The 56,262-nt window shown below is 58.5% G+C and carries 56 protein-coding genes (1 of these 56 only partly in view); 45 read left to right on the top strand and 11 right to left on the bottom strand.

Annotated features, from left to right (window positions below; translation table 11 throughout):
* The 17 genes from fliF to flhB form a co-directional block, all read left to right on the top strand.
* A protein-coding gene (gene fliF / locus B2590_RS05270; protein ID WP_036204825.1) for a flagellar basal-body MS-ring/collar protein FliF crosses the window boundary here: on the top strand, positions 1 to 1,002 show its 3' portion. It extends 696 nt beyond the left edge of the window; only the last 1,002 of its 1,698 coding nucleotides appear in the window; its start codon lies off the left edge, out of view; the stop codon is at positions 1,000 to 1,002.
* Positions 995 to 2,035, top strand: a complete 1,041-nt coding sequence (gene fliG, locus B2590_RS05265) for a flagellar motor switch protein FliG (protein WP_041333672.1) — start codon at positions 995 to 997, stop codon at positions 2,033 to 2,035. Before fliF ends, fliG begins: the two co-directional genes overlap by 8 nt.
* Complete coding sequence (locus B2590_RS05260; RefSeq protein WP_036204831.1) at positions 2,035 to 2,886, top strand: flagellar assembly protein FliH; 852 nt, start codon at positions 2,035 to 2,037, stop codon at positions 2,884 to 2,886. The genes fliG and B2590_RS05260 overlap by 1 nt, the downstream gene beginning before the upstream one ends.
* Positions 2,858 to 4,249, top strand: a complete 1,392-nt coding sequence (gene fliI, locus B2590_RS05255) for a flagellar protein export ATPase FliI (protein ID WP_227517887.1) — start codon at positions 2,858 to 2,860, stop codon at positions 4,247 to 4,249. Before B2590_RS05260 ends, fliI begins: the two co-directional genes overlap by 29 nt.
* Positions 4,249 to 4,689 (top strand): flagellar export protein FliJ, encoded by a 441-nt coding sequence (gene fliJ / locus B2590_RS05250; RefSeq protein WP_036204835.1) that lies wholly within the window; start codon positions 4,249 to 4,251, stop codon positions 4,687 to 4,689. Before fliI ends, fliJ begins: the two co-directional genes overlap by 1 nt.
* Positions 4,690 to 4,813: 124 nt before the next feature.
* Positions 4,814 to 5,119, top strand: coding sequence for an STAS domain-containing protein (locus B2590_RS05245; protein WP_036204837.1), 306 nt, complete (start codon positions 4,814 to 4,816; stop codon positions 5,117 to 5,119).
* A gap of 32 nt (positions 5,120 to 5,151) precedes the next feature.
* A complete protein-coding gene (locus tag B2590_RS05240) occupies positions 5,152 to 6,918 on the top strand; it encodes an ATP-binding SpoIIE family protein phosphatase (protein ID WP_286811370.1) in 1,767 nt (588 codons plus the stop codon).
* Positions 6,915 to 7,259, top strand: coding sequence for an Hpt domain-containing protein (locus tag B2590_RS05235; protein WP_036204841.1), 345 nt, complete (start codon positions 6,915 to 6,917; stop codon positions 7,257 to 7,259). Before B2590_RS05240 ends, B2590_RS05235 begins: the two co-directional genes overlap by 4 nt.
* A gap of 129 nt (positions 7,260 to 7,388) precedes the next feature.
* Entirely contained in the window at positions 7,389 to 8,606 is a 1,218-nt protein-coding gene (locus B2590_RS05230; RefSeq protein WP_127401628.1) for a flagellar hook-length control protein FliK, read from the top strand.
* Positions 8,607 to 8,773: 167 nt separating this feature from the next.
* Positions 8,774 to 9,283: a flagellar basal body-associated FliL family protein gene (locus B2590_RS05225; protein WP_041333674.1), complete on the top strand. Its 510-nt coding sequence runs from the start codon at positions 8,774 to 8,776 to the stop codon at positions 9,281 to 9,283.
* A gap of 103 nt (positions 9,284 to 9,386) precedes the next feature.
* On the top strand, positions 9,387 to 10,385 hold the full coding sequence (gene fliM / locus B2590_RS05220) for a flagellar motor switch protein FliM (RefSeq protein ID WP_007155171.1): 999 nt from the start codon (positions 9,387 to 9,389) through the stop codon (positions 10,383 to 10,385).
* Positions 10,378 to 10,893, top strand: a complete 516-nt coding sequence (gene fliN / locus B2590_RS05215) for a flagellar motor switch protein FliN (protein WP_036204846.1) — start codon at positions 10,378 to 10,380, stop codon at positions 10,891 to 10,893. Before fliM ends, fliN begins: the two co-directional genes overlap by 8 nt.
* A 64-nt stretch (positions 10,894 to 10,957) precedes the next feature.
* Complete coding sequence (gene fliO, locus B2590_RS05210; RefSeq protein WP_051946792.1) at positions 10,958 to 11,374, top strand: flagellar biosynthetic protein FliO; 417 nt, start codon at positions 10,958 to 10,960, stop codon at positions 11,372 to 11,374.
* A 1-nt stretch (position 11,375) separates the two neighbouring features.
* Positions 11,376 to 12,140, top strand: a complete 765-nt coding sequence (gene fliP, locus B2590_RS05205) for a flagellar type III secretion system pore protein FliP (RefSeq protein ID WP_051946660.1) — start codon at positions 11,376 to 11,378, stop codon at positions 12,138 to 12,140.
* Between the two features lie 13 nt (positions 12,141 to 12,153).
* Complete coding sequence (gene fliQ / locus B2590_RS05200) at positions 12,154 to 12,423, top strand: flagellar biosynthesis protein FliQ (RefSeq protein ID WP_007155167.1); 270 nt, start codon at positions 12,154 to 12,156, stop codon at positions 12,421 to 12,423.
* 6 nt (positions 12,424 to 12,429) lie between these two features.
* Positions 12,430 to 13,212, top strand: coding sequence for a flagellar biosynthetic protein FliR (gene fliR / locus B2590_RS05195; RefSeq protein WP_036204848.1), 783 nt, complete (start codon positions 12,430 to 12,432; stop codon positions 13,210 to 13,212).
* Between the two features lie 15 nt (positions 13,213 to 13,227).
* Positions 13,228 to 14,364 carry a flagellar biosynthesis protein FlhB gene (flhB, locus tag B2590_RS05190; protein WP_036204851.1) on the top strand — a complete coding sequence of 379 codons (1,137 nt, stop codon included), beginning with the start codon at positions 13,228 to 13,230 and terminating at the stop codon, positions 14,362 to 14,364.
* Between the two features lie 380 nt (positions 14,365 to 14,744).
* On the opposite strand, the gene B2590_RS05185 is transcribed toward flhB, so the two are convergent.
* The 3 genes from B2590_RS05185 to upp are packed head-to-tail and all read right to left on the bottom strand — an operon-like array spanning position 14,745 to position 17,498.
* Positions 14,745 to 15,620, bottom strand: a complete 876-nt coding sequence (locus tag B2590_RS05185; protein ID WP_278366990.1) for a class I SAM-dependent methyltransferase — start codon at positions 15,618 to 15,620, stop codon at positions 14,745 to 14,747.
* The gene (locus B2590_RS05180) at positions 15,601 to 16,857 is read right to left on the bottom strand and encodes a uracil-xanthine permease family protein (protein ID WP_007153962.1); all 1,257 of its coding nucleotides are present in this window, start codon (positions 16,855 to 16,857) and stop codon (positions 15,601 to 15,603) included. Before B2590_RS05180 ends, B2590_RS05185 begins: the two co-directional genes overlap by 20 nt.
* Before the next feature lie 2 nt (positions 16,858 to 16,859).
* Positions 16,860 to 17,498 (bottom strand): uracil phosphoribosyltransferase, encoded by a 639-nt coding sequence (upp, locus tag B2590_RS05175; RefSeq protein WP_036204856.1) that lies wholly within the window; start codon positions 17,496 to 17,498, stop codon positions 16,860 to 16,862.
* 225 nt (positions 17,499 to 17,723) lie between these two features.
* Here upp and flhA point away from each other — a divergent pair, with 225 nt between their 5' ends.
* From flhA to B2590_RS05105, 14 genes are all read left to right on the top strand, one after another.
* Positions 17,724 to 19,898 carry a flagellar biosynthesis protein FlhA gene (gene flhA, locus B2590_RS05170; RefSeq protein WP_036204858.1) on the top strand — a complete coding sequence of 725 codons (2,175 nt, stop codon included), beginning with the start codon at positions 17,724 to 17,726 and terminating at the stop codon, positions 19,896 to 19,898.
* A 60-nt stretch (positions 19,899 to 19,958) separates the two neighbouring features.
* Positions 19,959 to 21,260: a flagellar biosynthesis protein FlhF gene (flhF, locus tag B2590_RS05165; RefSeq protein WP_041333680.1), complete on the top strand. Its 1,302-nt coding sequence runs from the start codon at positions 19,959 to 19,961 to the stop codon at positions 21,258 to 21,260.
* 46 nt (positions 21,261 to 21,306) lie between these two features.
* A complete protein-coding gene (locus tag B2590_RS05160) occupies positions 21,307 to 22,119 on the top strand; it encodes a MinD/ParA family protein (protein ID WP_036204860.1) in 813 nt (270 codons plus the stop codon).
* A 30-nt stretch (positions 22,120 to 22,149) separates the two neighbouring features.
* Positions 22,150 to 22,881, top strand: coding sequence for an RNA polymerase sigma factor FliA (locus tag B2590_RS05155; protein WP_036204862.1), 732 nt, complete (start codon positions 22,150 to 22,152; stop codon positions 22,879 to 22,881).
* Positions 22,882 to 23,057: 176 nt separating this feature from the next.
* The gene (gene cheY / locus B2590_RS05150) at positions 23,058 to 23,441 is read left to right on the top strand and encodes a chemotaxis response regulator CheY (protein ID WP_036204864.1); all 384 of its coding nucleotides are present in this window, start codon (positions 23,058 to 23,060) and stop codon (positions 23,439 to 23,441) included.
* Positions 23,442 to 23,462: 21 nt separating this feature from the next.
* Positions 23,463 to 24,251: a protein phosphatase CheZ gene (locus B2590_RS05145; RefSeq protein WP_036204866.1), complete on the top strand. Its 789-nt coding sequence runs from the start codon at positions 23,463 to 23,465 to the stop codon at positions 24,249 to 24,251.
* 17 nt (positions 24,252 to 24,268) lie between these two features.
* Positions 24,269 to 26,431 carry a chemotaxis protein CheA gene (locus tag B2590_RS05140; RefSeq protein WP_085680038.1) on the top strand — a complete coding sequence of 721 codons (2,163 nt, stop codon included), beginning with the start codon at positions 24,269 to 24,271 and terminating at the stop codon, positions 26,429 to 26,431.
* A 32-nt stretch (positions 26,432 to 26,463) separates the two neighbouring features.
* Positions 26,464 to 27,609 (top strand): protein-glutamate methylesterase/protein-glutamine glutaminase, encoded by a 1,146-nt coding sequence (locus tag B2590_RS05135; protein WP_041333682.1) that lies wholly within the window; start codon positions 26,464 to 26,466, stop codon positions 27,607 to 27,609.
* Positions 27,609 to 28,346, top strand: coding sequence for a flagellar motor protein (locus B2590_RS05130; protein ID WP_007153952.1), 738 nt, complete (start codon positions 27,609 to 27,611; stop codon positions 28,344 to 28,346). The genes B2590_RS05135 and B2590_RS05130 overlap by 1 nt, the downstream gene beginning before the upstream one ends.
* 28 nt (positions 28,347 to 28,374) lie before the next feature.
* Positions 28,375 to 29,157: a flagellar motor protein MotD gene (motD, locus tag B2590_RS05125; RefSeq protein ID WP_036204881.1), complete on the top strand. Its 783-nt coding sequence runs from the start codon at positions 28,375 to 28,377 to the stop codon at positions 29,155 to 29,157.
* 246 nt (positions 29,158 to 29,403) lie between these two features.
* A complete protein-coding gene (locus tag B2590_RS05120) occupies positions 29,404 to 30,201 on the top strand; it encodes a ParA family protein (RefSeq protein WP_041336586.1) in 798 nt (265 codons plus the stop codon).
* Positions 30,194 to 30,982 (top strand): chemotaxis protein CheW, encoded by a 789-nt coding sequence (locus B2590_RS05115; RefSeq protein ID WP_286847878.1) that lies wholly within the window; start codon positions 30,194 to 30,196, stop codon positions 30,980 to 30,982. The genes B2590_RS05120 and B2590_RS05115 overlap by 8 nt, the downstream gene beginning before the upstream one ends.
* A gap of 132 nt (positions 30,983 to 31,114) precedes the next feature.
* Entirely contained in the window at positions 31,115 to 31,603 is a 489-nt protein-coding gene (locus tag B2590_RS05110) for a chemotaxis protein CheW (protein ID WP_007153948.1), read from the top strand.
* A gap of 68 nt (positions 31,604 to 31,671) precedes the next feature.
* Entirely contained in the window at positions 31,672 to 32,064 is a 393-nt protein-coding gene (locus B2590_RS05105; protein ID WP_007153947.1) for a DUF2802 domain-containing protein, read from the top strand.
* 17 nt (positions 32,065 to 32,081) lie between these two features.
* On the opposite strand, the gene B2590_RS05100 is transcribed toward B2590_RS05105, so the two are convergent.
* Positions 32,082 to 32,384, bottom strand: a complete 303-nt coding sequence (locus tag B2590_RS05100; RefSeq protein ID WP_075194746.1) for an EscU/YscU/HrcU family type III secretion system export apparatus switch protein — start codon at positions 32,382 to 32,384, stop codon at positions 32,082 to 32,084.
* Positions 32,381 to 33,754 (bottom strand): flagellar hook-length control protein FliK, encoded by a 1,374-nt coding sequence (locus B2590_RS05095; protein WP_228209790.1) that lies wholly within the window; start codon positions 33,752 to 33,754, stop codon positions 32,381 to 32,383. Before B2590_RS05095 ends, B2590_RS05100 begins: the two co-directional genes overlap by 4 nt.
* Positions 33,755 to 33,863: 109 nt before the next feature.
* Here B2590_RS05095 and ccmA point away from each other — a divergent pair, with 109 nt between their 5' ends.
* The 9 genes from ccmA to ccmI are packed head-to-tail and all read left to right on the top strand — an operon-like array spanning position 33,864 to position 41,088.
* Positions 33,864 to 34,502, top strand: coding sequence for a cytochrome c biogenesis heme-transporting ATPase CcmA (gene ccmA, locus B2590_RS05090; protein WP_036204889.1), 639 nt, complete (start codon positions 33,864 to 33,866; stop codon positions 34,500 to 34,502).
* A complete protein-coding gene (gene ccmB / locus B2590_RS05085) occupies positions 34,486 to 35,217 on the top strand; it encodes a heme exporter protein CcmB (protein WP_374700661.1) in 732 nt (243 codons plus the stop codon). The genes ccmA and ccmB overlap by 17 nt, the downstream gene beginning before the upstream one ends.
* A gap of 21 nt (positions 35,218 to 35,238) precedes the next feature.
* Positions 35,239 to 35,982: a heme ABC transporter permease gene (locus B2590_RS05080; RefSeq protein WP_085680044.1), complete on the top strand. Its 744-nt coding sequence runs from the start codon at positions 35,239 to 35,241 to the stop codon at positions 35,980 to 35,982.
* A gap of 4 nt (positions 35,983 to 35,986) precedes the next feature.
* Complete coding sequence (gene ccmD / locus B2590_RS05075) at positions 35,987 to 36,214, top strand: heme exporter protein CcmD (protein WP_036204894.1); 228 nt, start codon at positions 35,987 to 35,989, stop codon at positions 36,212 to 36,214.
* A gap of 14 nt (positions 36,215 to 36,228) precedes the next feature.
* A complete protein-coding gene (gene ccmE, locus B2590_RS05070; RefSeq protein ID WP_075194749.1) occupies positions 36,229 to 36,705 on the top strand; it encodes a cytochrome c maturation protein CcmE in 477 nt (158 codons plus the stop codon).
* 38 nt (positions 36,706 to 36,743) lie between these two features.
* Positions 36,744 to 38,756 (top strand): heme lyase CcmF/NrfE family subunit, encoded by a 2,013-nt coding sequence (locus tag B2590_RS05065; RefSeq protein ID WP_286809988.1) that lies wholly within the window; start codon positions 36,744 to 36,746, stop codon positions 38,754 to 38,756.
* Positions 38,753 to 39,289: a DsbE family thiol:disulfide interchange protein gene (locus B2590_RS05060; RefSeq protein WP_075194751.1), complete on the top strand. Its 537-nt coding sequence runs from the start codon at positions 38,753 to 38,755 to the stop codon at positions 39,287 to 39,289. The genes B2590_RS05065 and B2590_RS05060 overlap by 4 nt, the downstream gene beginning before the upstream one ends.
* Complete coding sequence (locus B2590_RS05055) at positions 39,289 to 39,768, top strand: cytochrome c-type biogenesis protein (protein ID WP_075194752.1); 480 nt, start codon at positions 39,289 to 39,291, stop codon at positions 39,766 to 39,768. The genes B2590_RS05060 and B2590_RS05055 overlap by 1 nt, the downstream gene beginning before the upstream one ends.
* A gap of 42 nt (positions 39,769 to 39,810) precedes the next feature.
* Entirely contained in the window at positions 39,811 to 41,088 is a 1,278-nt protein-coding gene (gene ccmI, locus B2590_RS05050) for a c-type cytochrome biogenesis protein CcmI (protein WP_085680046.1), read from the top strand.
* Positions 41,089 to 41,092: 4 nt separating this feature from the next.
* On the opposite strand, the gene B2590_RS05045 is transcribed toward ccmI, so the two are convergent.
* From B2590_RS05045 to B2590_RS05020, 6 genes are read right to left on the bottom strand one after another with little or no spacing between them, the layout of a single operon-like run.
* Positions 41,093 to 42,844 (bottom strand): BatD family protein, encoded by a 1,752-nt coding sequence (locus tag B2590_RS05045; RefSeq protein WP_085680048.1) that lies wholly within the window; start codon positions 42,842 to 42,844, stop codon positions 41,093 to 41,095.
* Positions 42,838 to 44,649 (bottom strand): vWA domain-containing protein, encoded by a 1,812-nt coding sequence (locus B2590_RS05040; RefSeq protein WP_136633966.1) that lies wholly within the window; start codon positions 44,647 to 44,649, stop codon positions 42,838 to 42,840. The genes B2590_RS05045 and B2590_RS05040 overlap by 7 nt, the downstream gene beginning before the upstream one ends.
* Entirely contained in the window at positions 44,642 to 45,664 is a 1,023-nt protein-coding gene (locus tag B2590_RS05035) for a vWA domain-containing protein (RefSeq protein WP_085680052.1), read from the bottom strand. Before B2590_RS05035 ends, B2590_RS05040 begins: the two co-directional genes overlap by 8 nt.
* A complete protein-coding gene (locus B2590_RS05030; RefSeq protein ID WP_075194755.1) occupies positions 45,658 to 46,128 on the bottom strand; it encodes a DUF4381 domain-containing protein in 471 nt (156 codons plus the stop codon). The genes B2590_RS05035 and B2590_RS05030 overlap by 7 nt, the downstream gene beginning before the upstream one ends.
* 19 nt (positions 46,129 to 46,147) lie before the next feature.
* Positions 46,148 to 47,092, bottom strand: a complete 945-nt coding sequence (locus B2590_RS05025; RefSeq protein ID WP_041333713.1) for a DUF58 domain-containing protein — start codon at positions 47,090 to 47,092, stop codon at positions 46,148 to 46,150.
* A 10-nt stretch (positions 47,093 to 47,102) separates the two neighbouring features.
* The gene (locus B2590_RS05020; RefSeq protein ID WP_036204929.1) at positions 47,103 to 48,065 is read right to left on the bottom strand and encodes an AAA family ATPase; all 963 of its coding nucleotides are present in this window, start codon (positions 48,063 to 48,065) and stop codon (positions 47,103 to 47,105) included.
* A 144-nt stretch (positions 48,066 to 48,209) separates the two neighbouring features.
* Here B2590_RS05020 and B2590_RS05015 point away from each other — a divergent pair, with 144 nt between their 5' ends.
* The 5 genes from B2590_RS05015 to B2590_RS04995 all read left to right on the top strand — a co-directional run bounded on the left by B2590_RS05015 (position 48,210) and on the right by B2590_RS04995 (position 56,225).
* The gene (locus B2590_RS05015) at positions 48,210 to 53,096 is read left to right on the top strand and encodes an NAD-glutamate dehydrogenase (protein ID WP_036204931.1); all 4,887 of its coding nucleotides are present in this window, start codon (positions 48,210 to 48,212) and stop codon (positions 53,094 to 53,096) included.
* Between the two features lie 65 nt (positions 53,097 to 53,161).
* Positions 53,162 to 53,839 (top strand): carbonate dehydratase, encoded by a 678-nt coding sequence (can, locus tag B2590_RS05010; protein WP_036204933.1) that lies wholly within the window; start codon positions 53,162 to 53,164, stop codon positions 53,837 to 53,839.
* Positions 53,840 to 53,963: 124 nt separating this feature from the next.
* Positions 53,964 to 54,137, top strand: a complete 174-nt coding sequence (locus B2590_RS05005; protein ID WP_164732115.1) for a hypothetical protein — start codon at positions 53,964 to 53,966, stop codon at positions 54,135 to 54,137.
* A 107-nt stretch (positions 54,138 to 54,244) separates the two neighbouring features.
* The gene (locus tag B2590_RS05000; RefSeq protein WP_036204936.1) at positions 54,245 to 55,291 is read left to right on the top strand and encodes a class I SAM-dependent methyltransferase; all 1,047 of its coding nucleotides are present in this window, start codon (positions 54,245 to 54,247) and stop codon (positions 55,289 to 55,291) included.
* A gap of 82 nt (positions 55,292 to 55,373) precedes the next feature.
* The gene (locus tag B2590_RS04995) at positions 55,374 to 56,225 is read left to right on the top strand and encodes a UDP-2,3-diacylglucosamine diphosphatase (RefSeq protein WP_041333720.1); all 852 of its coding nucleotides are present in this window, start codon (positions 55,374 to 55,376) and stop codon (positions 56,223 to 56,225) included.
* Positions 56,226 to 56,262 lie beyond the last annotated feature (37 nt).

Below are 56,262 nucleotides of genomic sequence, written 5' to 3'. Positions count from 1 at the left end.
GGAAACCTGCTCACCGGTCGTGAAGACGGCGGTGACAGCCAGCAGATTGAAGACCAGTACGATTACACCTCCCGCGTTGAGGATCGCCTGGCTCGTCGGGTTGCCTCCATGGTCAGGCCGGTGGTGGGCGACGGTCGTTTCCGTGCGGAAGTGACGGCTGATCTCGATTTCTCCTCGGTGGAACAGGCTGAGGAGCTGTTCAATCCCGAACAGCAAGCTGTGCGCAGCGAGCGCCAGATGTCCGAGCGGCGTGCCGGTGGCGGCGCCAGTGGAATCCCCGGCGCCCTGTCCAACCAGCCGCCCGCTCAGCCGACAGTTCCGGAACAGGCAACCGCCGATGACGAGGGCAACGTCCAGGCGCCGCCGGTGAACGTGCGTGAAGAGTCGACCCGAAACTACGAAATGGACCGCACTGTCAGCTATATCCGCCAGGAACTTGGCCGCATAAAACGTTTGTCGGTAGCCTTGGCGGTTGATGATATGAAAGTGGTGGATCCCCAGACCGGCGAAGTCAGCTATGAACCCTGGCCGGAACAGGAACTGCAGCGCCTGACCATGCTGGTACGCGATGCCGTGGGGTATTCGGCCGCCCGGGGTGACAGTGTTACGGTGATGAACACTGCGTTCGCCGCCGAAGAGCAGATCGAGTTTGAAGCACCGGCGTTCTGGGAGCAGCCGTGGTTCTGGGACCTGATGAAGCAGGTGCTCGCAGGCCTGGTCATTCTGGTTCTGGTTCTGGGCCTGTTGCGACCCACCCTGAAAAGTCTGTCCGGCGGTGGCCGCAGCGAACGCAGGGGTGACTCCGACGACGGCTATGACGGCCTTGATGGCATCGAAGGCGGCGACGCTCTGCGCGAAGCCATGCATTCACAGGACGATCTGCTTTTGCCCGGCGCGACAGACAGCTATGATAGGCAATTGAATGCACTGAAAGGCCTGATTGCTGAAGACCCCGCAAGGGTCTCCCAGGTGATGCGCCAGTGGGTGAATGTCGATGACTGATGAGAACAACCGCCAGCCTGATGCGGCGCAAAAGCCCCAGCGCAAGATTCCGCGGGTGGAGCAGGCGGCAATCCTGCTGATGTCACTGGGCGAAAACGACGCTGCCGAAGTGCTCAAGCACATGGGGCCGAAAGAGGTCCAGCGGGTTGGCGTGGCCATGGCCCAGATGAAAGACGTCAGCAAGGACGACGTTACCTATGTCCTGAACCAGTTTGTCGAGGCTGTTGGCGGCCAGACCGGGCTGGGGGTTGGCAATGATGATTACATTCGCACCATGCTCACCCAGGCCCTGGGGGACGACAAGGCCTCCAGCCTGATCGACCGTATCCTTATTGGTGGCAACACCACCGGCCTGGATACCCTGAAGTGGATGGAACCCCGTGCGGTGGGCGATATTATCCGTTACGAGCACCCCCAGATTCAGGCCATCGTTATTTCCTACCTCGATCCGGACCAGGCCGCGGAGATCCTCGGCACTCTGGACGACAAGGTGCGCCTGGATGTAATGATGCGGGTGGCTTCGCTGGAAAGTATCCAGCCGCAGGCACTGCAGGAACTCAACGATATCCTCGAGAAGCAGTTCTCCGGTGGCTCAGCGGCCCAGACCAGCCGCATCGGCGGGGTCAAACGGGCGGCTGACATCATGAACTTCATGGACCGCAGCGTTGAAGGCGGCCTGATGGATTCCATCAAGGACATGGACCCGGACCTGGCGTCCACAATCGAGGACTTGATGTTTGTCTTCGATAACCTCAAGGACATTGACGACCGTGGTATTCAGGCGTTGCTGCGGGAAGTGTCTTCCGAGGTGCTGGTCGTCGCGCTCAAGGGCGCCGATGACGCCGTTCAGGAGAAAATCTTCAAGAACATGTCCAAGCGGGCCGCAGAACTTCTGCAGGATGACCTGGAGGCCAAGGGGCCGGTACGGGTCAGTGAAGTGGAGTCTGCCCAGAAGGACATTATTACCATTGCCCGTCGTATGGCTGAAGCTGGTGAGATCACCCTTGGTGGTGCTGGCGAAGAAATGATGTGATGAAAGATCCCCGTCGCAACCTCGATCGCATTCCCAAGGAAAACCTCACGGCCTACGAGCGTTGGGAGCTTCCGCTGTTGGATGCGCGCGGCAATGAAATCGCGCAGGAAGAAGACCGCGACGTAAAGCCGTTGACCGCCGCTGATATTGAGGAGATCCGCCAGGCGGCCCGTGAAGACGGTCATGCGGAAGGCCGTGACGCAGGGTATCAGGCGGGGCTGAGTGAAGGTCGTGAGCAGGGGCACCGGGAAGGCTTTGAAGCAGGGCTTGCCGAGGGCCGCGAGCAGGGCGCGGAGGAAGGCCTGGCGGACACCCGCAAGGAGGTGGATGCCAAGCTGGACCGGCTGGAGCATTTGCTTGGCGAATTACTGGAACCAATCAAACGCCATGAAGACGAGGTGGAAACGGCGTTGGTCAATCTGACGACCGTTCTTGCGCGCTCCGTGGTGTTCCGGGAGCTGTCGTTGGATTCTTCCCACATTACCGACGTGGTCCGCAAGGCGATGACGGCGCTACCATCTACAACGGAAAACGTGCGCATCCATATTCATCCGGATGACTATCAATGGGTCAGTGAGGTTGCCGACAGGTTCGAGGCGGCGACCTCCATTGTCGAAGATGCTTCTGTTCTCCGGGGCGGTTGCAAGCTGGAAACCCGCCACAGCCTGGTGGACTTCACGGTGGAAAAACGCTTCCAGAAGGCCGTTCAGGGCATGCTGGACCGCCAACTGGACACCGAATCCGCCGGTGAGGGGGAAGAGCTTGATGCCATGATGGGCGATCTGACCGACTTCCGGCACGATGTGCTTGACTCCGACGAGGATGAAGGCCATGACAGCACACCTGGCTGAACGCCTGACACGACTGCAGGATTACTTTACCGAAGACCCCCAGCCGGAACTGTCCGGGCGGCTGACGCGCATGGTAGGCCTTACCCTGGAATGTGTGGGTTGCCCCATGGTGGTCGGCGACCGCTGCGTGATTACCGGGCAGGGCGCCGGCACCGTGGAAGCGGAAGTGGTGGGTTTTGAGGATGACCGTGTCTATCTGATGCCGCTTACGGCCATAGAGGGGTTGCGCCCTGGAGCCAGGGTGGTGCCGTTGTCGGTGGCCAGCCGGGTGCCGGTCGGCCCGGAGTTGCTGGGGCGGGTGGTCAACGGCAACGGCGAGCCACTGGACGGCAAGGGCCCGCTGCAGGCGGAAGCCCGCGTGTCTCTCAGTGGCGATATCATCAACCCGCTGGACCGTGCGCCGGTGCGTCAGTCCATGGATGTGGGTATCCGGGCTATCAATTCACTGATGACTGTCGGCCAAGGGCAGCGCCTGGGCCTCTTTGCCGGCAGCGGCGTTGGCAAGAGTGTTCTCTTGGGTATGATGACCCGCTTCACCAACGCGGATATCACGGTGGTTGGCCTGATCGGCGAACGGGGTCGTGAGGTTAAAGAGTTCATTGAGGATATCCTTGGGGACGAAGGGCTTGCCCGCTCTGTTGTGGTTGCCTCCCCCGCCGATGACTCACCACTGATGCGCCTGCGTGCTGCCATGCTGACCACCCGGATTGCGGAATACTACCGGGATCAGGGCAAGCGGGTATTGCTGTTGATGGATTCATTGACCCGCTATGCACAGGCCCAGCGGGAAATTGCTCTGGCCGTGGGCGAGCCTCCAGCCACCAAGGGCTATCCGCCTTCGGTTTTCGCCAAATTGCCGCAACTGGTTGAGCGTACCGGCAATGGCAGGCCTGGTGGTGGCTCTATTACCGCATTCTATACCGTACTGACGGAAGGCGATGACCAGCAGGATCCTATCGCGGACGCCGCGCGGGCGATCCTGGATGGCCACATTGTGCTGTCCCGGCGATTGGCGGAAGAAGGCCATTACCCCGCCATCGATGTGGAGGCGTCCATCAGCCGGGTAATGCCGCAGGTTACCGAGACCGAACATTTTGCCCGCGCCCAGCGCTTCAAACAGGTCTACTCCCGCTATCAGCAGGCCAGGGACCTGATCAGTGTCGGGGCCTATGTAAAAGGATCAGATCCTGAAACCGATTTTGCCATCACCCATATCGGCAACATGGGACAGTTCCTCCAGCAGGGGTTGAACGAAAGCGCACCGTTGGAGGACAGCATCCAGCAGTTGCTTGCGGTGGTGCCGGAAAGACGCTCTCCCGATCGCCCCAAGACCCCACCACAGGCCGATGGAGGTGGTAGGTGATGCTCAGGTCCCAGCGCCTTTCGGTCGTGCTCACTCTGGAAGAACGTAAAGAAAAGGCCGCCCTGGAAAAAATGGCGGAAGCACAGCAGCATCATGAAGCCCAGCGCCAGCAGATAGAAAACCTTGAGCGGTATCAGCGGGAATACCGGGAACAGATCCGCAGTAGCCAGAAAGGTGTGGTGTCTGTTGCTCGCCTCCAGGGCTGGCAGGCGTTTATAGCCCAGTTGGATCAGGTGATTGTGCAACAGCAGAAACTGCTGACACAGGCGGCAGAACGGCTCCAGGCATGCCGGGAAGAATGGCAGAGGGCCTGGGAGCGGCGCCGGGGAATGGAAAAGTACATTGAAACCTGTCGCCGGCACGAGCAGCGGGAGCAGGATGTCAGGGAACAGAAGCAAATGGACGAAGCCGCCGGGCGGATACTGGCGAGGCGGCGCTGAGCGGGTTGCCAAATGGCAAACGGCGGATGCAAATTCGGTGTTGTAAGCTATCCTTTATGTCAGGGTGCCCTGGGCACACCTGTCATTTCCCGTTACCCGGCACGCATACCATGGAGGCTCCGGAATGCCGATTCATACGCATCGCAGTGACGATGGCCAGACCCTGACCATAAAAATTGAAGGGCGTTTCGATTTCAGCACCCATCAGGCGTTTCGTGATGCGTACGAACATGGCGACGAAAAGGTGAGCTGCTTTGTCGTCGATCTTTCGGACACCACCTACCTCGACAGTTCCGCCCTTGGCATGTTGCTGTTGCTGCGTGATTACGCGGGGGGTGACCGTGCCCGGATTCGCATCGAAAACTGCAACAGCGATGTGCGTCGTATTCTGTCAATCTCCAACTTTGAACAATTGTTCGCGATTCGCTGAATCACCCGGGGAAGACGTCACGGAGGCCCGATGTGGATGATCCACTCCCAGAAAACCGGCCACTCCGGATTCTCATTGCCGATGACAGCCACAGTGATCGTCTGATACTCAAAACCCTGTTGCGCCGCCTTGGTCACGAGGTTGAAGACGCCGAAAACGGACTGGAAGCCGTCAATATTTTCCGCAAGTCCGCGCCAGACATCGTCCTGCTGGATGCATTGATGCCGGTTATGGATGGAATGGAGGCCGCCCGCCAGATCAAGGTGCTGGCGGGAGAGCAGTTGGTTCCCCTGATTTTCCTGACATCACTGTCGGACGCCGGCGCCCTGGCTCGTTGCCTGGAGGCTGGCGGCGACGATTTTCTGACCAAACCCTACAATCGCATCATCATTGAAGCCAAGATTAACGCCTTCAATCGCATGCGGTTGATGCACCGCACCCTGAGCCATCACCGGGATCTGATTCGCGAACGCAACAGCACGCTATTGGAAGAGCAGAAGGTTGCGAAGCGGGTGTTTGACAACGTTGCCCATACAGGTTGTCTGGACGCGCCCAATATCCGCTTTCATGCGTCGCCGATGTCAATTTTCAATGGCGACGTGCTGTTCGCCTGTCCACGCCCGGCTGGCGGCATGCAAATACTGATTGGGGATTTCACTGGTCATGGCCTGCCGGCCGCCATCGGCGCCATGCCCGTGGCGGAAATTTTCTACGGCATGACCAGCAAGGGATTCAGTGGCAGCGATGTACTCCGGGAGATCAACCAGAAACTGGGCCGGATACTGCCCACCGGAATGTTCTGTTGTGCAGCCATGATCCAGGCGGATTTTCACCTGAACCAGCTGCAGATCTGGAATGGAGGGCTCCCTGACGGAGTGTTACTGAGAAAGGATGGAGCGCGTGAAACCATTGTTTCACGGCACCTGCCCTTGGGGGTGCTCGGCAGTGCACGGTTTGATGCGGGTATGGATGTGTTCCATACCGAGCCGGGTGATACCTTGCTGATGATGACAGACGGTGTGATGGAGGCTGAGAACCATCAGGGTGAGATGTATGGAGAGCAGCGCCTTGCCCGCTCTCTCGACGAAATGAGCCGACAGGGGGCACCGTTTGAAACCATTATGGCCGGCATTCGTACCTTTACCGGAAATCAGCCTGAACAGGACGACCTGACGTTGATCAGCCTGCGAATGGCGGAAGACGCGGAACTGGTTGGTATTTCCGATCGACTGCCCCAGTCCGCACTGGAGGGGCCGTCGGAGTGGCGCTGTGTGTACGAGGTTCAGGATCGAACCCTGGGGCAGTTCAGCCCCCTGCCTTTGCTGCTGCATATCTGCATGGAGGTGCCGGGGCTGCGCCGGAAGAGTGGCGAGATATATACGCTGTTGTCTGAGCTGTACAGCAACGCACTGGAACACGGTGTGCTTGGCTTGTGCTCGGACTGGAAGGCGACACCCGACGGATTCGGGCACTACTACGCTGAACGTGAGCGGAGGCTGGCCGATGTGGCGGGCCACTTTATACGCTTTACGTTGACCCATACCATGACAGACAGGGGCGGGCAGCTGGTTATTGTCTGCGAAGACAGTGGCAGTGGCTTTGATTTCAGCAGTGTGCGTCCGGAGGCCGAAGATGAGCGCCGCTATTCAGGCAGAGGTTTGCTGTTGTTACAAAAAATTGGGCGTTCCCTGAATTACCGGGAACATGGCACCAAGGCTGAAATTGTATATGATTGGTATTTTTCTGAGGTTACTGGCCGTGAGGGCAGTATCACCCAACAACCAGGGGGTTGGTCATGACGGACAAACCACACCTTGATGAAGAAGCGTTGGCCGAGTTGCAGGAAGTCATGGAGAATGAGTTCGACATTCTGATCAATACTTACCTCCATGATTCCTCTGACCGTATTGCGCATCTGCGGTCGGCACTGGAAAAATCGGATGCTGACGCGTTCGCAAAATCCGCTCACAGCTTCAAAGGCAGTTGCATCAATATTGGTGCCCCTCGACTGGGCGAACTTTGTTTCGAGGCGGAGAAGGCGGGCCGCGACAATCAATTGTCACAGGCCGGAGCAATGCTCGACGACATCGAGAATGAATTCCGACAGGTTGAGGGCACACTCAAGCGTTTTATTGCGTGACGTGAACGAATGGCATCGCTTTTGCTTTGATACCCTACAGGTGCGCTGAAAAGCAGGATTAGCGCGCTGAAAGGGCGTCTGCAGCGTTCAGATTCCACCGTCATCCAGTAAAAGCGGCAAGAGGTTGCCATGTCCCAAATGGTTCTTCCCCAGGCTTCCCCACAGGGTCCACAGGCCGATAACGGTTCGAAAAGCGTCTCAGGCAATCGGGAAAAAAACGGCGATAGTCCGTTTGATTCCGTGTCTCGTGAGGAGCAGCAACGAATCGATCGAAAACAGGCTGAAAAGCGTGATCAGGCTCGGGCCGAGGATACTGGCCGTGCCGACCAGGCCGGCCGGGACAAAAGCGAAAGCAAACCCGCCGATGACCCTGAGGAGCCGCGAACCAATGCCCAGGCTGACAACTCGGAGGTTCAGGGCAAGGAAGGGGCTCCGGAAAAACCGACTGCAGAAAAAGAGGAGGCCGCTCCAGCTGGGGATGCTGAGTCTCCATCGTTAGTGGATCAGGAAGCGCCGAAGGAGGTTGTTCCCCTGACATTCGCTGAGCTTCAGGCTCTGCTGATGCCGGCGGGGGGGAACACCACGGCAGTGTCAGGCGGCAACCCGGGTGCCGGTAATGGCGTACTGCCGGGTGTGCAAGCATTTGCCGGAATGATTGCAGGCCTGCCTGGCAATACCGCAGGCAAACAGGCTCTGTCGACAGCGCAGGGAGCTGGCTCAGGCGCTGCGCCGGGCCTGGCATTGACCGACGCTTTGTTGTCGGGTGTAGCAGCAGACGCATCGCGTCCTCAGGAAACCCCATCGCTGCAAGGCGCGGTGCGCTTCCAGGCCGCTGCAGAATTGGCTAACCAGCAGCTGGCCAATCCGAATACGGCAAAGCTGCCTGCAGAGGTTGCCAACTTGCGAGGGTATACCACCTCTATTGATGTACCGGTCAGTCACGCGGAGTGGGGGGACAAGCTCGTCGGAAAGCTGACCTGGCTGACAGCACGAAATATGTCTGTCGCCGAAATACATCTCACACCGCCTGATATGGGGCCCATGGAAGTCAGGGTTCAGGTTCAGCAGGAGCAGGCACACATTACCGTTCATTCTGCCAACCCGGCCGTGCGGGACCAGCTTGAACTGCACAGCCACCGTCTCAGGGACATGCTGAGTGAGCAGGGGCTGTCACTGGACCAGTTTGACGTCAGTGATTCATCGCAGCAGCAAGCCGGCGAGGACAATGCCGGGGAGGGCAGCAAGGATGAGAGGGCAGTACTTGCCGATGGCGGACTGGACGAACAGGATCTACCATCTGAATCCCTTGATCTGACCTGGAAAGGCGAAGTTGATATCTTCGCCTGACCTCGGCACCCCTTCACCTGATGATTCTGCATCACTCTCCCTTTGCCCATCCTCCCCAGCAACGCTAAACTGCTGTTCTGATAGGGAGGATGGGGTTATCTGGCCCGTCCTTTGCTTAAACCTCTTTATAACCGTTCCGGTTGACGGATTTCTGGCAGACCTACGTTATGGCTGAAAACAATGCGCCCCCTGAGGCGCCGGCAAAGAAAGGCAAGCTCAAACTGATACTGATGCTGACCGTGGTGATTGTTCTGGCGGTCGGGTTGTCAGTCGTTGGTACCATGTGGTTTCTGGGCGGTGGCATCCCGGGCATGGCTGATGCAGAACAGGAAGACAGCTCGGAGCAGGTTGAAGTGTTTGTGCCCAGCACCTACACGGTGCTGGAGAAGGCTCTGGTCACGACAGTGCAGGCCGAAGGGCGGCAACGCTATGCCCAGGTATATCTGGCTTTCGAGGCTCAGGACCCGGCAGCACTGGCTGCGGCCAACCAGCATATGCCGTTGCTTCGCAGCAAACTGATCGGCGTACTCGGTGGCAGGGACTTTAATGAGTTACAGACGCCGGAAGGCCGGAAGGCGCTGGCCGATGATATGCTGGCGACCGTTAACAGCGCGCTAGAACAGGAAGGGGAGTCGCCCTTGCTGGCCGTGCTGTTCAGGAACTTTGTCGTTCAGTAGAGAATGCGTTAGAAATGCATTAGCAATGTACTAGAGACAATCTAGGGCAAGCTAAAGAATGCAACAGCGCCCGGTAGGGCGGACATCACAGGCAGAGAAACGTATGCAGGACTTACTGTCACAGGACGAAATTGACGCGCTCCTCCATGGTGTGGATGACGGCGACATTGATACCTATGATGAAACCGACGAAGCCGGTATCAAGTCCTACGACCTTGCCAGCCAGGACCGCATTGTCCGTGGCAGGATGCCTACGCTGGAAATGATCAACGAGCGTTTCGCCCGCTATACCCGGATCAGCCTGTTCAATCTGTTGCGCCGCAACGCCGATGTGTCCACCGGTGGTGTTCAGATCATGAAGTTCGGCGAGTACATCCACACCCTGTACGTGCCCACCAGCCTCAACCTCTGCAAGGTTCGCCCGCTTCGGGGGACTTCGCTGTTTGTGCTGGATGCCAAGCTGGTTTTCAAGCTGGTGGACAACTTCTTCGGCGGGGAAGGCCGACACGCCAAAATCGAGGGCCGCGAATTTACCCCGACGGAAACCCGTATCGTACAGATGGTGCTTGACCAGGTGTTTCATGACATGCGGGAAGCCTGGCATGCGGTGTTGAAGGTGGATTTCGAGTACCTCAGTTCCGAAGTCAACCCGGCCATGGCCAACATCGTCAGCCCCAGTGAGGTGGTGGTTGTGAGCACCTTCCACATTGAGCTTGATGGTGGTGGTGGCGAGCTGCACATGGCGCTGCCGTACTCCATGATTGAACCCATAAGGGATGTGCTGGACGCTGGCGTCCAGAGCGACATTGACGACGTGGATGAACGCTGGGTCAGTGCGCTTCAGGAAGACATCAAGGACGTGAATGTTCCCATTAACACCACGGTTTGCCGCCGACGCATTTCTCTTCGCGACATTGCCAAACTGAAGGAAGGTGACATCATCCCCGTGGAAATCCCCGAGTTACTGACCCTGACTGCCAATGGCATTCCGGTCTACAAAGCCACGATGGGAACCCGTGATGGCAAGCTGGCGCTAAGGATTCATGACCGGGCGACGGTGCCCAAAGTGAAAAAACAACTGAAGGTGGGACGCAATGGCTGACGACGATAAGAAAGACGAGCAGGAACTCAGCGAAGACGAGAAGCTTGCCGCCGAGTGGGAATCCGCCATGGAAGAGTCGGGGGATGCCGACGAAGATGGCCGCGAGGACGAATGGGCTGCGGCCATGGCAGAGGCTGGAGAAACCGACGACGATGACGGCAGCGACGACGCCAAAGATAATGTCCGTGCGGCACCTATGGAAGAGTTTCCGGAGGGATCGAACTTCAGCCAGGGCACTGGTCCCGCACCGGACCTGGATGTCATCCTCGATATTCCCGTGACCATTTCCATGGAAGTGGGTAACACCCAGATTCCGATTCGCAACCTGTTGCAGTTGAATCAGGGCTCGGTCATTGAACTGGACCGGCTGGCGGGTGAGCCGCTGGACGTGCTGGTCAATGGCACCCTGATTGCCCACGGCGAAGTGGTCATGGTGAACGAGAAGTTCGGCATCCGCCTGACGGACGTCATCAGCCCCGGCGAACGCATTAAGCGGTTGCAGAAATAGGATGGTGCGGGTGCATCGTTTTGCTGTCCGTTATGGCGTTCCCGGCATGTTACTGGCGGCCTTTATGCCTGCCTTGACGCGCGCTCAGGAGCAGGAAGGGCCGGCCCGGGAAGTTGCCAGCGCACCGGATACCGTGGCCACCATGCTGACGCTGGGCGTGGGCCTGCTGGCGGTGATTGCCATTATCTTTGGTTGTGCCTGGATTGTGCGTCGCATGAGCGGGATGACGGGCGGCAACACCCGGGCTATCAAGGTGGTCTCGGTGATGCCCATGGGCACGCGTGAGCGGATTGCCCTGGTCGAAGTCGGTGGCAAACAGATTCTGATTGGTGTTACGCCTTCAGCCATTCGCACGTTGCATGTGTTTGATGAACCGGTCGTCAGTGCCGGTGATCCTGTGTCCAGTGATTTCGCCCGTAAACTCCAAGGCATGATCGGGAAATCCTGGGGCTCCGGTTCTTCATCGAAGGAAGGTTCCTGACATGGCGGTACCTGTGTCCGGGCGCATCCTGGCGTTACTGACCCTTTTCATTCTTACGGCCTGGGCGCCCACTGCGCTGGCGGATATACCCGGTATTCCGGCCTTTACGGTAACGCCGGGCGAGGAAGAGGGCGTTCAGGAATACTCCGTATCCCTGCAAATCCTGGCGCTGATGACGGCGCTGACGTTCCTGCCTGCCATGCTGATGATGATGACGTCGTTCACCCGCATCATCGTGGTGTTCGCAATCCTGCGTCAGGCTCTTGGGCTGCAGTCCACGCCTTCCAACCAGATCCTTCTCGGCCTGACACTGTTCCTGACCATCTTCATCATGAAGCCGGTCCTGGAAGAGGTGAACGAAGTGGCTCTGCAGCCGTACATGCAGGAAGAACTCAGCTCGTTGGAGGCGGTTGAGCAGGCCAGTCAGCCCTTCCGGAAGTTCATGCTGGCACAAACCCGGGAAAGTGACTTGGGCCTGTTCATGCGTATCGCCGACGAAGAATACGACACCGCTGAAGACGTTTCCTTTTGGGTGCTGCTGCCGGCCTTCGTGACCAGCGAACTGAAAACCGCGTTCCAGATCGGATTCATCCTGTTTATTCCGTTTCTGATTATCGACATGGTGGTCGCCAGCGTACTGATGGCGATGGGTATGATGATGTTGTCTCCGATCATCATTTCACTACCGTTCAAAATCATGCTGTTTGTGCTGGTGGACGGCTGGGCCCTGATCATGGGCACGCTGGCCGCCAGTTACGGGATATAGGGGAGAGCCGACCATGACACCCGAAACCGTTATCGACATTCTGCGTGAAGCTCTGTGGATGATCGTGCTGTTGGCAAGCCTGATTATTGGGCCAGGCCTGGTGATTGGTCTTGTGGTCAGTACCTTCCAGGCCGCCACCCAGATCAACGAACAGACCCTCAGCTTCCTGCCCCGGCTGCTGGTGACACTGATCACCATTATCGTTGCTGGTCCGTGGATGCTGACCCAGCTCCTTGATCATGCAAACCGGCTGATCACCAGCATTCCTTACCTGATCGGCTGACCCGGCATGCCCACGGAGATATCAGCCGACCTGATCAACCAGTGGGTAGGTCAACACCTGTGGCCGCTGTTCCGGCTGGCCAGCTTCATGATGGTCATTCCCTTTATCGGCACCCAGCTTGTCCCGGCACGGGTTCGTTTAGGGCTCGCTCTTATTATCACTATCCTGGTAGTGCCCATGATCCCGCCCGTGCCCCAGGTGGATGCATTCAGTGCTGACGGGGTTGTGATCACCTTGCAGCAGATCCTCATCGGTGTGGGTATGGGGTTTGCCCTGACGGCCCTGTTCCAGCTGTTTGTTGTGGCCGGCCAGATGATCGCCATGCAAATGGGGCTTGGTTTTGCCTCCATGGTTGATCCGGCCAACGGCGTGAGTGTGCCGGTGCTGGCGCAGATCTACACCATCACCATTACTTTGCTGTATCTGGCGATGAACGGGCACCTGGTGGCGTTCGAAGTTTTCATAGAGAGCTTCCGTACCATCCCCATTGGCCTGGAAGGTTTGGGGCAGACTGGTGTGTGGCAGCTTGCCCATCGCATCAGCTGGATATTTGTGTCCGCTATATTGCTGGCCCTTCCTGCTGTCACTGCCGTGTTTATCGTGAATATTTCCTTTGGGGTTATGACACGTGCTGCTCCCCAGATGAACATTTTTGCCCTGGGTTTTCCGATTGGCCTGATTTTTGGATTATTTGCCATATGGGTGCTGCACGCCAATTTTCTGCCACATTTCGAGCAGTACACCCGGGAGACGTTTGAGTTCATGCGCAACCTGCAAGGGCAGCCTTAGTAGCGACGGAAAACCATGGCCGAAGAAAACGACAACAGCCAGGAAAAAACCGAAGAGGCCACCCCCCGAAGGCTTGAGAAAGCCAGGGAGGACGGCCAGACTGCGCGTTCCAAGGAACTGGCGACCATGGCTGTTCTGTTGGCTGGTGCCGGCGGCCTGCTGATGTTTGGCGCGTCAATGGGCGCTTCCCTGGAAAGTATCATGCGCGACAGCTTCGTGTTGGAGCGCTCCGCCATCTTCGACACCCGGCATATGAGCGTCCAGCTGATTGCCTCCACCAAGGAGGCCGCCCTGTCCCTGGCGCCCTTGCTGATCCTCTTGCTCGTCGCTGCAGTCGCGGGCTCGATTGGTATTGGTGGTCTGCTGGTCAGCGGAAAAGCCATCGCCCCCAAGCTCAATAGAATGGACCCTCTCAAAGGTCTCAAGCGCATGTTCTCCATGCGTTCGCTGATTGAACTGGTCAAAGCCATCTTGAAAGTCGGCCTGGTGATGGCGGTAGCGATCCTGATATTGAACCTGCGTACGGATGACCTGCTTAGCATCGCTGAAGAGCCTGCGAGATCGGCCATGGAGCATGTTGTGTGGACCATGGCCTGGAGTTTTTTCATCCTTGCCTGTGCCACCATCGTCATTGCCGCGATCGACGTGCCGTTCCAGATCTTTGATCACCAGAAAAAGCTGCGCATGACCAAGCAGGAGGTGAAAGACGAATACAAGGATACGGAAGGCAAGCCGGAAGTGAAGGGCAAGATCCGTCAGTTGCAGCGTGAGATGGCTCAGCGTCGGATGATGCAGGATGTCCCGGGCGCGGATGTGGTGATCACTAACCCGACGCATTATGCGGTGGCGTTGAAGTACGATCAAAAGAAGATGGCGGCGCCGATTGTGGTGGCGAAAGGGTCGGACGAAACGGCTTTCAAGATCATGGAGATTGCCCGCGAGAACAAGGTGGAGATTCTCCGCACGCCGCCTTTGGCGCGGGCGGTTTACCACAACACTGACATCGGGGGTGAAATCCCGGATGGTCTGTACATGGCGATCGCCCAGGTGCTTGCCTATGTGTTCCAGCTTCGTCAATTCCGTAAGGGACGGGGCGAGAAGCCCCAGATGCCGAAGTTTCCGATTCCTTCGGATTTGCGGCGCGATGTTTAGCTTAGTGCTGGCCTGCTGTCCTTTGCCTGCTGCCTAGCCTGATGGTTTGGGGGAGGTGGCTCTGCGGGTGGGCTGCCCAAAACACGCTCCTTCGGCACATCCATGTGACGCTTGGACTCCGCCATCCATGGCTCCGTACAGTTCTGGGCAGCCCACCCGCAGAGCCACTTCTGTCATCACAGATATCGCAATAGGACCAATCTGATTACTTACTTTGCTTGCGATATCGATGTTGCCCGAGAGGGTGTGGGGAAGGGACTCCCAAAAACGTGGAGCGCCATGGATGGCGCGACCGAGCCCTACAGGGACGTATTCACGGGCGTTTTTTGGGAGTCCCTTTCGCACACCCGCTAACGCCAAACCGGAAGGCTGAAAGCAGGTTACACCGAGGCCTCAATAACCCGAACCATAGGATCACGGCGGCTCTCCGGAATTGGGAGTTGGCCGTAGAGGTCAGCAGGGTTGTGGACGGTAACGGAGGGAAAGCCGCAAGCACCGAAGTGCTCAGCCGCTTGTTGGTCGTCCAGGAAATGGAAGCTGACATCACTGCGGGTAACGGTGCTTAGTAGTCCGCCGAGGGATTTCAGGGCACCGCGTAACAGCGGCTGGTTAGGCATCAGGTAGCTATCGGACAGATAGACCGAACCCGGGCGCTGTTGCAGCAGTGCCGCCAGGCGTTTCCAGAATTCGGAAATAACCGGCAAGGAAAAATAACTGGTCAGTCCTTCGGTGACGACAACCACCGGTTCTTTGCTGTCGAACGCTCTCGCGAAAACCGCCTCCAGTGTCTGTTCACCGGATTCCGCCAGGATATCGATGGGCATTACCTGATGGTGATCGCCCAGGCGGCCGGATACCAGGAGTCGTGCGGCTTTTTTGGTGGCCATGTCAGGGAGGTCGGCTTCCACCATATGGAGGTGTGGGTGCTTTTCCCGCAAGCGGATGCCCCTTGGAGACATTCCGCAGGCAATTTCCAGAACCTGGGTGACGCCACGTTCGAGGGCCTGTTCTATCAGGTGATCGATGATCATGTGGCGCTGCAGCAGGAAGGTGCGGATGTTGCCGCCGATGAGTGTTTTGCTGCCGACCTCGAAGGGCGTCATCAGGTGATACAGCCAGCGCCCCTGATCCGTCGCAAGCACGTCGTCGGAAAGGCCGTACCGGTGCCATACGGCACCGGTATAGAGGGCGGTAAAGCTGATGCCGGAGCTGTCAGCCATTTTCATGGGTCGGCCGTCAGTGGGTGTCTTTCTCATGAATCCTTGCGCCCCATGCTTCGCCTTTGCCTGGCAGGATCAGGTTGAGGGCTATGGCAACCACCGCGCAAAGGGCGATGCCCTCCAGGTTACCAATCGCCATGCCACCAATCCCGAAGACCAGAGTGACGGCAACGATGACCAGGTTGCGTGCCTGCGACAGGTCGACCTGGTGACGAATCAGGGTATTCAGACCGACAACGGCAATAGAGCCGAACAGCAGGCACAGGATGCCGCCCATCACCGGCGCCGGGATGGTTTGCAGTGCTGCGCCGAACTTGCCGATGAACGCCAGCACGATGGCAATGCACGCCGCCCAGATCATGACTTTGGGATTAAAGTTCTTGGTCAGCACCACCGCGCCCGTAACCTCTGAATAGGTGGTGTTGGGTGGGCCACCAAGGGCTGAGGCAGCACTGGTGGCAAGGCCATCGCCCAGCAGGGTGCGGTGCAGGCCGGGCTTCTCCAGATAGTTTTTGCGGGTAACGGTACCGATGGCGAGGATGTCGCCAATGTGTTCAATGGCCGGTGCGATGGCCACGGGAATCATGAACAGGATGGCTGCCCAGCTGAACTCCGGCGCCACAAAGTTGGGGATGGCGAACCAGGGCGCGTTGGTGATGGGTGACAGGTCCACGATGCCGGCAAAGGCCGACAGAATGTACCCGACAATAATGCCGAACATGATCGGGATCAGGCGGAAGATGCCGCTGGACCAGACAGCCATAATCACGGTCACGGCCAGGGAGATCATCGCAATCCAGATAGCGGTGTCGTAGGGCACCAGTTGTTGCGCGCCATCACCGGTGCGGCCAGAAGCCATGTGGACAGCCACCGGCGCCAGGCCAAGGCCGATGACCATGATCACCGGACCGATGACCACCGGGGGCAGCAGGCGGGTGATGAAACCGGTACCGCGCAGACGTACCGCGCCACTCAAAATGATATAGAGGATGCCCGCAGCCATCAGGCCACCGAGTGTCTCCTCAAGGCCGAAGCGCCCCTTGGCGGCAATGATCGGGGCGATAAAGGCGAAGGATGAAGCCAGGAAAATGGGAATCTGGCCGCCGGTGACGATGTGGAAAATCAGCGTGCCAATACCGGCAGTGAACAACGCAACGTTGGGGTCGAGGCCGGTAATCAGAGGCATCAGTACCAGTGCGCCAAAAGCCACCAGCAGCATCTGTGAGCCGGCAATGGCCTGTTTCCAGACCGGGTCGGTGCTATGGTCCTGCATGATTAAACGTCCTTCTGCTTGGTGCCGAAGATTTTGTCGCCGGCGTCGCCAAGCCCCGGAAGGATGTAGCCTTTTTCATTCAGCCTGTCATCGATTGATGCGGTGTAGATCGACACATCTGGATGTTTCTCCAGCACCTTTTCCACGCCTTCCGGCGCTGCAACCAGAACCAGGGCGCGGATCTCGTTGCTACCGGCTTTCTTCAGCAGGTCGATGGTAGAGATCATGGAACCGCCGGTGGCCAGCATGGGGTCGATGATCATCGCCATGCGCTCATCCAGTTCGCCTACCAGCTTTTCAAGATAGGTGCTGGCTTCCAGGGTTTCCTCGTTGCGTACCTGGCCCACGACGCTTACCCGGGCACCAGGAATCAGGGTGAGCACGCCGTCCAGCATACCGAGGCCGGCCCGCAGGATTGGCACGATGGTGATTTTCTTGCCCTGGATCTGTTCAATTTCCACCGGGCCCGCCCAGCCTTCAATAGTTTTCTTCTGCAGCGAGAAGTCTTTGGTGGCCTCGTACGTCAACAGGGCACCGACTTCCTGAGCCAGCTCCCGGAAATTCTTGGTGCTGATGTCTGAGCGGCGCATCAGGCCGAGTTTATGGCGGATAAGGGGGTGCTTGACCTCGTGAATTGGCATGGGCTCACCTTTGCGTCTGGGTCGATGATGTGGTTGTGGGCGCAGTAAAGACGCCAGCAAATGGCGCAAGGATACCGTATCTTGCCGAGTCCGTCAGGCGCGGTGACAAGAAAAGCCGTAAGGGGTGGTACGGATCTTGCGAATACCCCGTCAAACGATGCGTCTGCGTCAAAAAAACGACCCGCACACCCCTGCGGTTAACCGCCAATCGGAGAGTTTCCCGGCATGGACCGAGCGCTAGTCCTCAATAATGTCAAATCCCTGACGCGGGGTAATATCGGCATTCCCGTGATGTTGATGGGATTGCTGGGCATGATGATTCTGCCCATGCCGGCGTTCATGCTGGACGTTTTCTTTACCTTCAACATCACCTTGTCGATCGTGATCCTGTTGGTGTGTGTCTACGCCTTGCGGCCGATGGAGTTTGCCTCCTTCCCGACCGTTTTGTTGGTGGCAACACTGTTGAGGCTGGCGCTCAACGTTGCCTCCACGCGGATTGTTCTGCTCAACGGCCATGAGGGCGGTGATGCGGCCGGTAAGGTGATCGAATCGTTCGGCGCGGTCCTCATCGGCGGTAACTACGCGGTTGGCCTGGTGGTCTTCGCCATTCTCATGATCATCAACTTCCTGGTGGTCACCAAAGGTGCCGGCCGGGTGTCGGAAGTTAGCGCGCGTTTCACCCTGGATGCCATGCCGGGTAAGCAGATGGCTATCGATGCCGACCTTAATGCCGGTCTTATCAACCAGGAAGAAGCCAAGCATCGCCGGGCTGAAATCGCCCAGGAGGCCGATTTCTACGGCTCCATGGACGGCGCCAGTAAATTTGTCAAGGGCGACGCCATTGCCGGCCTGTTGATCCTGGCCATCAACCTGATCGGTGGCATTGCCATCGGTATGCTTCAGCACAGTCTCGATTTTGGTACCGCTACACAGAACTATGCACTACTGACCATTGGTGACGGCCTAGTGGCACAGATTCCGTCACTGCTGCTGTCGACGTCTGCAGCGATCATGGTTACCCGGGTAACGTCCAGCCAGGACATGGGCGGGCAGATACTGCAACAAATGTTCAACGCTCCCAAGGCGCTGGGTATCGCTGCCGTTATCCTCATCATCCTTGGCCTGATTCCTGGCATGCCGCACGTGGCATTCCTTGGTCTGGGCGCGATTGCCGGTGGTATTGCCTGGTACATATGGCAACAGGAGCGCCAGACCGTTGAGGAAGATGGTGTGTTCCCGGTCCGGGGCGGTGGTGCCCGTCCGGCAGGCCCGGGGCGCGACCTGCCGCCCGGTGGTGAGGGCGGTGAACACAGTGCCCAGCTGCCGCCGCCGGGGGAAACCCGGGAACTCGGTTGGGACGATGTGGCCACCGTGGATGTCGTGGGCCTGGAGGTGGGCTATCGCCTGATTCCCCTGGTGGATAAGTCCCAGGGTGGTCAGCTTCTCAGCCGCATCAAGGGCGTTCGCAAAAAGCTCTCACAGGATCTGGGCTTCCTGATGCCTTCGGTCCATATTCGCGACAACCTCGACCTGATGCCCAATGTTTATCGCATCACCCTGATGGGGGTGACCATTGCCGAGGCAGAAATCCATCCGGACCGTGAACTGGCGATAGACCCAGGTCAGGTGTTCGGCAAGATCGAGGGGATAGAGGGCAAAGACCCCGCCTTTGGCCTGGACGCCAGTTGGATCGAACCGGACAAGAAAGACCAGGCACAGACCCTCGGTTATACCGTCGTGGACGCCAGTACCGTAGTGGCAACACACCTCAACCAGATCCTCCAGAAACACGCCCACGAACTGCTTGGCCATGAGGAAGTCCAGAAGTGGCTGGAACAGCTCGAGAAAGTATCTCCAAAGCTGGCGGAAGAACTGGTACCCACCACCATTTCCATCAGCCTGCTGCTGAAGGTGCTGCAGAACCTGCTGAAAGAGGAAGTGCCGATCCGTGACATGCGCTCTATTGCCGAAGCGATCGTGAACGTTCATCCGAAGAGCCAGGACCCGAAGCTGCTGACCACGGTTGCCCGCCAGTCACTGCGCCGGATGATTGTCCAGAGTATCTGTGGCAACGACACAGAGATCCCGGTGATCACTCTGGATCCAGACTTGGAACAGTTATTGCTGAAGTCCATGCAGCAGAGTCAACAATCCGGCGGTCAGGAAGACATCGGGCTGGTGCTGGAGCCAAATATGGTTGAGAAGCTTCAGAGGTCGCTCCAGGACAGCGTTCAGCGCCAGGAGATGTTGGGCAAGCCGGCGATTCTATTGGTTTCAGGGCCCTTGCGCCCGGTACTGGCGAAGTTTGCCAGCTACGGAGTAGAGCGTCTGCATGTACTGTCGTACCAGGAAATTCCGGATAACAAACAGATCACTATTGTCGCATCCGTCGGTCAGTAAAGGCCGCGGCTGGAAAGGCGGAAGGCGCTGGAAAGCGCTGACCGGGGAGGAAGCATCATTATGAAAGTTAAGCGGTTTTTTGCCCAAAGCATGGCAGAGGCACTGCGTCAGGTGCGGGATCAGATGGGTCCCGATGCCGTAATCCTTTCCAATCGTCGTGTGGATGGTGGCGTCGAAATTGTGACAGCGCTCGATTATGACGAAAATATGGCGCGCCAACGCCTCGGTGACGCTGCGCGGGAAGCCACCAATGGCTCACGGCTAGCCGAAATGCAGGCGGAACAGCATCGCCGCCTGGAGGACGAACTCGGCCGCTCTCGCGATCGTATTCGGGAAGTGCGGGAAAAGCGCGCGACCTATGGTAATGCGGTTGCGGTTGCGGGTGGGGACTTCGGTCACGCTGGCTTGTCGAAAGAATCGCTGGCCGACGATGACATGGTGGTTGAAGAGCCTACCGCTGCCAGCGCTGCCTATTCCGGAGAACTGGCGCAAATGCGTGCGGAGATCAGTTCCCTTCGTGACCTGGTCAGTGCCCGGAATGGCGGTGAACCCGAACAAACAGCGGTGAACGCAGTACAGCAGAGGCTGTCTGAGAGGTTGCAGGAGTTTGGTCTCGGGCTGGAGCTCGCCAACTCTCTGTCCCGGCGCCACCGCGCAGGCCGGCTTGAGGATGGCTGGAAGCAGTCTCTGAAAATGCTGGCCGCCGGTGTGAAGACCGCGCGTACTGAATGGGCGGATGAGGGCGGTGTCTACGCCCTGGTGGGCCCAACCGGGTCCGGCAAGACGACGACCATCGGCAAGCTGGCCGCGCACTATGTGCTGCGCCACGGTGCCGACTCTCTGGCGCTGGTCACCACCGATCGCTATCGGGTCGCGGCCCATGAGCAACTATTTGTATTCGGGCGCATACTGAACGTTCCAGTTCGGGTTGTGGACGAAACCCATTCCCTGGACGACATACTGGACGAACTGTCGGACCGGCACCTGGTGTTGATTGATACCGCTGGCCTGACCAGCACCGACAAGGGCTACGAGGAGCAGCTTATGGAGCTGGCTCGCAGTCACCATCGGATTCGAACCCATCTGGTGGTTTCGGCAACCAGTCAGCCGCGCATCATGAAATCCGTTTGGCATTGCTATAAGATGGCAAATCTTACGGGTTGTGTGATGACCAAAATCGATGAAGCACTGACCCTGGGTGAATCGCTGGGATTCGTCATGGAAACGGGATTGCCGGTGGCGTATTACACCGACGGGCAGAAAATCCCGGAAGACCTGCACCACGCTGAGTCCATTCCGCTGGTGCGGTTGGCCGTGGAGAGGCTGAAGAAACTCCAGCAGCAACAGGCAGTCGCTGTTTAAAAACAACACAGCCTGCGGTTAAACGCGGCAAGAGATCAGAGTCAGTATGAGCAAACCACATCCGGTACAGGTGATTGCCGTTTCCGGCGGGAAAGGGGGCGTTGGCAAGAGCAACGTATCAGTGAACCTTGGCATCGCCCTAGCACAAATGGGACGGCGGGTGGTGCTGCTCGATGCCGACCTGGGCCTTGCCAACATTGACGTTCTGCTTGGCATTACCGCCAATCGTAATATCCAGGACGTCATCGCCGGGGAATGTGACCTTCGGGATGTGTTGGTCAACGGCCCCGGTGGCATCAAAATCGTGCCCGCGTCCTCAGGTACCCAACGCATGACCCAGCTTTCCAATCTGGAGCACGCTGGCCTGATCAACGCGTTCAGCGAACTGGGTGACCAGATCGATGTGCTGATCGTTGATACCGCTGCGGGTATTTCCGAATCGGTGGTCAGTTTCCTCCGAGCCTCACAGGAACTATTACTGGTTGTCTGTGATGAACCTACCTCTATCACCGATGCCTACGCCCTTATAAAGCTTATGAACCGGGATTACGGCACCAACCGCTTCCGTATACTGGCCAATCAGGTCAGGAATGAGCAGGAAGGTCGCCATCTGTTTGAAAAACTGACCCGGGTTACCGAGCGCTTTCTTGATGTGGCACTACAATATGTGGGTATGGTGCCGTATGACGAGGCCGTAAAAAAAGCGGTACAGCGCCAGCGTGCCGTGCTGGACGCCTATCCGCGGGCAAAAGCATCGTTGGCGATCAAGAGCCTCGCGGAGAAAGTGGATAGCTGGCCGCTGCCATCATCGCCCCGGGGACATCTGGAATTCTTTGTGGAGCGGCTCGTCGAAGTCTGATTTTGATCCTGTCACTGAATAGCCGGATACATGACATTGGCGAAAGAACTTGGAACCTACAACCGGACGGGTACACGAGGACCTTCCCAGCTCGTTGAGGAGCAGGCCCCGCTGGTCAAAAAAATAGCGCTTCACCTCATGGCGCGGCTGCCGGCATCTGTCCAACTGGATGACCTTATGCAGGCAGGCATGATTGGCTTGTTGGAAGCTGCACAGCGATACAGTTCCGACAAGGGGGCTACCTTTGAGACATACGCCGGGATCCGGATTCGCGGAGCCATGGTAGATGAAATTCGCAAAGGTGACTGGGTACCCCGATCCGTCCACAGGAACTCCCGCCGCATTGCCAAAGCCATCAAGGCTGTCGAGGACCGCCTGGGTCGGGAAGCTCAAGACTCGGAAGTAGCCGAGGAGCTGGGGCTGGACCTCGACGAATACTATTCCTCCCTGAGCGATGCTAACAGTGGCCGACTTTTTAGCCTGGATGAGCTCAATGAATCCGGCGAGCTGCCGATAGAAGAAACAGAGGACAGTGATAACCCGTTGGATGGCTTGGCGTCCGACAACTTCCGGAAGAGCCTGGCAGCTGCGATTGGTGACCTGCCCGAGCGAGAAAAGCTGGTGCTCAGCCTTTACTATCAGGAAGAATTGAACCTGAAGGAAATTGGTGCTGTGTTGGGTGTCAGTGAAAGCCGGGTCAGCCAGATTCACAGCCAGGCCGCGCTCCGTCTGCGGGGGCGTCTTACTGGTTGGCAGAGCTGAACAGGCCGCCAGTCCCATTGAACGGCGTTACCAGGCATTCTTTACTGTAGCCTTTTGGTAACCGGTGCTTTACAACCGGCTCAAAGGCCACACAATAAGCGGTTAAACTACCGGCCTGCTAGACTGTGAGCCGGAAGCCAAAAACGAATTCCGGGCGTTTTTAACTGGAGGTCCCATTGGACAAGAACATGAAAATCCTGATTGTGGATGACTTCTCCACAATGCGACGGATCATTAAGAACCTGCTTCGCGATCTCGGTTTTACAAACACTGACGAAGCAGACGACGGCAATACAGCACTGCCTATGCTCAGGAGCGGCAAATACGATTTTCTGGTAACCGACTGGAATATGCCAGGGATGTCCGGACTCGATCTGCTCAAGGAAGTCCGTGCCGATGACAGCCTGAAAACCCTGCCTGTGCTCATGGTGACCGCCGAGGCGAAGCGCGACCAGATTGTCGCTGCTGCGCAGGCCGGTGTGAACGGCTACGTGGTCAAGCCCTTCACGGCAGCCGTACTCAAGGAGAAGATTGAGAAGATCTTCGAACGCATCCAGTAATTCAGAGGTCGGACGGCTCCCATGAGCAATAGAAAAAAAGACCCACAGGGGCTCGACCCGGAGGTCACGGAGAAACTCCGCAGCCAGGCGGCCGAGTTGGTTGAACAGGTCAACGCCGGGGACTATGGCCGCGCGATGACGCTGATCAATGAATTGAGCGAGGTGAGGGACCAGAGCCTGTATCGGGAAGTCGGCCGCTTGACCCGCAGCCTCCACGAGGCGATCCGCAATTTCCAGATCGATCCCCGTAACGCCGAACAGTCAGAAGCTCTGTCGAAGATGACCGATGCGTCGGATCGCCTTGAGTACGTGGTTCAGATGACCGGTAAAGCGGCCAATCGGACCATGGATCTGGTTGAGGAGGCTATGCCCAAGGCCAGCGCCCTCCGCGACGAGGCCGCCGAGCTGAGAGACCAGTGGCAGAAACTGCGTCGCCGCGAGATGGCGCCGGCTGAATTTCGTGAGCTCTATGCCCGTATCGACACGTTTTTCGTGACCCTGAATACCGATGCCGGGGCGATGTACGACAACTTGTCGGAAATTCTTCTGGCCCAGGATTTCCAGGACCTCACTGGGCAGGTGATCCAAAAGGTCACCACTCTGGTTAAAGAGGTGGAAGAGCATCTGTTGAGCCTGGTAGTGATGGCGAGTCATGTGGACCAGATGACCGGCACCGTGCATGAACTGGAAGAGCGGGAAAAGATATCGGCGGAACAGGGTGTTGGTCCACAGATCAAGGCCGAAGAACGCGAAGACGTAGTATCGGGACAGGACGATGTTGATGATCTTCTGTCCAGTCTCGGTTTCTGAGTAAGAGAGGGTAACGCATGGCGCTTGATGCCGATGAAGAGATCCTGCAGGACTTCCTTGTTGAGGCAGGCGAGATACTCGAAAAGCTGTCGGAGCAACTGGTCGACCTGGAACAAAACCCGGACGACAGCGATCTGCTCAACGCCATCTTCCGAGGCTTTCACACCGTAAAAGGCGGCGCTGGGTTTCTGCAACTCGATGCCCTGGTGAACTGCTGTCATTCCGCGGAGAACGTCTTCGATATACTGCGCAACCATAAGCGCAAGGTAGACTCGGAACTGATGGACGTGGTGCTGGAAGCCCTGGATCACGTCAATGCCATGTTTGAACAGGTTCGCCACCACGAGGAACCGACGCCAGCTCCCGAGGAACTGATTGCCGCTCTGGACGCATTGGCGCAGCCGGCAGGGGAGTCGTCGCCAGCAAACGCAGCGGTCGCTCGCGAAGAACAGAACGAGAGCAATGAAGCCAGTTCTGGAGACGATGGCGGTGATATTACCGACGACGAATTCGAGCGGTTGCTGGATGCCCTGGAAGAGGAAAAGACCAGCGCTCCGGTTTCCAGTGACGACGGCAATGAATTTTCAGGCGGTGACGGAGGGAGCGGAGACGACATCTCCGATGATGAATTCGAGGCCCTGCTGGACCAATTGCATGGCAAGGGACAGTTCTCAGGCCCGCCTGAAACCGGCAAGACAGCCCCTGACAGCCAGGATGCCTCGGGCGACAAGGTTACCAGTGATGAGGCCAGTGACAGCAAGGGTGGCGACGACCTGATTTCGGACGACGAGTTCGAAAAGTTGCTGGATGACCTGCACGGCAAGGGTGGTAGCCCTACGGCAGAAACTGCCAAGCCGGCCCCTGGGCCTGCTGCAAAGCAGCCGTCGGCCACGTCTCCCAGTGCCAAGGCTGACAAGCCCGCGCAACCGACTGGTAAGCCCGAAAAAGCGCCTGCGGATAATGGCAAGGCAGGCGTAACGCCCGCGATGCCGGCACGGGATGCGAATGCACCAGTGGCTGAAACTTCGGTGCGGGTGGATACCAAGCGCCTGGACGACATCATGAACATGGTGGGTGAACTGGTGTTGGTGCGTAACCGGTTGCAGCGTCTGGGCGCCCAGAGTGAAGACGAGCATATGCACAAAGCCGTCTCCAACCTGGACGTGGTGACCACCGATCTTCAGTCAGCGGTGATGGCAACGCGGATGCAGCCCATCAAGAAAGTATTTGGCCGCTTCCCGCGGGTGGTTCGCGACCTGGCACGCAGCCTGAAGAAAGAAATCAACCTTGAGATGCACGGCGAAGAGACCGACCTGGACAAAAACCTGGTCGAGGCGCTGTCCGATCCTCTGGTCCATCTTGTTCGCAACTCGGTTGATCACGGTATAGAGGCACCCGATATTCGTGAAAAGGCGGGCAAGCCTCGTCAGGGTCGTGTGACGCTGTCGGCTGAGCAGGAAGGCGACCACATCCTGTTGTCCATCGAAGACGACGGTGCTGGTATGGATCCGGATGTACTGCGCCGAAAAGCGGTCGAAAAGGGCATCTACGAACAGGATGCCGCTGACCGACTGACCAACACCGAGTGCTACAACCTGATTTTCTCCGCCGGGTTCTCCACCAAGGATCAAATATCGGATGTGTCCGGTCGTGGCGTTGGCATGGACGTGGTGAAAACCAAGATCAGTCAGCTCAACGGGCAGCTGAGCGTCGAGTCGGAGCTGGGCAAAGGGTCTCGCATCGTCATCAAGGTGCCGCTGACCCTGGCCATCATGCCTACCCTGATGATCATGCTTGGCGACCAATCCTTCGCGCTGCCACTGGTGAACGTGGTCGAGATTTTCCATCTGGACCTCAGCAAGAAGAACATTGTGGATGGCCGTGAATGCATCGTGGTTCGAGACAAAGTCTTCCCGTTGTTCCACATCAAGCGATGGCTGGTCAAAGGCGCCGCTGGGCAGCCGGAACCAGAAAACGCCCACGTGGTTATCGTGGCGATGGGAACGCGGCGCGTCGGTTTTGTGGTGGATCAGCTGATCGGGCAGGAAGAGGTGGTGATCAAGCCCCTGGGCCGGGCCCTTCAGGGAACGCCGGGTATGGCGGGTGCGACCATCACTGGCGACGGTCGTATTGCACTCATTATTGATGTTCCGAGCCTGCTGCAAAACTACGGCAAATAACGTTGCGGCGGGCCCAGGTTTAGGAGAAATGGATGACGGTTTCTGTCCTGGTCGTTGATGATTCAGGTTTTTTCCGCAAGCGACTGACGGAAATCCTGACCGCTTCCGGTCAGATCAAGGTGGTTGGCGTGGCCACCAATGGGCGCGAAGGTGTCGAGCTGGCTGAAAAGCTGAGGCCTGACGTCATCACCATGGACTACGAGATGCCCGTCATGGACGGTATCAGCGCCGTCCGTGAGATCATGAAGCGACAGCCGGCGCCGGTATTGATGTTCTCCTCTCTCACCTACGAGGGTGCCCGGGTGACCCTGGATGCCCTTGAGGCAGGTGCCGTTGATTTCCTGCCCAAGAATTTTGAGGAAATTGCCCGGGATTCCAGTCAGCTTCAAAAAATACTCATTGAGCGTGTACTGGATGTCGCTGGCAGTCGCCCTGGTGCGAAACCGTCGGCGCCGCCTCCCACCGCTCCGCCGCCTTCGCCCCGTAGCCCTGCACCGGCAAGGCGCAGCGTGCCCGAGCGGCCGGCGGTATCGGACAGGTCCTCTCGCCCCAGCGCCCCAGAGCCTGAAGCACCGGCCCGTCGTTCGATTCGCCGCGGGCCTGCGAAACACTACAGTGTGGTTGCCATCGGCACGTCCACCGGCGGCCCGGTGGCCTTGCAACGTGTACTAATGGCGTTACCGGCCGGGTTTCCCGCGCCTGTGGTGCTCGTTCAGCATATGCCGGCCAGTTTTACCCCGGCGTTTGCCGAGCGCCTGAACAAGCTGTGCCAGATTCAGGTACGCCAGGCTGAAGACGGCGAAATGCTGAAGCCGGGCGTTGCGTTGCTTGCCCCCGGGGGCAAGCAGATGATGATTGAAAACCGGGGTGGCCAGGGCAGGGTCAGGATTCTTCCCGGAGATGACCGGCTTAACTACAAGCCCTGTGTGGATGTGACGTTCGGCTCCCTGGCCAGGAGTTTTCCCGGCAAGACCCTGGGCCTGATCCTGACGGGTATGGGCTCGGATGGAAAGGAAGGCTGTCGCCTGATGAAGCAGTCAGGCTCCGATATCTGGTCCCAGGACGAAAAAACCTCGGTGATCTACGGTATGCCCATGGCCGTGGCCAAGGCCGGGTTGTCTGACGAAATCCTTGCGCTCGATGACATTGGTCCCCGCCTGGCGGATGGGGTGAGCTGATGGATATTCTCAGCCTGCTGGGCGTCATTCTTGCCTTTGTGGCGATTCTCGGTGGAAACCTGCTGGAAGGTGGCGCCATCAGCTCGCTGTTCAATGGCCCGGCCGCGCTGATCGTGATTGGTGGTACGCTTGCAGCCACTATTCTCCAGACCTCCTGGCCGCTGTTAAAGCGGGCCTTTTCCCAGGTGCGCTGGGTGTTCTTTCCCCCCTACATCAGCCTGGAAGATGGTATCGGCAAAGTCATCGACTGGAGCGTCAAGGCCCGTAAGCAGGGTTTGCTGGGGCTGGAAGGGTTGGCTGAGAAGGAATCTGAGCGCTTTGCCCGTAAAGGGCTGCAACTGCTGGTGGACGGCGCTGAGACAGAAACCATCCGTAGCATTATGGAGGTGGACCTGGAGTCCCGTGAACAGCGGGATCTGGAGTCCGCCCGGGTGTTTGAGGCCATGGGTGGCTATTCGCCGACCATTGGCATCATTGGCGCGGTGATGGGGCTTATTCAGGTGATGACCAACCTCGAAGACCCCCAGTCACTTGGCAGCGGTATCGCCACTGCGTTCGTGGCCACCATCTACGGTGTTGCTCTGGCGAACCTGCTGTTCTTCCCGGTTGCCAACAAGTTGCGAGGCATTCTGCGGGAACGCACCCGTTATGAAGACATGATGATCGACGGCATCATCGCCATTGCCGATGGCGAGAACCCTAAATCCATCGAGCTGCGCCTGCGGGGCTTCCTGTAGTGCCGGCACCTGGCTGAGGGGTAAGCTGATGAGACGACGCAGGCAGCAGGATGACGATCTTCACAACAAGGAACGCTGGCTGATTTCCTACGCCGACTTCATCACCTTGTTGTTCGCGTTCTTTGTCGTGATGTATTCCGTGTCGTCGGTGAACGAGGGCAAGTACAAGGTGCTCTCTGAAACTCTGACTGGCGTCTTCAATGCCCCCCAGCGCTCCTTTCAGCCTATCGAAGTGGGTGATCAGCCTCGACGTTCGACGCCGCAGGCGGCCGAGGATGTGATTAACCCGCCGGTGACCGAAGCTCCGCAAAATCCCTCCATGAGTGCAGAAGGGCGCACCGAGGCGCTGCGTGCCATGGCGGACCAGTTGGCTTTGGAGTTTGACGAACTGATCAATCAGGGTGTGGTTACACTGGAAACCAGCGACGAGTGGTTGGAGCTCAGTCTCCGCAACAGCCTGCTATTTGGTAGTGGTGATGCCGAGCCCCATTACGATGCCTTCGACGTGGTGGAGAAAATCGCTGCTGTACTCCGCAACCGGGATAACGCGATCCGGGTTGAGGGCTTCACGGATAACCGCCCGATAAACACCGGTGCCTTCCCCTCCAACTGGGAGCTGTCCGCTGCGCGATCAGCGGCGGTTGTGCGCATGTTGTCGATGGAGGGTGTTGAGGCCGAACGGCTGGCCGCTGTTGGTTACGGTGAGCACCAACCGGTGGCCCGCAACGATACCGAGGAAGGCCGCCGTCGCAATCGACGCGTGGTCCTGCTGATCTCCCGCGACGCCAGTATCCGTGGCGCGATGCGATAACACCTTTCTGATCATCACGTTGCGGAGTCATGGCGGAAGGTGCCTATAGGCGAGTTGGCACAATATCTGTATTAACGTCTGTACATCTTTAGATCCCGGCAAGCGCTTGCCGGATTGTTTTCAAGTTGAACGGATCGTGGCCGATAACTCGTTATGCGTGCGACGTTTCCGGAACGGGTATTTCTGGAGAATCAGTGTGGTGACGAGGTTGGCGATGAATTTGGTGACGGATATGGAGTGCACAGCGTGCGCATCTGGGCAGTAGCCAATCAAAAAGGCGGTGTGGGCAAAACCACATCGGTTGTCGCCCTGGGTGGCCTCTTGGCCGAGAGCGGCAAGCGCGTTCTGGTGGTCGACCTGGACCCTCACGGATCATTGACCAGCTGGTTCGGGTACGACCCGGATACCATTGCCCACAGTGTGTTCGATCTGTTCCAGCACCAGGGTAAAGTACCGGATGGTTTGCCGGCCCAGTTGATTACCGAAACCAGCTGTCCGGGGCTATCCCTGTTGCCGGCCAGCACAGCGCTGGCAACTCTCGAACGGAGAATGGTCGGTGTTGAAGGCATGGGACTGATTGTATCCCGGGCCCTGACCCAGTTGTGGGACGATTTCGACTACGTCCTGCTGGACAACACCCCATCGCTCGGCGTGCTGATGGTGAACGCGCTTGCCGCCGCACAACACCTGATCATTCCGGTTCAGACCGAGTTTCTTGCCATCAAAGGCCTTGAGCGAATGCTGCACACGCTCACCATGATCATGCGCTCCCAGAAGAACCAGCTTTCCTACACCATTGTACCGACGCTGTTTGACCGGCGAACGCAGGCATCGGTAAAAAGTCTTAACCAGTTGAGAAAGACCCACAGCGATACGCTATGGCGCTTCGCCATTCCAGTGGACACCAAGTTCCGCGATGCCAGCCAGGCCGGGATTACCCCATCATCCATGGATGCTGAAACCCATGGTGTTCGGGGATATGCCCGCCTGCTGAGTGATCTACAGGAAATAACACGCTCGGTGGCGGAGCGTCGGCATGGCTGACAAAAAAATGACACAGGTGGCGGACCCTGGCTCCGCCATTGCCAGCTATCTGGACGAACTGCTGCATACGGCGACAGATAGCGCTCTGCGTGAGGAACCGGAACCGCCAAAACCGGTGGCTCGTGAACGCACTCGCATCGCGCCGAAGCCTGCGCCCATTGTGGCCCGTCCGGTCGCGGAGGCGAAGTCTGAGTTGCAAAAGCCGGTAACACCGGCCCCGGTGGCGGAAAAAGCACCGGAGGTGGAGTCGCCCCCGGTTGAGCACAAACAGGCCGCCGATATTCCGTCGCCTCCTGAGGTGGAGCCCCCGGGGCGGCCGGAATGGTCAGACAAACCGTTCGAATGCCTGATCTTCACGGTGGCAGGGCTGCAGTTGGCGGTGCCGTTGATACTGCTCGGCGCCATTCATCGAATAGAAGAGCCGGTGAAGCCGATCCCCGGCAGCCCCCGCTGGTATATGGGCATGCGCCCGGACCGGGAACGTAATCTCAGAGTGGTGGATACGGCGGAATGGATTATGGCGGGCCGGGCACCGGAGGACGCACGGGACAACTATCGCTTCGTGATCCGGCTGGACAGCAGTGAGTGGGGGTTGGCCTGTGACGATGTCGCGCAGTCGTTTACCCTGAAACCGGATGAAGTACGCTGGCGGACGGCCCGCAGCAAGCGACCTTGGCTGGCGGGCACGGTCATCGACCACATGTGCGCACTGATTGATGTTAAAACCATGGCGGACTTGCTGGTCCGGGCTGAGCGGGAACACCACCTCGACCTGAGTTAGCAATTTCCGGTTACCGAATGAAACCGTGCTCTGCTGGCACGGTTTGTGCCCTGAACTATAGTATTGGGCACTGATGATGAATTTTTGACGATCAGGCTGCCCGCCGGGCAGCCGAACAGGAGATACAAGGCTATGGCATCCCCGAGCGGACAGCAAAATCAGGCCCAGGATGATCAGGTACTGCAGTACGTGACCTTCAGGCTGGATGACGAAACCTATGGCATTGACGTCATGCAGATTCAGGAAGTGTTGCGATACACCGAGATTGCGCCGGTTCCAGGTGCCCCGGATTACGTTCTGGGCATCATCAACCTGCGGGGCAATGTGGTCACCGTTATCGACACCCGCCGTCGCTTTGGCCTGGCGGATGCGGAAGTCACTGACGCGACACGCATTGTGGTCATGGAGTCGTCCAACCAGGTGATGGGTATCCTGGTGGATTCGGTTGCCGAGGTGGTGTACCTGAAAGCCAGTGAAATTGAGACCGCGCCCAATGTGGGGAACGAGGAAAGCGCCAAGTTCATCCAGGGGGTGTGTAACAAGAACGGCGAACTGATCATATTGGTCGAGTTCGACAAGATGTTGTCAGACCACGAATGGGCTGAAATCTCCTCACTGTAATGCCGGCTTTGGCCGGACAGCAGGCTGGATGGACGCCCCGTGGTTTCAACTAACCGAGGACGTCCATCATGTTTGCAGAAATCTCTTCCCTGGCCCCGTGGCTTCTGACAGCCGCTGCCCTGTGCCTACTGTTCGCCCAGGGTATGATGCTACGCCGTGAAAACCGAAAACTTCGGGAGCAAATGAAAGAGCGCTGCGAAACCCTTGGCCGCGAGCTCCACGCAACAGCCAGTGGCAGTATGGGGGTTGGGCAGCGAGTGGTCACCTGCGAGCGCCAGCTTCATGAATTGCGCGGTATGCTTGACGAAATGCGCCAGAACGATCCGTTAAGGATTTCCTACGATGAGGCCTCAAGGTTAGTGGACCTGGGGGCGGATATCGACGACCTGATGAATACCTGTGGCATTTCACGGCCGGAAGCCGAACTGGTATCAGCGCTCCGCAAGCGCCAGGCGGCCTGACCTAAGGGTTTATCTGTCTAATCTTCACGGGGCCGTCCGGCGTCCTCTGGCGTACGGCCCTGAAGATTGAAGGCAAAGGCAAGAATTTCAGCCACCACCCGGTAGAGTGTCTCCGGGATTTCGTCGTTCAGTTCCAGTCGCGCCAGTATGCTGGCCAGCTCCGGATTTTCGTACAGCGGCACATTATGCTCACGGGCAATGCGGATGATTTCCTCCGCCAGTTCGTGGGTACCGCTCGCCGCAATGACTGGAGCCCGTTCGCCATCGTATTTCAGTGCCACCGCCGCCGGTGAATCTGTGTTTTGATGATCTTTTCTCATACCCGCGTGTCCACCAGCCGGTGCTCAAGACGGGTGTTTGCACCCCTTGGTGTCCCTCTCCGGCACTCCAGGTCCACCACATCCAGGCCGATATCCGAAAGGCCCTTTCGTAATTGCGGCAGATCTTCCCGCACCTGACGCAGCGTGGACTGCTTCTCCGCCCACACCTGCGCAGACACCTGATCCTGCCGCAGCGATACATCAAAATGCAAAGGCCCGGCCTCATCCAGATCCATGGCCAGTGAAAGACGCCATTCCGTTGCCCGGGGGGTGCCAGAGGTTTTCTGGCCGCTGTCTGCCGGATCCTGTTCGATTCGCAACTGGGCGATCCGTGGTTCGTTGTTGGGGTTCAGCCAGGGGAGCTCAAGCAGCATGGTTGATACCGGTGTTGGCGCCTCGGCGGTGGTCCGTGTGGAGAGTATCTGGCTGTGTAACTGATTCACGGTAATACGATTGAGCATGCCAGCCAGCAGCCTGAGCATTTGCCCAGCTGTGGGTTCGGCAGACCCCTGTGGTGGCGGAGGTGGAAACGTATTGGGGAACTGAAGCGGTGCCTGCACCAGTTCCGGACTTGCCAGCGGTGTAAAGCGGTTGAAGGCGTCGGGGCCGCTCCCCTGTTGTGCGAGCAAGGCGGTAATCACCCGGCCGATAGCCAGCTTGAGATCGGGTAGGGCGGCCTGGGGCGCCCTCGCCAGCCGCGATTCGGCGAACAACCCGCTTTCCTCGACCCACTGCCGCAACTGGCCGGCCGCACCGGGTTGAGTTCCGGCACCTGGCGTCAGTGACTGGCTGGACGGCAGCCGTGATATCAGTTGTTCAATAGCCTGCCTCACCGGTTGGGGAAGTGGCTGTGGTGGATTGTTGATGGGGGTTCCAGTGGGCGCAACGCTGTCGGGTCTCGCACCGCCGGTCAGCGTTGTCAGAATTCTGGCAAGGCCGGCATCAACGGACTGTTGCCAGGGCAGGCGCTGCGCCAGCGCCCGGGAGATCGTGGTTTCCGGCGCCTGGGCCAGCTTCCCCATCAGTTGCAGTTCATTGCCCGCGCGCATGATCTTGACCCAGTCACCGGTTTCCAGGGATGTGTCTCCAATAGCCGCCTGAACGGTCAGCGACTGGCCGCGAACTTCCAGCAACAACTGCGCGCCGGCAGAGGATTGTCGGTTGATCACGTCTGCCACCCGAGCGAGTGTTGCCTCGCGATTGGCAAGCTTGAGCTGGTCGAGCTGCACACGGGCAGAGGCCGCGTCCAGTACCGCCGAAGGTTGTCCGCTGGCTGGCCGCTGAGCGATCGGCACCGGTGACTCGGTTTTGGGTGGTGGTGTGGGGTTACCGTTTGGTAATTTCATTGCCACTGATTTGATGTCAGACAAGAGTATTCCTGAGGCGCTTTCGCTATAATACGCCCCGCCGGTAAGTATTGCCTTTCCGAACGTCTGAACCCGCCGGGTCAGTAAAGTGTACACCAGCTCTGGGGCCCCGATGTCTGAGCCGTTACTACAGGCTGTCAATCTGCAATGTGAGCGTGATGACCGGATACTGTTCCGGGATCTCTCTGTCTCCATACTGCCCGGTACTCTGACCCGTGTCGAGGGGCCTAACGGCTCTGGCAAGACTACGTTGCTTAGAATTCTTGCCGGACTGAACGACAGTTACAGTGGTGACCTGCTCTGGCGAGGAAGGCCTCGTCATACCTACCGGGAGGAATTCCTCCGCAATATGCTCTACCTTGGCCATCGCCCGGGTATCAAACCGTTGCTTACCCCCATGGAAAATCTCCGCGCCCTGATGGCCGGGCGTCGGTATGTGACCGATAAGGTGCTCTGGCAGGCATTGGAAGGCACCGGCCTGGGTGGTTTCCAGAACGTACCCAGTCGTAACCTTTCCGCCGGGCAGCAACGTCGGGTGGCACTCGCCAGATTACTGGTTGCAGATGAACCCCTGTGGATTCTGGATGAGATATTTACCGCCATTGATGCCCACGGTGTGGCTGCTCTCGAGCGATTGCTGGTGGACCGGGTCGCAAGTGGTGGCGCGATCGTAGTGACCACACACCACGACCTTAATCTGCCTTCGATGCACCGAATTACCCTGGGGGGCAGTCATGACCATGGTCTCTGAAGCCAGGCTTCCTGTTCGTACACCGGAGGAGTCGGTAAGCGTATTGTCGGCCATGAAAGCCGTATTCTCGCGGGATCTGAAAACCGCCTTTCGCCAGCCCCAGGATTTGCTCAATCCGCTACTGTTTTTCGTCATGGTCGTAACGCTGTTCCCCCTCGGGGTTAGCCCCGAAGTATCATTCCTGCGGGAGGCGGGTAGCGGTATCCTGTGGGTTGCGGCCTTGCTGTCCGTGTTATTGTCACTGGATCATCTTTTCCGTCATGATTTCGACGACGGCACGCTTGAGCAACTGGTATTGCAGCCCCAGCCGCTGTTTTTGTTGGTATTGGCGAAGTCACTGGCCCATTGGGTACTCACTGGCCTGCCACTGGTGATGCTTGCGCCTGTTCTGGGGGTGATGGTGCATCTTGAGGGGAACTCTGTTGCCATTCTGTGTCTAACGCTGCTGATCGGAACACCGGTCCTCAGCTTGATCGGTTCCATTGGTGCGGCATTGACCCTCGGACTGAGATCGGCAGGCGTGCTCTTGTCCCTGCTGATCATTCCGCTGTACATTCCGGTGCTGATTTTTGGCACAGGCACGGTAATGGCTGCGTCTGAGAGCGCGCCGGTGGGTGGACAGCTCGCGTTGATGGGGGCGTTTCTGGTGTTGGCGCTGACACTGGCGCCGTTTGCATCGGCGGCGGCCCTGAGGATCAGTCTGTCCAACAGTTAAAGGTAAAAAGGTAACAACCTGATGTGGCAAATCTTTCACAAGCTGGGGTCGCCAAAATGGTTCTTCGGCATTGCCTCAACACTGATGCCCTGGCTGCTTGTGGTGGGGGCAGCGCTGTTGTTGACCGGTATTGTCTGGGGGTTGGGGTTTGCGCCACAGGATTACCTGCAGGGTAATAGTTATCGCATCATTTTCATTCACGTACCGTCTGCGTTTCTGGCCCAGTCGGTGTATATCATGATGGCCGTTGCGGCGTTGGTTACGCTGGTTTGGCGTATGAAACTGGCCGATGTTTTCGTCAAGGCCGTGGCACCGGTTGGTGCAGTGTTGACCTTCCTGGCTCTGTTTACCGGTGCGGTTTGGGGTAAGCCCACCTGGGGAACCTGGTGGATCTGGGATGCCCGGCTTACCTCGATGCTGATCTTGCTGTTTCTTTATTTTGGGGTGATGGCGTTGGGAGCGGCCATCTCCGATGAGAAATCCTCGGCACGTGCCGTTGCCGTGCTGGTACTGGTGGGAGTGGTCAATATACCGATCATCAAGTATTCCGTGGAGTGGTGGAATACCCTGCACCAGCCAGCGACGTTCAAGCTCACGGAAAAGCCCAGTATGCCCGCGGAAATGTGGGTGCCCCTGTTGCTCTCGGTATTGGGGCTTTATCTGATATTTGGCTGGCTCGCCTGTCTGCGTATGCAGACCAACATTTTGGCGCGTGAAGGCCGCACCCGCTGGGTAAAAGAACTGGTTCAGGCACGGGAGAACTGACGCAATGGCCTTCGACTCTTTTGGTGCTTTTCTGGCGATGGGCGGCCACGGCCCGTATGTCTGGGCATGCTATGCAGTGTTTTTCCTGCTGATGGGAGTCATGACGTGGTGGTCGCTGCGTCAGCGGCGGGTCGTAATTGCGCAACAGCGACGCCGTATGGCCCCCGCTCCGTCGGTCGACGAGCGCCCGGCGGCGGCCAGCTTTACCCGAATCGAATCTTCTCAAGACTGACTGGTAGATCAAACATGCACCCGATCCGAAAAAAACGGCTTACCATTGTCCTTTTTCTCCTTGTCGGGGTGTCGGTGGCCGTGGCCCTGACGACCTACGCGCTGCGGCAGAATATCAACCTGTTTTACGACCCAAGCCAGATTGCCGCTGGCGAAGCGCCGGTGGACGTCCGCATCCGTGCCGGCGGCATGGTGGAAGAAGGGACTGTGCAGCGTGATCCGGAAAGCCTGAAAGTGGAGTTCAAGGTGACGGACTTTACCTCATCGGTATTGGTGGAATACACCGGGATCCTGCCGGACCTGTTTGCCGAAGGGCAGGGCGTTGTCGCCATGGGGCGCATGGACGGCAATGGCCGTTTTGTCGCGGACCAGGTGCTGGCAAAGCACGACGAGAATTATATGCCACCGGAAGTGAACGACGCCCTGGAAAAGGCCGCCGGCAAGCGGGCCGCCATGCCTGCGACAGCCGGTGAATCCAGCGCCGGTTACTAGCGTTGCTGGCCCACGTTTAAGAGAGTTGGAGAATCCTGATGTATCCGGAACTCGGACAGATCGCCCTGATACTCGCGCTGTTGCTGGCAGTGCTCCTTTCCGTGGTCCCCCTGGTGGGCTCGGTGACGGGTCGTGACCAGTTGCTGGCCTTCGCCCGGCCGCTGTCAGCGGGCCTGTTCGTCTTCGTTGCCCTGGCCTTTGGTCTTCTGACTCACGCGTTTGTGACCGATGACTTTTCCGTGGCCTATGTCGCCAACAACAGCAATAGCATGTTGCCCTGGTACTACAAATTCAGCGCGGTTTGGGGCGGCCATGAAGGCTCACTGTTGCTCTGGGTGCTGATGCTCGTTGGCTGGACGCTGGCGGTCGCCATATTCAGCCGGCGCCTGCCGTCGGTGATGGTATCCCAGGTGTTGTCGGTGCTTGGTATGGTCACGGTGGGCTTCCTGTTGTTTACCATCATGACCTCCAATCCTTTCGATCGTACGCTCCCCAATGTGCCGGCCGATGGCGCCGACCTGAACCCGCTGTTGCAGGATTTCGGGCTGATCGTGCATCCACCCATGTTGTACATGGGGTATGTGGGCTTCTCCGTGGCTTTTGCCTTTGCCATTGCCGCGCTGATCAATGGCAAACTGGATGCGGCCTGGGCTCGTTGGTCCCGCCCCTGGACCACAGTGGCCTGGGCTTTCCTTTCCCTGGGCATTGCCCTGGGTAGCTGGTGGGCCTATTACGAACTGGGTTGGGGCGGCTGGTGGTTCTGGGACCCGGTCGAGAATGCCTCGCTGCTGCCCTGGTTGTCGGGAACGGCGCTGATGCACAGTCTGGCCGTCACCGAGAAGCGCGGCGTATTCAAGAGTTGGACCGTGCTGCTGGCCATCGTAACCTTCGCCCTGAGCCTGCTGGGAACCTTCCTGGTGCGTTCCGGGGTGCTGACCTCTGTCCACGCCTTCGCCTCAGACCCCGACCGGGGGACATTCCTGCTGGCGCTACTGGCGATTACGATTGTTTCGAGCCTGACCCTGTACGCGTTCAGGGCGCCGGTGGTGCATGTGCGCTCCCGTTACGGCAGCCTGTCCCGTGAAATCTTCCTGCTGATGAACAATGTGTTGTTGGTTGCCGCAACCCTGTTGGTGTTGGTGGGGACTCTTTATCCATTGGTTCTGGACTACCTGGACATGGGGCGGCTATCCATCGGTGAACCCTTCTTCAACCTGACCTTCAGCCCCCTTGGAATTGCCGCCGGCTTGCTGTTGGGGGCAGGTATATTCTCCCGCTGGAAGAAAACCGACGGCGGCTGGCTGGGCCGCAAACTGCTGTGGCCGTTGGCTGTCAGTATGATCGGGACCAGTGCTGTGCTGGTTGGGTACGGCAAGTTTGAGCCCTGGGCGTTTGGGGGCCTGTTCTCAGCGATGTGGATTACGGTGGCCACCTTTTGGGATCTCTGGGAAAAGTCCGGGTCACGGAAGGGGCGCCTCCACGGCCTCAGGCGTCAATCCCGCAGTTACTACGGCATGGTGTTCGGGCATCTGGGGCTGGCCATCACCATGGCGGGTGCGACGGTCGCGTCCAACTACGGTATCGAGCGGGACGTACGCATGTCGCCCGGGGACACCGCGATGGTCGGTGATTATCGGGTTGCGTTTGCCGAAATTGGCAACCGAAGAGGGCAGAACTTCACCGCGGAATACGGCCGTTTTGAGGTTTACGATTCGGATGGCGATCTGATATCCACGCTATACCCGGAGAAGCGCCGATACATGGTTCAACGTAACACCATGACCGAGGCTGGTATTGACGGCGGTCTGTTCCGGGATATTTTTGTTGCCATCGGTGAACGGGTGTCTGACGATGCCTGGGCGATCCGGCTTCAATACAAACCGCTGGTCCGCTGGTTGTGGCTGGGGGCGCTGTTTATGGCCGCTGGCGGCTTCCTGGCCATTTCGGATCGCCGCTATCGCATTCGCGACAAGGTTGCGGAAAACGGTAAGGCCAAGGCACCGAATGCAGGCGGTGAGCGCGGCGCAGACCCGGCAGGAGCGGCGTCATGAAGCGGCTGCTGCTGTTCACGCCGTTGATCCTTGCTGTGGTACTCGGAGTGGTCCTGTTCGCCGGTATTGGTAAGGACCCCAACAAGCTGGAGTCGGCGCTGATCGGCAAACCGGTGCCCGAGTTTTTGTTGACGGATCTCCACAACGAAAGTCGCGAGCTGACTCGTGAGGTTTTTGAAGGGCATGTGTCCCTGCTGAATGTCTGGGGTACCTGGTGCCCGGCCTGCCGGGATGAGCATGGTGATCTGGTCTGGCTGGCGGAAGAGAAAGGCGTGCGTATCGTTGGCCTTAACTATAAGGACAACCGGGATGATGCCCTGGTCTGGCTTGATCGGTTGGGCGACCCGTATCAGGTGTCGATCTACGACCCCCGTGGCAGCCTCGGGTTTGACCTGGGGGTTTATGGCGCGCCGGAAACCTATGTCATTGATGCCGAAGGTATTGTGCGTTACCGCCATGTTGGCGTGGTCAACGAAAAAGTATGGGAGCAGGACATCAAGCCCATCGTCGACCGGTTCAGGGGGAAGATCTGATGTGGCGCCCGGTGTTTGCATGGCTGCTACTGATGACAATTGCGCCGATGTCGGTAGCGGATGCCCGCGACGTTTACGGGTTTGATACTCAGGCGCAGGAGCAGAGGTTCCAGACCCTGATTTCGGAGTTGCGTTGCCCGAAGTGCCAGAACCAGAACATCGCCGATTCCAATGCGCCGATTTCCAAGGACATGCGCGACGAGGTGTACCGGATGATGTCTGATGGCGCCAGCAACGAGGAAATTGTCGGAGCACTGGTCGACCGCTTTGGTGAATTCGTGCGATACAAGCCGGAGGTGGATAGCCGCACCATCCTGCTGTGGGCAACGCCAGCCATTGTGGTCCTGGGTGGCCTGATGGTGGTGGCCGGGATTGTCATCCGTTCCCGCAGGGCCGGCCAGGACGAGCCAGCCCTGACCGACGAAGAGCGTGCACGGGCATCCAGAATGCTCGATGGCGATGACTCCAGCCGCACCTGACTTCAAACAACACTCTTTCTCAACCGGATTAATGACCGTTCTATGACACAGACCTTCTGGCTGACGGCCGCTGTATTAATCGTACTTGCCCTGGCGTTTGTGGTGGCGCCGTTGTTCCTGCACCGTTCCGGCCGGCGCGCGGAAATGGATCTGCGCAACCAGAACCTGTTGGCATATCGCAGCCGAATGGCGGAACTGGATCGCGAGTTTGAAGCCGGCGCGCTGGACGAGGAAAGCTATCAACAGCTCCGGGAAGAGCTGGCCGGCAGTATGCTTGATGATGTCCCGGATGCTGAGCGTGGTGTTATTGCTTCACCGGATCGGGCCAGGGGCGGGAAAAGCGCCATCGTCATTGCGATTGCCAGCCTCGCGGTTATTCCCGCCGCTGCGGTATACCTGTACGGACAGTGGGGCGCCATGGACGACGTCGAGCAGTTCCGCGCCATGCAGGAAATGATGGCAGCCGACAGCGATCGCCTGGGCCAGATGCAGGAACTGACGGCCCAGCTTCGCGAGCGGTTGGAGGACAATCCGGAGAACACCGAGGGCTGGGCCATGCTGGGGCGTAGCTATATGCGCATCGAGCAGTATGAGGATGCGGCGTGGGCCTTTGAACGGCTGGCAGAGAGTATTGAGGACGATGAGAGCGGTAAAGCTGTCGCCTGGGGATTGTCAGCCCAGGCCGCATTTTTCCTGAGTGAGGGTGACCTCAACCCAGAGGTGTCGAACGCCATTGAAAAAGCCAGGTCGCTGAATCCCGACGAGGTCAATTCCCTCGGCCTGCTCGGCATCCATGCCTTCAGCCAGCAGAACTTTGAGGAGGCGATCCGGTACTGGGAGCGCATTGTGTCGGTGGCGCCCAATCATCCCCAGATTGCGTCCATCCGCCAGGGCATTGAACAGGCCTATCAGCGCCTGGGTCGGGAGATGCCGCAGGAGCAGCCGTCAGAGGTATCCGGGGCCGGCGTAACCGTCCAGGTGGAAATAGACGAAGCATTCCAGGGCGAGATTCCTGACGATACCACCCTGTTTGTTCTGGCGCGTCGCGCGAATGTTCAGGGCGGGCCACCTCTGGCTGTGGCACGGCTGAGTGCGGGCCAGTTACCGATGGAGATCCGATTGGACGACCGCTTCAATATGTCCGCGAATGCAAAGCTGTCGGAGGCGGGTGAAGTGCGCCTGCAAGCGCGCCTGTCGCGCTCTGGCAACGCCAGGCCCCAGGCGGGTGACTGGCAGGGCGAGGTGGATCAGCCGGTGCCAGTGGGTGAAGGCGAAAACGAGCCTGTCACCCTGGTAATTGACACCCAACTGGTGCAGTAATCTGTCACCGGCTGGTGCTCAGGCCCTGCGGGTAGAGCGGCGGCAGCTGATCCCCGGGAGCTGACTCACTGGCGGTTCCGCGCACGCGGATCAGCGCTGCCACAAGCCGTTCTCCCTGCCAGGGCTCCGACGTAGCCGATTCACCGGGTGTCCCGAATAATCGCTGCTGAAGCTGTTCGATCTCGGCGGCCAGTTCCGTGTCGTCCAGAAACCGGTTCACATCCGTTACGCTTTGGAAAGTGCGTTCCGGATGCCTTTGAGACATCCAGCGTACAAGCAGGTCGGTCGTTTTGGGCGATCCCGCCTGCGCTGCCTCGCACAAATCCCGGAATAGCACCTTTTCCCGGTTGTCTCCCTGACTCGCCACGACCTTGCCAGCACTGGTGCGACGCCTGCTGTACCACCAGGCCGCCAGTGTGATCAGCCAACCCACCAGAGCGGCCAGTGTGGCCAACGGCCAGAAGCCAGCGCCGGATTCCCCGTCAGTCTCACCTGATACCGGGTCATTGTTGGTCCTGGTGTCCGTTTCCGATGCGTCTTCCGGATTACTGGGCACCGAGTCGATCTGGCCGGGTATCCCCTCAACGACCAGAGTATGCGCTGGAATAACCGCTACTTTTTCGCTGTCGCTTTCAGTATCCCACCAGGGGATCCGGATCTCGGGCAAGGTTAATTTTCCAGGCTGCACTGGCACCAGTGCCGTGGTCTGGGTCAGTGTCGAAGTCAACCCTTCTGTGCCGGGTGTGGTCGTGCGCTCGGGCTTTTCCGGGTAAGCCCGTATGCTATCGGGCGTCTGTTCCGGGAACGGAGGCAGCGATTCGGCAGGCAGGCCCTCCGTCCTCATGGTGAGGCTTCTGGTAAGGTTCTGACCCGCTGTCAGGTTCTGGTTTCGTGGCAGTCCGGACTGGGTCAGCTCCAGCGTGCGGGCGGGCAACCAGGTGTCTCCGCTGAATTCCGCTGGCACACCCTTGACGGTGATATCAAACAGGTTGGCGCTGTCGCGGAGAAACTTCAATTGGCCCTGTTCATTCCGGGCCTGGCCCTCAAAGCGGATGGGCTGCAGACTGAGTTGTCCTTCTCTTTGGGGAAACAATGCGTAACGGCGCTCAACCACACGATAGCGAACACCGTCCCGGTAGCGGGTGTACTCGTTCTGCTTGCCCAGCGATTCGACAATGGCATTCGGGTGCTCCGGTTCGGAGAGCTCGCCGCGAATGAGGTTGCCGGTGAAAAACAGCTTGATGGTGAGCACCAGCTGTTCCTGAACGTACACTTCGTCCTTGTCTGCGGCCAGCTCGATGAAGCTGTCTCTTTGGGCCTCGGTCTCCTGATCGGGTGGGGTGCCGCTGATAACCTCAATGGTGACGGGGGTTGAACGGGAATCTCGGAAGCTCAGGGGCGGAATGGTCAATTCACCGGTCTTTTTGGGCGCGAGCTGGTACGTCCATGTGATCTCGCCCACCATCTCATTGTTGACGGTGCGAATGGAGTATTGCTGGTTGCGGGCGAGAATTTCGAAGTCGTCTTCTACCTTTTCGATGTCCGGTTTTGGCAGACTCGACAAGTCGAAATCGAACAGGTTTCCCAAATTGATATCGATTTTGGTGCTGCCCTTGACGCTCAGGGTAAGCACTTCGCCCTCGTAGAGACGGGTTCTGTCGGGTTCGACGGTCAGATCGTTGGCTGCCATGGCCGGTCCTGCCATGGTGACAAGCAGCAGTATCAGAATAAACGGACCGGTCAGCCGGCTTACCATGGTGTATCGCCCTCGTCAGATGGTGTTTCTCGTTCCTGGTATTGTTGCAGGAATTTGCGCCTCAACAGTCCGCCCGGATTATCGGGCACGCGCCGGAGCCATTGTTCCTGTCCCTGGGTCAGCGGGGAAGTATCAAGCTCCGCCGGTGCCCTGGATGTTTGTCCGTCGCTCTCTGAAGCGTCGGCATCACGCTGGCGTTGTTGAGCGCTCTCCTCCTGCTTTTCCTGTTGGTCGCTTTGGCCGTTCTGTTGGCTATCCTCTGGCTCGTTCTTTTGCTGTCCATTGTGTTGATTATCCGGCTGGTTCTGCCCGGCCTGATCTGACGGGTCGCCGTCCTGGTTCTGAGTATCCGACCCATTCTGTGAGTTCTGCTGGTTACCCTGCTGCTGTTGATTGCCGTCCTGATCTGACGATTCACTGCCGTCCCCGCTGGATTGGTTCTGTTGCTGCTCCAGCAGCTGTTTCACCAGGTCACGGTTGAACAAGGCGTCTTCATGTCCAGGTTGCTTCGCCAGCACATTCTCGTAGGCCTCGAGGGCTTCTTCCAGCTTGCCGGCACGGGCCAGGGCGTTGCCGCGGTTGTAGCTTGCCCTGGGTGTGTCTTCGCTGGCGAACGCGCCCGCTGCGGACTCATAGTCACCTGAGCGATAGAGTGCGCTACCACGCCACTGGGGATTGTCGAGAATCCTGGCTGCCTGTTCCGGGTCCTCTTCGATCAGCGCGGGCGCACGCTGATCCTCCCGGGACCAAAGGGCGTCCCAGTCCATGGCCATTGCGGGACGTGGGGTGAGGGGCAAAAGTGTTAGCAGTATCGCCACCATGGCACCGCGACGCCAGCCGAGCAATGCCAGTGGCGCGGCCAGCCACAATAGCCAGTAGCCATCATCCTGCCAGCGGTTGACCGTCAGGTCGCGCTCGCTGTCTTGCCAGTTGTCCGAGTCAATGGGGCGCAGCTCCAGGCTGCGGATGTCCTCGTCCGTAATGGTCAGGCTATGGCTGTCTCCACCATTGCTTTTCGCCAGTTCCGCCATGCCTGCGGGGTCCGCACGGGTAATCACGATGTCGCCGCCATCACGAATGAATCCTTGGCGTGCCAGCGGTATTGGACCACCCTCTGAAGTACCAACGGTCAGGGTGCTGAGCGCGAACCGACTGCCCGTCAGGGTATCGCTGATGCGAGGAAGGTAACGCTCGTCCACATTGTCTGCAATCAGTAACAGGCGCCCCGTCCCCGGGGCGCCCTGTTCCAGCAGGTCAAGGCCACGTTGTATGCCGAGATCGGTTCGGTTTCCTGCAGCTGGCATGATCACCGGTTCGAGAACCTCCAGCATGCCCTCGATGGTATTGCTGTCATCCGTCAGCGGTGTGACCGCATGAGCGTCCGCGGCATAGACCACCAGGGCGGTCAGGCTTCCCTCCCGTGCTTTCAGAATATCGCGAATCTTGCGCTTGGCCACGGTCAGGCGGTCGGGCGTTACATCGGTAGAAAGCATTGACAGCGACAGGTCCAGCACGATAACGAGGCTGTCATTCTGTTGTTGCAGTGGCGTGGGCGCCTTGCGCCACGACGGGCCGGCGAGGGCAACGGCAAGCACCACGAGGGCGGCAACGACCGGCAATACGGGCGAGCGTTTTTGACCGCCCGCTGCGCCAGACTGACTGATCAGTGGGCGCAGCAGTTGCGGCGGTATCACGCGGCTCCAGCCACTGTCGCTCTGGCGGACGCGTTTGAATACCAGCGGCAGGACAAGGGCGACAAGAAGTAACAGCAGCCACAGTGGTCGCAGGAAGTGAAAATCAGCCATGGCTCCCTCCCCGTGCGTTGTTTCTGCTCTCAAGCCGGTTGCTGGCCACTCTGGCGCCCTGGAGTAGCAGCCAGATCAGGACGGCAATCCCGGCGGGCCAGACGTACAGTTCAGTCACCGGTCGATAGTGCTTGCCTTCCAGTTCGATGGGTTCGAGCTGGTTGATGCTTTCGTAGATCAGTTCCAGCTCGGGCAGACTGCGGGCCCGGAAGTACTCACCGCCGGTCTGCTGGGCAATTCGCGTCAGCAAACCTTCATCGAGGTCGCGGGATGGGTTGACCCGGCGCGAGCCGAGCAGCCCACGCTGAACCATGGTTTCGGCACCAATCCCGATGGTGTAGATGCGTACGCCAGCGGCTTTTGCAATCTCCGCCGCCTTGTCCGGCGCGATCTCACCAGCGGTGTTGGCGCCATCGGTCAGCAGGATCACCACGCGTTGTTCCTGGGGGCGATCACGAAGGCGTTTGACCGCCAGACCAAGGGCGTCGCCGATGGCCGTGGCCCGCCCGGCCATGCCGATACCGGCTTCATGCAGCAGCGTGCGAACGGTGGCGAGGTCAAAGGTCAGCGGCGCCTGGATATAGGGTTCCGTACCGAACAACAGCAGCCCCAGGCGGTCACCTTCACGGCGCTGGATAAAGTCATCCAGCACGCGCTTCACCGCCTGTAGTCGGTTTATGCTGCGGCCCTGGATGACCATGTCCTGTTCGTCCATTGACGGGGAAATATCCACTGCCAGAAGCAGGTCACGACCGCTGACCGGCAACTGTACCTGTTCGCCGACGTGTTGGGGGCGCGCCAGGGCCACGACCAGCAGCAGCCAGATCAGCAACAGTGCCAGTTGCTGCCAAAGGGGGGCGTGGCTGCCGCTACGGCTGACACCCGGCAGGTCCGACAACCAATGCCCGACCGGAAAAACAGGTGCCTCCACAGCCTGAGCACTGCGTTTGCGTAAACGGATTATCAGGGGCACCAGAGCCAGTAACAGGGCCCATGGAAACGCAAGGCTCAGCATTTTTGGCCTCCCAGCCAGACACGGGCGAACGCGACAGCATCACTGGTATGGCACTCGGGGGTTGGTTGCCAACTGCTGTTCACCATGGCTTCCACCACCGGGCGTGAGGCAATGCGATCCTTCGGGCTGGTTTCCAGAAGAAAGCGAACCCAGGGTTCGCCGGACAGGGATTCCGGGAGGCGTTCAGGGTAGCGGATACGCGCGGCTTGTTTCAGTAGAGCGTTCAGCGCGCCGAACCATTGGCTGTTGGGTGTTGCGGCCTGCTCCAGTCGGTTCAATTCTGTAATGGCGGTTTTCAGCCAGCGGTTTTTGCGCCGTTTTCGTCGGATCAGCACAAACGCCAGAATGCCCAGGGCAATTGCGATAGCTATCAGCAACCACCAGCCGGGCGCCGGTGGCCAGAAGCCTCCGGATTGTGGCAGGTGAATGTCTCTGAGCTGGCTCAGTGGGTCCTGTTGCATCATGGGGTCTTTGCGGTTCCTGTCATCCGATGTGCCCCCGGGGGCCAAGCAGTGCCTGCAACGCCAACGCTGGCTGATCGCCGGTCATGACGCTGGCGGGCTGTACACCCGCCGTTCGAAAGCACTCCTCAAGGGCCTCTGTATGCTGGCGAACCTTGTCTGCATAGGCCCTCTGGAAGCGGGGGTTGCTGCTATCGAACCACACCGGTCCGTCCTCGCCGGCAATGGCGAAACGACCGCTTTCAGGTAACTTCAGCTCCAATGGGTCAACAACTCTCAGTGCGCTGACCGTGTTGTGACGTGCCAGTGAACCGAGTAGCCGCGACGTTTCTGAGGTAATGGTCAGGAAGTCACTGATGACGAAAATGCGGCTACCGGTGTGGGCCACACGGCGAGCTTCCCGCAGGGCGGTATCCAGGGTGGCGTTTTCCACGCCGGCGGCCGCAACGGCGCTTGAGTCGCGCGTGCTTCTTTGCTGCCTTGCCACGGTGTCGAGGAACTGCAGTACCGATTTCTTGCGCCGCGCCGGGCGCTGTACGGTGAGTTCGTTGCCGTTGAAAACGATTCCTCCCACCTGATCGCCAGACCAAAGGGCAAGCCAGGCCAGGATACCGGCAATCTGGGCGCCGCGGACCTGTTTGTAGGCACCGGTGCTGGCGAAAAACAGTGAAGGCCCGAGGTCGCAAAGCAGGAGCACGGGGCGCTCGCGCTCTTCCTCGTAGAGCTTTGTGTGCGGCGACTGCCGTCGGGCGGTCACCCGCCAGTCGATGCTGCGGATATCGTCCCCGGGCTGATACTGGCGCACTTCAGCAAAGGCCATGCCCCGCCCGCGCCGGGGAGAGCGTTGCAGGCCGGCCTGCCGGGATCTTACCGGGCGCGCAGCAGGCAACTTCAATGCGCGGGCATCTGCCTGCAGGCGAATGAGACCGGAAAGGGGAATATGAGTCGCTGGCTCTTCGGGCGTCATGGTCACGGTGTCAGGCTGTTACCGGAACGCGGTCTATCAGGCGCTGGATAATAGCATCTGCAGTCAGGCCTTCGGCTTCGGCTTCGAAGGTCAGCAAAATACGATGGCGAAGAACGTCGAAGGCAATGTTCCTCACATCGTCCGGGCTGACGTAGTCCCGTCCTTCCAGCCACGCCATGGCTCTGGCGCAGCGGTCCAGCGCGATGGTGCCTCGTGGGCTGGCTCCGAAGGCAGTCCAGCGGGCCAGTTCCGGGTCGAGTGACGCCGGGTCACGGGTGGCCAGCACCAAAGCCAGCAGGTATTGCTCGACGGGCTCTGACATATAGATGTCGGAAACCGCATGCCGGGCTTCGAAAACCTGGTCGGCCGTCAGGCGGACTTCAGCGGCCACCTGCCCACGGCGGTAGTCGTTGCGCGCCAGGTGAAGAATCTCTTTTTCGGCCACGGCGGACGGATAGTCAATCACTACATGCATCAGGAACCGGTCGAGCTGGGCTTCAGGCAGGGGGTAGGTGCCTTCCTGTTCGATGGGGTTCTGGGTGGCCATTACCATGAACAGGCGATCCAGCGGGAAGGTGCGCATGCCGACACTGACCTGGCGTTCGCCCATGGCTTCGAGTAACGCTGACTGTACCTTGGCCGGAGCCCGGTTAATTTCATCAGCCAGCACCAGGTTATGGAAGATCGGGCCATGCTGGAACTCGAATTGCCCGGTTTCGGCTCGGTAGATCTCACTGCCGGTGACGTCGGATGGCAGCAGGTCCGGGGTGAACTGGATACGGTGAAAGTCGCCTTCGAGGTGGTCGGCGAGGGCCTTGATGGCGGTGGTTTTTGCCAGGCCGGGAGCGCCCTCAACCAGCAGGTGGCCATCGGCCAACAGGGCAATCAGCAAACGGTCCACCAGTTTTTCCTGGCCAATAATCCTTTTTGCTAACTGAGACCTGAGCTCTCCAAACGTATGCTGTAATGCCATGGGGGGTGTCCACTCCTACTGCAGAGACGGTTCGCGTAAGTAGATGCCGCAGTTTTCGCATCTGTGGGGCAAAAATCAAGGCTTTGACTATGCTTATGTGACGGTACACCGATTACGTTTATTTCACACTCACAGAGGTCGACTATGAATGCGCTGACGATCGCCAGCAAGGAACAGTTTTTCCAACAGCTGGACGAAGCTTTCGCTGAAAAAATAGCGAAAACCGAAGCGAAAAAGATCAGTGAATTCGCGAAGCAGCATTATGCTCACATTCCTCTTGAAGAACTTATAAGTCGACGATTTTCCGATACCTATGGGGCTATCCTCGCGGCCTGGCAATTTCTTCAGAAACGGTCCGCCGAGGAAACCCCTGTGTCCGTGTTCAATCCGGACCTCGAAAGTGATGGCTGGCAGTCAACGCATACTGTCATTTTTATTCTTCATCCGAACATGCCGTTTCTAATCGATTCCCTGCGAATTGCCATCAACCAGCGGGAAATCGGTACCCACTCGATTCAGCACTCCATACTTCAGGTGGAGCGGGACACTCAGGGCAAACTGAAAAAACTGCATCCTCCGAAAAAGAAGTCCGCCAATGCCAGCTACGAGGCGTTCATTGTGCTGGAGATTGACCGGCATAGCAGCCCGGAAGACCTGAGATCGCTTGAAGAGGTGCTGCAAACCATTCTTCATGAAGTCCGAATAGCGGTCAGTGACTTCCCGATTGTGACTGAAAAAGTCAATGAAATCAGCCGGGAGCTGGATAATACCACGGCCGGTATCGACGAGGAGGAAAAGGAAGAGGCGAAGGCCTTCCTGGCGTGGCTGGTCAAGGACCACTTCACCTTCCTTGGCTACGACGAATACGATTTCGCCAAGGACAAGAGCGGGTTGGTGGTCCGCCGTGTGGAGAATTCCGAACTGGGCATCCTGCGGGTGAACAACGAGCGCCCGGATCGCGTTCGGCTCAATGAATTGCCACAGCGCACCCGGCATGAAATGACCCGCACCGATGATATCTTCATTTTCGCGAAGTCGGCCCAGCGTTCACGGGTTCACCGTCCGGCCTATCCGGACTACATCGCCGTCAAGAAGTTCAACAGCAAGGGCGAGGTGGTCGGCGAGCGCCGTTTCCTGGGGTTGTATACCTCACGGGTCTACAACGAGCGCCCGGATGAAATTCCCCTGCTGCGCCGCAAGTTCCAGACGGTCATGCGGCGGTCGGGGTTCCTGCGTGATGACTACGCGGGCAAGGAGCTGGATCAGATCCTCACGGTGTATCCCCGGGACGAACTGTTCCAGATAGAGCCGGGCGAGCTGCTGTCCGTCGCCAAGAGCATTCTCTACATTCAGGAACGTCGTCGTATCGAGCTGTTCATGCGGGAAGACGTGTATGGCCAGTTCGTGACCTGCCTGGCGTTCTTCCCCCGGGATATCTACAACACCGAGTTGCGCCTGAAGGTCGAACAGGAGTTGCTGGAGACCCTGGGTGCCGAAGACATCGAATTTGTGACCCACTTTTCCGAATCGGTTCTGGCGCGGGTGCAGTTCACGATACGGGTGCCCCAGGTGGAAAACCGGCAGCTTCCGATTTCCGAGATTCGTGACAAGGTGATCGGGCTGGCACAGTCCTGGCGTGATGGCCTGCTGGAAGCGCTGACCGAGGCCTATGGCGAAGAGCAGGGTAACGAGATGTTCCGCGTGTACTCTGGCGGTTTCCCTGCCAGTTACAAAGACATGTTCTCGCCCCGGCGTGCTGCCATTGATCTTGAGCATATCTCCGGCGCAGCTGAGGAAAAGCATCTCACCATGAGCTTCTATCGGGCTCTGGAAGAGGATGAGAGTACGCTTCACTTTAAGCTTTTCTACCCGGATGAGCCGCTACCGCTGTCCGATGTGATGCCCATATTCGACAATCTGGGTTTCCGGGTGATCGGCGAGCACCCCTTTGAAGTCAGTGACCGGAAAGGCAAGACCGTATGGATACACGACTTCACCCTGCAGGCGCACAGTGGGAAAGTGGTGGATATCCATCGTATCCGGCCTATTTTCGAGGATCTGTTCCGTCGCGTGTGGTACGGCGATGCCGAGAATGACGCCTTCAACAGGCTGCTGCTGTCCTCCTACATGAGCTGGCGGGAGATCGCCTTGCTGCGGACCTTCGCCCGTTACATGCGTCAGATCCGCTTTTCCAACAGCCAGACCTTTATCTCCAACACCCTGGTCAACCATGTGGACCTGACGCGGTTGTTGCTGGAATTCTTTGAGGTGCGCTTCAATCCGGAGCGTTACCAGAGCGAGGGCAAAAGTGCGGCTGCGCAACAGAAGCTTGAGATCGAGTTCAACGCCGGGCTGGATGAGGTAGAGAACCTGAGTGAAGATCGGGTCCTGCGCCTGTTCCTGGAACTGATGCAGGCTACCCTGCGTACCAACTATTACCAGCCCGACGGCGAAGGTAAGACAAAGCCCTATATCAGTGTGAAATTCGACCCCTCCCGCATTCCGGATATGCCGCTGCCCATGCCCATGTTCGAGATTTTCGTCTACTCACCGCGGGTTGAGGGCGTGCATCTGCGTGGTGGCAAGGTGGCCCGAGGGGGCTTGCGCTGGTCCGACCGTTTCGAGGACTATCGCACCGAGATTCTCGGGCTGGTGAAAGCCCAGCAGGTCAAGAACGCGGTGATCGTGCCAGTCGGTGCCAAGGGCGGTTTCGTGGCTAAACGCCTTCCGGACATGTCGGATCGCGAGGCCTTCCAGGCCGAGGGTATCGAGGCCTATAAAACGTTCATCCGTGGCCTGCTGGACATTACCGACAACCTGGTGGACGCCGGTATCCAGCCGCCAGCGTCGGTGATTCGTCACGATGAGGATGACCATTACCTGGTTGTGGCTGCGGACAAGGGGACTGCAACCTTCTCGGACATCGCCAATGGTCTGGCGGCAGAGTATGGCTTCTGGATGGGGGATGCTTTTGCCTCCGGTGGCAGCAACGGTTATGACCACAAGAAAATGGGCATAACCGCCCGTGGTGCCTGGGTGTCCGTGGAACGCCATTTCCGCGAGCTGGGCATCAACCCGGCCCTGGATGAGTTCACCGCCATCGGTATCGGTGATATGGCGGGAGACGTGTTCGGCAACGGCCTGCTTTCATCGGAAAAGACAAAGTTGGTCGCCGCCTTCAACCATGTGCATATTTTTATCGATCCGGCGCCGGACGCGGCGAAAAGCTACAAAGAGCGTAAGCGTTTGTTCGAGCTACCACGCTCGTCCTGGACTGATTACGACACCAGCCTGATTTCCAAAGGTGGTGGCATCTTTAATCGCAGCGCCAAATCCATTCCAGTCAGCCCGGAAATGAAGAAACTACTGGGGATTAAATCCGACCGGGTGCCGCCCAACATGTTGATTACCCACATTCTGAAGGCCCAGGCTGACCTGCTTTGGGTGGGTGGCATTGGAACCTACGTCAAGGGTCAGGGCGAGTCCCACGGGGACGTTGGGGACAAGGCCAACGATGCGGTTCGTATCAACGGTTCTGAGCTGCGCTGCAAGATTGTGGGCGAAGGTGGGAACCTGGGCCTGACGCAGTTCGGGCGTATCGAGTTCGCGCTACGCGGCGGCCGGCTCAATACCGACTTCATCGACAACTCCGGCGGTGTGGATTGCTCCGACCACGAAGTGAACATGAAGATCCTCCTGAACCAGGCGGTTGCGATGGGGGATCTAACGGATAAACAGCGCAACATCATGCTGGAGGAAATGACGGATGATGTGGCCGCCCTGGTGCTCAAGAACAATTATCGGCAGACCCAGGCCATCAGTATTGCCAGTGTGGGGGCCATTACCCGGCTCGAAGAATACCGCCGGCTGATGAACACCATGGAAAGCGAGGGCAAGCTGAATCGCAGTCTGGAATTCCTGCCTGACGACGAAACCCTGTCCGAGCGTAAGCTGGACAAGAAAGGGTTAACCCGTCCGGAACTGTCCGTGCTGATTTCCTACGTCAAGGGGGATCTGAAGCAGACCCTGATCGACAGCAGTTTGCCGGATGAGCCCCTGTTGGCTGGGGAAATGTACAAGGTGTTTCCTCAGGACCTGACCCGCAAGTTCTCCAAAGAGCTGGGTGAGCACCAATTGCGCCGTGAGATCATTGCGACGCAGATTGCCAACGACATGGTCAACCACATGGGGATCACCTTCGTGGAGCGGTTGAAGCAGTCAACCGGGGCCGACGCGGCGTCGATTGCGTTGGCCTGGATCATCGCTCGTGATGTCTTCCGGCTGGACACTTGGTGGGACAAGGTGGAATACCTGGATTACTTTATCCCGGCCAAGGTTCAGATGGATCTGATGGGTGACCTGATGCGACTGATTCGCCGAGCTGTTCGCTGGCTGCTGCGCAACCGCCGGGCAGAACTTGGTATTCAGAGCCATATGGAGCGTTTCGCCGACAGCGTCTGGAAGATCACGGCCGACCTGCCGGATTATCTCGGCGAACAGGCTTGTGCTGATTGGAAAAAACGCCATAACGAACTGGTCGAGTCTGGCTTGCCGGAAGATCTGGCCTCTGTGGCGGCAGGTACCAGCTACCTCTATTCGTCTCTCGGCATCATCGAGGCCCGCGAGGCAACGGGCATGCCTCTGAAAACCGTCGCCAACCTCTATTACGATCTCGGCGACAAGCTGGACCTGAACTGGTTTGCCAACGCCATTGCTGCCCTGGTGCCCGCGTCTCACTGGCAGGCCCTTGCGAGGGAGAGTTTCCGTGAGGACCTGGATTGGCAACAGAGGGCGTTGACCACGGGTGTACTCAGGCTGGCTGCCAAGCCTGGGGATGTCAGCGGTGCTGTTGATAACTGGATGGCGCGGCACAGCACCATGATAAGCCGCTGGAAGTCCATGCTGACGGAACTCAAAGGGGTGCGTGAACCGGAATATGCGATGTTTTCCGTGGCGTTGCGAGAGCTACTGGATCTGGCTCAGAGCACCATGCACGAACATCACGACTCCGACCTGACTCAGACCAGTTGATGATTGATTTATGTCGCGGATTGCCGTTCAATTCTGGGCAATGTTGATCATTAGGAGGAGGTTTGATGGGGCAGCTTGATCATTTGCTGGACAATAACAAGGCCTGGGCCGATGGCATCAAGAGCCAGGACCCCCAGTTTTTTGACCGCCTGTCCAACCAGCAGGCACCAGAGTACCTCTGGATTGGCTGCGCGGACAGTCGGGTACCGGCCAATCAGATTGTTGACCTGATGCCTGGTGAGCTGTTTGTGCACCGAAACGTGGCCAATGTGGTGGTACACACAGACTTCAATTGCCTATCGGTACTTCAGTTCGCCGTTGACGTGCTTAAGGTCAAGCATGTCCTCGTCGTTGGTCATTATGGCTGCGGGGGAGTTAAGGCGGCCCTGAACAATGAGGGCTTTGGCGTGATTTCGAACTGGTTGCGGCATGTTCAGGACGTTCGAGACAAACACCAGGGCATTCTTGATGGCCTGGCGACCGATCAGGACCGCGTGGACCGCCTGTGCGAGTTGAACGTGGTGGAGCAGGTTGGCCATGTCTGTCAAAACAACATTGTGCAGGAGGCCTGGCGTCGTGGGCAGGCGTTGACCGTGCACGGATTCGTCTACGACGTGGCCGACGGCATCCTTCGGGATATGGGGCTGTCCATTAGCTCCGAGGCCGATCACGAGGCAGTCAAACAAAACAGCATTGATGAACTGGTGTTGAGGCCGGTCCGTGCGGGTCGCCATAAAAATTGACGCAAAAAATGTCAAATTGTGTCAATTATTCGTGACAGGCGTCACTTTCTGACCCGGCACGTCATCACAGTTAACCTCCTGAAGGATTGTTACACTGAATTCGTAACATATCAGGAGGTTAACCATGCGAGAGATCGTTCAAAAAGCGCTCAGTGCCATGAGTCAGCGCAAAACGACGCAGTCCACCCAGGCTCGTCGCCGCACCAGTGAAACGACGCCGCAGCCGGAATCAGTGGAAGATTGGGGTATGTCGCCAGAAGACGCTTTGCGAGCCAACACGGTTGCCCGCTACAAGTAGGAGGCCGGAGTTGTAATCTGCCGGTTTCTGACCGCCCGGGCCAAGACTCAGGGCTCAATTCCGGTTAGAGTATCCCGCCTGATACGAACGCCGGGATACGCTGATCAATGTCTGCACTGCCTAATTCCCACGAAGTCCTGCTCAAGAACCAGAATCTGTTGCGTGGTCGCCTGGCCATTATTGGCATGGTCGATCCCGCGTTGCTTCCCCGGTTGCCGGACCGGGGACTGACGATTTCCGAACACTTTGGCAATTACCAACAACTGCTGGCCGTCAGTGGCTGGACGGCGGCTTTTGGCTATGATGCGCCGGAGTTGTCATCGGGCATGGCCGATACCCTGGTGGTGTTCCTCCCCAAGGCCCGAGTTGAGTTGTCGGTAAGGCTTGAGTTGGCACTTTGGCTGGCGGCCGAAGGTGCTCGACTGGTCTTGGTGGGCGAAAAGAAAGAAGGTATTGCAGGCGCTGTGAAGCAGCTGAAGGAGTTTGCACCGCAAGCATCGAAGGCAGACAGTGCCCGCCACTGCCAGGTCTGGCAAGCCGATAGCCTGCCCAGGCGCCCAGTGTTTGACCTTCAACGTTGGCTTCAGTGGCATCCGGTTGAGTGCGAGGGAGTTGGCTTCAGGATGGCCGGCTTGCCGGGTATATTCAGTGACGGTGAGCTGGATGATGGTACCGCCATGCTGTTGCAAACCCTTGCTGACTCACCGCTGGAAAAAGGACCCGTGCTGGATTTTGCCTGCGGCGCAGGTGTTATCGGCACCTGGTTGCAGTTGCACCAACGAGCCACGGAGCAGGGCGTTTTTCCGGTCGACGGCGTAGACGTGCAGTTCCAGGCCGTTGCCTGTGCTCGTGCGACCTACCGGGAGGCGGGCGTGGATGGCTTGATTCACGCCTCCGACGGGTTGTCCGGCGTCGACGGCCGCTACGCTGCAGTTGTCACTAATCCGCCATTCCATACCGGTATCCGTACCGATACATCCATGACTGAGCGGTTCCTGCAGGGTGTGGCAAAGCACCTGGAGCCCGGCGGTGAGTTGCGCCTGGTGGCGAACACGTTTCTTCCCTATGAAGCACTGATCCGTCGTCACGTCGGGCCGGTCAAGACGATCGCCGGCGACCGACGCTTCACGGTGTGGAGCGCCCGCCGTCACTGAATTGTCGTCTGGCTGTCATACGGTCGTCATTGCCATCGGACAAGGTATGAATAATCCTTGAGCAGGCCGGTGGGGGAAGCCGATGCATCAGTACCGGAGCGTTTTCATTTCCGATGTTCACCTGGGATCCGCCGATTGTCAGGCGGACTACCTTCTGGATTTTCTCGACAACGTCAGCTGCGAGACCCTGTACCTGGTCGGGGATATCGTTGATCTGATCGCTATGCAACGGCGGGTGCACTTCCCGGAAAGCCATCAGGCGGTTGTGAGGCGGTTTATGGCTATTGCCGCTGCCGGCACGCGGGTGGTTTATGTGCCTGGCAATCACGATGAATTTCTGCGGCACTTCTGCGGCCAGACGTTGGCAGGTATCGAGTTGAAGCAAAAAGCCATTCACACGACGGCGGACGGTCGCCGGTTCGTGGTCTGCCATGGCGACCAGTTTGATCAGGTGGTGCGCTGCAGCCCCTTGATGCTGCTGGTAGGCGATAGGGCTCATGGCCTTCTGCTGCGCCTGAACCGCTGGTTCAATGCCTGGCGGCGCTTACGCCGCAAGCCATACTGGTCCCTGGCGGCCTGGGTCAAAAGCCGTATCGGCAAGGCGCGGTCATTCATTCGACGCTTCGAACTGGCTGCTCTGACGGCGGCAGAACGCGGACACTATGACGGTTTTATCTGTGGTCACATCCACTCAGCAGGCTTTCTGCGCAGCCAGGAAGGACTCTACTGCAACGACGGTGACTGGGTAGAGCACTGCACGGCGCTGGTGGAGCGGCACGATGGTAAGCTGGATATCCTGCACTGGTCCGAACAGCCGGGCATCCTTGCTTCGGAGCCTGCACAGCCCGCCCCTGAGTTCAGCGGCGGCCAACGCCCCGTCATCGACGTTCTGTCGCCTGCGTTTATCGAAAGCATCAATGCGACGCCAAAATAGCGGTTTTTTTCGGGCATAAAAAAGGTTCATCGCACTT

Origin of the sequence: Marinobacter sp. UBA3604 (genome assembly GCF_002375325.1) — a bacterium.
Taxonomy (GTDB): domain Bacteria; phylum Pseudomonadota; class Gammaproteobacteria; order Pseudomonadales; family Oleiphilaceae; genus Marinobacter; species Marinobacter salarius.
This window is presented reverse-complemented; position numbering and strand designations above follow the sequence as displayed.

Excerpts from the sequence above, each read along its gene's own strand:
- B2590_RS05040 (WP_136633966.1), bottom strand. The coding sequence starts at position 44,649 with ATGGCTGATTTTCACTTCCTGCGACCACTGTGGCTGCTGTTACTTCTT.
- B2590_RS05115 (WP_286847878.1), top strand. The coding sequence starts at position 30,194 with ATGGCTGACAAAAAAATGACACAGGTGGCGGACCCTGGCTCCGCCATT.
- B2590_RS05100 (WP_075194746.1), bottom strand. The coding sequence starts at position 32,384 with ATGAGAAAAGATCATCAAAACACAGATTCACCGGCGGCGGTGGCACTG.
- fliQ (WP_007155167.1), top strand. The coding sequence starts at position 12,154 with ATGACACCCGAAACCGTTATCGACATTCTGCGTGAAGCTCTGTGGATG.
- B2590_RS05225 (WP_041333674.1), top strand. The coding sequence starts at position 8,774 with ATGGCTGAAAACAATGCGCCCCCTGAGGCGCCGGCAAAGAAAGGCAAG.
- B2590_RS05260 (WP_036204831.1), top strand. The coding sequence starts at position 2,035 with ATGAAAGATCCCCGTCGCAACCTCGATCGCATTCCCAAGGAAAACCTC.
- B2590_RS05140 (WP_085680038.1), top strand. The coding sequence starts at position 24,269 with ATGGCGCTTGATGCCGATGAAGAGATCCTGCAGGACTTCCTTGTTGAG.
- B2590_RS05080 (WP_085680044.1), top strand. The coding sequence starts at position 35,239 with ATGTGGCAAATCTTTCACAAGCTGGGGTCGCCAAAATGGTTCTTCGGC.
- motD (WP_036204881.1), top strand. The coding sequence starts at position 28,375 with ATGAGACGACGCAGGCAGCAGGATGACGATCTTCACAACAAGGAACGC.
- B2590_RS05065 (WP_286809988.1), top strand. The coding sequence starts at position 36,744 with ATGTATCCGGAACTCGGACAGATCGCCCTGATACTCGCGCTGTTGCTG.
- flhB (WP_036204851.1), top strand. The coding sequence starts at position 13,228 with ATGGCCGAAGAAAACGACAACAGCCAGGAAAAAACCGAAGAGGCCACC.
- flhA (WP_036204858.1), top strand. The coding sequence starts at position 17,724 with ATGGACCGAGCGCTAGTCCTCAATAATGTCAAATCCCTGACGCGGGGT.
- B2590_RS05135 (WP_041333682.1), top strand. The coding sequence starts at position 26,464 with ATGACGGTTTCTGTCCTGGTCGTTGATGATTCAGGTTTTTTCCGCAAG.
- ccmB (WP_374700661.1), top strand. The coding sequence starts at position 34,486 with ATGACCATGGTCTCTGAAGCCAGGCTTCCTGTTCGTACACCGGAGGAG.
- B2590_RS05030 (WP_075194755.1), bottom strand. The coding sequence starts at position 46,128 with ATGATGCAACAGGACCCACTGAGCCAGCTCAGAGACATTCACCTGCCA.
- fliO (WP_051946792.1), top strand. The coding sequence starts at position 10,958 with ATGCCTGCCTTGACGCGCGCTCAGGAGCAGGAAGGGCCGGCCCGGGAA.
- fliN (WP_036204846.1), top strand. The coding sequence starts at position 10,378 with ATGGCTGACGACGATAAGAAAGACGAGCAGGAACTCAGCGAAGACGAG.
- B2590_RS05055 (WP_075194752.1), top strand. The coding sequence starts at position 39,289 with ATGTGGCGCCCGGTGTTTGCATGGCTGCTACTGATGACAATTGCGCCG.
- fliR (WP_036204848.1), top strand. The coding sequence starts at position 12,430 with ATGCCCACGGAGATATCAGCCGACCTGATCAACCAGTGGGTAGGTCAA.
- B2590_RS05060 (WP_075194751.1), top strand. The coding sequence starts at position 38,753 with ATGAAGCGGCTGCTGCTGTTCACGCCGTTGATCCTTGCTGTGGTACTC.
- can (WP_036204933.1), top strand. The coding sequence starts at position 53,162 with ATGGGGCAGCTTGATCATTTGCTGGACAATAACAAGGCCTGGGCCGAT.
- B2590_RS05005 (WP_164732115.1), top strand. The coding sequence starts at position 53,964 with ATGCGAGAGATCGTTCAAAAAGCGCTCAGTGCCATGAGTCAGCGCAAA.
- B2590_RS05245 (WP_036204837.1), top strand. The coding sequence starts at position 4,814 with ATGCCGATTCATACGCATCGCAGTGACGATGGCCAGACCCTGACCATA.
- B2590_RS05045 (WP_085680048.1), bottom strand. The coding sequence starts at position 42,844 with ATGGTAAGCCGGCTGACCGGTCCGTTTATTCTGATACTGCTGCTTGTC.
- ccmI (WP_085680046.1), top strand. The coding sequence starts at position 39,811 with ATGACACAGACCTTCTGGCTGACGGCCGCTGTATTAATCGTACTTGCC.
- B2590_RS05130 (WP_007153952.1), top strand. The coding sequence starts at position 27,609 with ATGGATATTCTCAGCCTGCTGGGCGTCATTCTTGCCTTTGTGGCGATT.
- fliI (WP_227517887.1), top strand. The coding sequence starts at position 2,858 with ATGAAGGCCATGACAGCACACCTGGCTGAACGCCTGACACGACTGCAG.
- B2590_RS05035 (WP_085680052.1), bottom strand. The coding sequence starts at position 45,664 with ATGCTGAGCCTTGCGTTTCCATGGGCCCTGTTACTGGCTCTGGTGCCC.
- upp (WP_036204856.1), bottom strand. The coding sequence starts at position 17,498 with ATGCCAATTCACGAGGTCAAGCACCCCCTTATCCGCCATAAACTCGGC.
- B2590_RS05235 (WP_036204841.1), top strand. The coding sequence starts at position 6,915 with ATGACGGACAAACCACACCTTGATGAAGAAGCGTTGGCCGAGTTGCAG.
- fliJ (WP_036204835.1), top strand. The coding sequence starts at position 4,249 with ATGCTCAGGTCCCAGCGCCTTTCGGTCGTGCTCACTCTGGAAGAACGT.
- ccmE (WP_075194749.1), top strand. The coding sequence starts at position 36,229 with ATGCACCCGATCCGAAAAAAACGGCTTACCATTGTCCTTTTTCTCCTT.
- B2590_RS05180 (WP_007153962.1), bottom strand. The coding sequence starts at position 16,857 with ATGCAGGACCATAGCACCGACCCGGTCTGGAAACAGGCCATTGCCGGC.
- B2590_RS05185 (WP_278366990.1), bottom strand. The coding sequence starts at position 15,620 with ATGAGAAAGACACCCACTGACGGCCGACCCATGAAAATGGCTGACAGC.
- B2590_RS04995 (WP_041333720.1), top strand. The coding sequence starts at position 55,374 with ATGCATCAGTACCGGAGCGTTTTCATTTCCGATGTTCACCTGGGATCC.
- B2590_RS05025 (WP_041333713.1), bottom strand. The coding sequence starts at position 47,092 with ATGACGCCCGAAGAGCCAGCGACTCATATTCCCCTTTCCGGTCTCATT.
- B2590_RS05160 (WP_036204860.1), top strand. The coding sequence starts at position 21,307 with ATGAGCAAACCACATCCGGTACAGGTGATTGCCGTTTCCGGCGGGAAA.
- fliG (WP_041333672.1), top strand. The coding sequence starts at position 995 with ATGACTGATGAGAACAACCGCCAGCCTGATGCGGCGCAAAAGCCCCAG.
- flhF (WP_041333680.1), top strand. The coding sequence starts at position 19,959 with ATGAAAGTTAAGCGGTTTTTTGCCCAAAGCATGGCAGAGGCACTGCGT.
- B2590_RS05230 (WP_127401628.1), top strand. The coding sequence starts at position 7,389 with ATGTCCCAAATGGTTCTTCCCCAGGCTTCCCCACAGGGTCCACAGGCC.
- ccmD (WP_036204894.1), top strand. The coding sequence starts at position 35,987 with ATGGCCTTCGACTCTTTTGGTGCTTTTCTGGCGATGGGCGGCCACGGC.
- B2590_RS05105 (WP_007153947.1), top strand. The coding sequence starts at position 31,672 with ATGTTTGCAGAAATCTCTTCCCTGGCCCCGTGGCTTCTGACAGCCGCT.
- ccmA (WP_036204889.1), top strand. The coding sequence starts at position 33,864 with ATGTCTGAGCCGTTACTACAGGCTGTCAATCTGCAATGTGAGCGTGAT.
- B2590_RS05020 (WP_036204929.1), bottom strand. The coding sequence starts at position 48,065 with ATGGCATTACAGCATACGTTTGGAGAGCTCAGGTCTCAGTTAGCAAAA.
- fliP (WP_051946660.1), top strand. The coding sequence starts at position 11,376 with ATGGCGGTACCTGTGTCCGGGCGCATCCTGGCGTTACTGACCCTTTTC.
- B2590_RS05000 (WP_036204936.1), top strand. The coding sequence starts at position 54,245 with ATGTCTGCACTGCCTAATTCCCACGAAGTCCTGCTCAAGAACCAGAAT.
- fliM (WP_007155171.1), top strand. The coding sequence starts at position 9,387 with ATGCAGGACTTACTGTCACAGGACGAAATTGACGCGCTCCTCCATGGT.
- B2590_RS05015 (WP_036204931.1), top strand. The coding sequence starts at position 48,210 with ATGAATGCGCTGACGATCGCCAGCAAGGAACAGTTTTTCCAACAGCTG.
- B2590_RS05145 (WP_036204866.1), top strand. The coding sequence starts at position 23,463 with ATGAGCAATAGAAAAAAAGACCCACAGGGGCTCGACCCGGAGGTCACG.
- B2590_RS05110 (WP_007153948.1), top strand. The coding sequence starts at position 31,115 with ATGGCATCCCCGAGCGGACAGCAAAATCAGGCCCAGGATGATCAGGTA.
- B2590_RS05155 (WP_036204862.1), top strand. The coding sequence starts at position 22,150 with ATGACATTGGCGAAAGAACTTGGAACCTACAACCGGACGGGTACACGA.